Below are 57,671 nucleotides of genomic sequence, written 5' to 3'. Positions count from 1 at the left end.
CGATCACTTCGTTGGCGTTCATGTTGCTCTGGGTGCCACTGCCGGTCTGCCAGACCACCAGCGGGAACTGGTCGTCATGCTGGCCGTCCAGGACCTCGTCGGCAGCCTGCTCGATCAGGCGGGCGATGTCGGCGGGCAGGTCGCCGTTACGGTCGTTGACCCGCGCCGCAGCCTTCTTGATCAAGGCCAGGGCATGCAATACCGCCAGCGGCATGCGCTGCTCGCCAATCGCGAAATTGACCAGCGAACGTTGGGTTTGCGCGCCCCAATAGGCGTCATCAGGGACCTGTACTTCCCCCAGGCTGTCGGTTTCGATACGGCTCATCGGTCACCCTCCTTATGTTGTCGTGATTGGTCAGTTTAGGCCCTGGCGGCCAGCGTGGGTTCCCTAAAAGCGCTTTTGTGTCACCGCGCCCCGTGAAACCGGGGCTTGCCATGGGGTGGGGTTGAGCCGCGAGGTTTTTTAGGCGCAGAATGGTCGCCCTTGGGGTCTTACCTCGCCTGCTAGAAAAGGAAACTCGATGACTCGTCTTCGTGCCATCTGTACCGCGGTTGCTCTGGTTTGCGCCAGCGGCCAGGTTCTTGCCGATACCGCCAGCCACAACGCCAGTGCCGAAGCCTTCCTTACCCTGGCCCATGCTGACAAGCTGGGGACCCCGGTGTACATGCAAGTGCAGCAAATGTTCGCCCAGCGTTTCGAACAGACCAAGGCGCCTGCCGCCAAGCAGTCCGTACTGGACAGCTACCAGGCCAAGGCCAACGCCGCTCTGGACCAGGCCATCGGCTGGCCGAAGCTCAAACCAGACATGGTCAAGCTCTACACCACCAACTTCAGCGAATCCGAACTCAAGGACCTGGTAGCGTTCTATCAGTCGCCACTGGGTAAGAAAGTCCTGGAAAAAATGCCCCAGTTGACCCAGCAATCGGCCCAGATGACCCAGGCCAAACTGGAAAGCGCCGTACCGGTGGTGAACAAGCTGTTGGAAGACATGACCAACGAGCTGGCGCCCAAAGCCGCCGCACCGGCCAAGAAGAAGTAAGCAGGAATGACCATGCAACAGCGTATCGAAACGGCCCTTGCCGCCCTGGAGCCGGAACATTTGAGCGTGCTGGATGAAAGCCACATGCACAGCCGTGGGTTGCAGACCCACTTCAAGGCCGTGCTGGTCAGTAAGCAGTTCGCGGGGCTCAACCGCGTCAAGCGCCACCAGAAGGTCTACGCCACCCTGGGTAGCCTGATGAGCGAGTTCCATGCGCTGGCGCTGCATACCTACACGCCTGAAGAATGGGCGACCATCGACGCAGCCCCGGCCTCGCCGACCTGCGCCGGCGGGCACTGAAAACCTTTGAGACCGGCAGGTGCCAACCTGCTGGTCTCGATAGGTGCTATCAGGATCTGGTTACAAAAGGCCGTCTTCAATACCCCCTTCCCAATGCCGAGACCTCTAGGATTTTTTGACCTTAGTGCAAACAGGTCATGAATTCATGTCTAACGCTCTTCATCGAAATACACCTACCTTGACGGCCATTGACCCTCGCGGGTTAGCCGTGCGCACTGTGCAGTATCACCGCGCAACGCTTGCGCACTCCCCACAGCCGCGCGTCAATCGCCAAGTGTTTGGGGCCAGTGGTTTCTTACTGGAACAGTGGGACCCACGTCAGTTCGCCCTCGGCTCGACCGGGGTGGCGGCGCAATCGAACCTTTATAGCCTCTCCGGCGAGGCCGTGCGTTCCCTGAGTGCGGATGCCGGCTGGCGCCTGCTCTTGCACGGCGCAGCGCGGCAGCGCCTGTATAGCTGGGACTCGCGTGGCGCCCATCAAGCGTTTCGCTATGACCGTTCGCTGCGCCCTGTGGCGGTGTTCGAACAATCGGCAGAGGACTCGTCACCCCGTTGTGTCGAGCGTATGACGTACGCGCCCGCAGTCCCTGCCGAGGCCGTCGGTAATCGCTGCGCACGGCTGATTCGGCATACGGACCCGGCAGGCGTTCTGCTGATGGAGGCGTACGGGATCGATCAACGCGTCATCAAGCAAACCAGGCGGTTTCGCGCCGACACCGCGCTGGTCGACTGGCCACAAAGCGATGAGGCCCAAGATCTGCTAGTGGAACGCCAGGCCTATACCACTACCTGGCGTTACGATGCATTGGGTGCGCTGCTTGAGCAGACCGACGCCAAGGACAACCGCCAACAGTGGCGCTATGGGCAACAGGGCTGGCCGGCAGAAGTGGCGCTGACGTTGAAGGATGGCGAGCGCCAGGTGTTAATGGATCAGCGCGCTTATAATGCCGGCGGCCAGATCGTGTCCGAGCGGGCGGGTAATGATGTCACTAAAGTCGCCCGTTATTGCGAGCAAGATGGCCGGTTGCTGGAACTTAAGGTCTATCGTAAAGGGCAGGCCGCCGCGCCGTTGCAGCAGCTTGTTTATGAATACGACCCAGTGGGCAACATTCTCAGTCTTAGCGATCTGGTCCAGCCGACTCAATGGCACAGCAACGCCCGGATCGACGCAATCAGTCGATATCAGTACGACACGCTTTATCAGTTGATCCAGGCCAGCGGCCGGGAAAACAGCGCCAACACTGGCGGCCAGAAGCTCCCGACCGCGGTGCAGTTCGGGGCGACGGATCGGGGGCTCTGGCGCAATTACACCCAGCATTATGCCTATGATGCGGCGGGCAATCTGACGCGCCTTCGACACGTGCCCTCCAGCGGCACAGGCTATACCCGCGAAATGCAGGTGGCTGCGTTCAGCAACCGCGCCGTGCCTTCGGTGCAAGGGCGGCAGGTTCAATGGGATGAAGCGTTCGATGCCAATGGCAATCAGTTGTCGCTCGACGGCGTACAGCAGGCCGTCTGGGATGTGCGCAACCAATTGACCTACACCACCCAGGTACAGCGTGAGAACGGTGACCCGGATGTGGAGAGTTACCTGTATGACAGTCAAGGCCGGCGCGCACTCAAGGTGCGCAGCCGCGAAGCGCGTACAAAACCCTACACCCAGGGAACCTATTACCTGCCAGGCCTGCAGGTCCACAAGCAAAGCACACAGCGCTTCAATGTGCTGGACATCGATACGGGCGGTGGGCGAGTCACCGTGGTGCAATGGGAGTCGGGTAAGCCCCGCGAGATGAGCGCCCATCAGTTGCGATTCAGCGTTCTGGATCACCTCAAGAGCTGTGCGCTGGAGCTGGACGAACAGGCTCGGTTGTTGAGCCAGGAGCATTACTATCCTTATGGCGCAACGGCGTGGTGGGCAACCAGCAATAATGTTCGGGGGGACCACAAGGTTCGTCGTTACTCAGACAAGGAGCGCGATGCCACGGGCTTGTATTACTACGGCGCCCGTTATTACGCGCCGTGGTTGCAGCGTTGGATCAGCCCGGACCCGATGGGCGATGTGGACGGCTTGAACCTGTATGCGATGGTCCGGGGCAATCCCGTGGGGTTCAGGGATGCCGGTGGCACGCAAACGACGTTTGGCGAGCAATTCCAGCCCAGTCGAGGGGATATCATTTTCGGCCTGGCCGCCACAATTACGGCCTACAGGAGTTTCTGGTCGAAGCTGAGTGCGCGAGGGGATGCGATGGTGGCCTATTTTTCAGGCGCGGAACTGCAGCGCTGGACTGCCGGGCTGGCGCCTCCCGTTCGCGCCTTCTCTGCTTTTCGCAACGCGAATGCGGACCTCTTCAGAAACTTGACGCAAAACCCAGACGATCCAGCGAAAGCTAACGAACTCAAGGCTGAGCTCATTGAGCAGCTTTCGGTCGGCGTCCGGCCGTTTTACGAGGGCATTGTTTTGAAGTACTCAGGGTGTACGTCAACTGCCTGCAACCAGCAATTCGCAAGGAAGTTTGTCAGTGATCTTGGCGCAGGCAAATATTCACTTGTAGCGACGGCTCACCAATACATTGGCACAGACCTTTTGACCATCCAGCAAAAGATCGTCACTCGAAGCAGCAAATCCGCTTTGGAAACCTTGACTAGCTTGCACAGTGCGGCGGTGGTCCATTTCGCTCTCGACAATTTGGACATAGGAGCCGTCATCAGCAAGCAGGGGGTATCTGCTACGGCTTCCGAGCTGCGCTGGCTCTATCGGCACAGGACGCAACTGGCAGGCCGCGTGAGGTTCTATCAAAACCAACAACGGGTCGACGCGCCTTGGGAGTCAAACGCGTCTGCCTGGCGTCGCTACACCCCGCGGCGTCCCGGGGTATCAGGGCGGGCGGCACGCTGACCAAACGCCTCGGCCTGTGAGCACATACCCTATGGGAGCGGGCCCCTGCCACATTTGATCTTCAAGAGCGCCGCCTCGACCCGCGTGAGCGGGGCGGGGCGATGCCAGTACCCGGACACACAAAAGCATCCTCCTGCACCACCTTTCTCGCCCCCCCGTCCCTAGGCTTTCAGGACTACTTATTCAGCAATAAGGTCTTGAGATCATGTCTGATTCCATCCATCGAAACACACCGTCCCTGGTCGCAGTCGACCCACGTGGGTTAATTGTTCGTAACGTCAATTACCACCGCTCAAGCGCGGAGGATGAACCGCAGGTGCGCATTCATCGTCAGGTCTTTGGCAGTACAGGCTTGATGATTGAACAATGGGACCCACGTCTGTTGCAGTTGTCACGCTCACAACCCGACACCGCGCCTAATCAACGCACGGTCTATAGCCTTGGTGGACAAGCGTTGCGCACCCATAGCGTGGATGCCGGCTGGCGACTGACGCTGCTGGGGGAAGCCGGGCATCTACTCGAAGAATGGGATGGCCGGGGTGCTCACCACGCTCATCACTACGATCAATATCTGCGGCCGATCGCCGTCTTCGAGCAGGCGGCCAGTGACGAGCAAGCGTTGTGCGTCGAGCGTCTTGCCTATGCCGTGTCCTCGGATGAGGAGGCTGCGCGCAACCGCTGTGGCCGGGTGGTTCGCCACGATGACGGCGGCGGCTCGTTGTTCCACGAGCGGTATGGGCTGCACGCAGAAGTTGCTCAGCAGATCCGACGCTTTCGGCAGGCGGATGCCACGCTGGATTGGCCGCAGCCCACTGCACAACGCGAGGTGCGCCTGGAGCCCGAGAGGTTCCAGACATCCATTGGGTTTAACGCGCTGGGTGAGCGCCTGCATCACACGGACGCCAAGGGCAACCGCTTTGACTACGCCTACGGCATTGACGGCCAACCGGCGAGTATTGTTGTGACGCCCAAGGGCGGCGTGCGTACGCAGGTGCTGGGCCAGCGGGACTACAACGCAGCGGGTCAGGTGCTCAGCGAACGCGCCGGCAACGGCGTTGTGCGTGCCATGCAATACCGTGAGTTTGACGGTCGCTTGCTGCAAATGACTGCCCATCTACCCGCACAACCGGGCGCAGCGTTGCAAGACCTGCGCTACGACTATGACGGCGTTGGCAACATCGTGCGGATCGACGACCTTGCCCAGCCGACGCAATGGTCGAGCAACACCCGAATCAGTTCGGCCAGCCTCTATGAGTACGACTCGTTATCGCAACTGACCAAAGCCACTGGCCGCGAAACCGCCGGTAACACGGGAGGCCCGGCGTTGCCGGCGAATGTGACGTTTGGCTCGACTGACGACAGCGTATGGCGTCGCTACACCCAGCGATTTTACTATGACGCCGCCGGCAATTTGCTCAAGTTGCAACATGTGCCCAGCAGCGGCGCCGGCTTCACGCGGCAGATGAGCGTGGCCGCGGGCAGCAATCATTTTGTGCCGCAGGCTGATGGCAAGACCGCGCCGGGGTTGGGCCAGGGCTTTGACCGCAACGGCAATCTGCAAGCGTTGGCAGGTGATCACAAGATGAGCTGGGATGTGCGCAATCAACTGGTGCGCCTCACGCAGGTGCGACGCGAGGGCGGCAATGACGATGAAGAACGCTACGCCTACGATGCCGCGGGCCAGCGCATCCTCAAACGCAGGGTCTCCCAGGCCAGGGGCGTGGTGCATACGGCCCAGGTGCGTTACTTGCCTGGGCTGGAAATTCGGCATGACAGCGCAACGGGTGAGCAACTGAATGTACTCAACTTTGATGCCGGTACGACCACGGTGCGCATCCTGCTTTGGGATCGCCACCCTTCGGGAGGGCGCCAAGAGGCGCAGATCCGTTACGGCTTGTCGGACCACTTGGGCAGCAGCAGCCTGGAGTTGGGCGAGCAGGCGCAACTGCTCAGCCAGGAAAGTTATTACCCTTACGGCGGGACCGCGTGGTGGGCGGCGAAAAGCTCCGCCGAGGCGAGTTACAGGTTCATCCGTTATTCGGGCAAGGAGCGCGATGCCAGTGGGCTGTCTTACTACGGCTTCAGGTATTACGCGCCGTGGTTATGCCGCTGGATCAGCCCGGACCCGACCGGCGATGCCGATGGCTTGAATCTGTACGCCATGGTTGGCGGTAACCCAGTCACCCAGGTCGATGTGCAAGGGCTGGCCGCCACACCGGCTTTGGAGGAGCCGCAGGACAAACAAATACGCAGGCTTTCCGTCAGTCGCAGGCTCGCGAATATAGGGCGGGTTATGCGCCCCAGGATACAAGCAGCCTCGTCGGCCGCGATTCGCGATGGATTATCCACCTATATCGCCAATGCCATTGCGACGGGCGTCGATCTGGCGATCTTCAGCAACCTGCAGCCCACGGCGCAACGCAACCAGATTTTGCGCATTAGCGTTGCGGTGCTTGATGCCGTGTCCTCGGCACATATGAGCACCGGTATCGTCGCTAACTGGACGCACTATGCGCCACAGATCGGTGCTGTTTTTGCAGGTGCCGCAGGTATGGGTTATGCCATGTATGGCGACTCGATAGGTGATCAAGCCGAGCACAGCTGGGACCCGGTGGCGGTTCAGCGTTTGGGCGGGCATGTTCGCGCGCTCTCCAGGGAACTGGTGCAGCAAGTCTTGCGTGGGCACGGTACTGGCATCTCCTGGGGCAGCACGCCCCTGAGCGGCAGGGTCACGCGTACCGCCGGAACGACGGCGGCCTATGCCCTCGCTACCGTGGCCAATGCTGTTTATGGCGGGCAAGTGCCTGCGCTGATGCAACCCAATGTCTCACCTGCAATAGAAGCCTACGACGGGGCGGTGGGAACGATGATTCGCGGCGGTCACCTGACCGCTGCCCACGACCCCCATGGCCAGACCCTGCAAATGCCGGACCCTGCCGCGACGATACACGGTGGGTTGAGCCGAATGTTCAATCAGGTGTGGACGCATTGGGCCGCGTCCGGTGTCGAGGCATTGGCTGTTGCGCTGACGGGCCTGCCCCAGGCCGCACAAAGCCGGACCACTCGAACGATTGTCATGGCGGCCCGCGGCGTGATTGCATCACTGACCGAATGGCGCGGCTTTTTCGTAACGTTTGCCCGGCGCGGGTATACAACGTTGGCCTCGCGCTGGGGCGCAGCCCGGCGATCCTGAGGAGAAGATGAATGGGCCGGCGCCGCGGCCCATGGTTCTTCAGTCAGTAGTTTGGCTTGCGTTCAGCTCTTCATGGGTGTCGTTTTCGTCCTCATTGACGGTGTACCAGGCCCAATAGGTGGTACGCCGCATGAATCCCCCCGCAGTGAACGTCTGCGTCGGGCGTCCGAGGGGGTCATACAATTGCCGGTCGCTGTGACCCAGCTCACGCATGGAGTGATCATTGACGTAGGTGTGGCTATTGGCGAAATAGGGGCGATAGGCACGTATGACCAAGCCCTTGTTGTTGTATTCGACACGCTCGCTGACGCGCCAGCGGGGATCGGCATCCACTTCGCGCAGCTGGTTGCTCAAGGAGCCGGATGCATCTGCCACCTCGTCGACCAGCAGGTTGCCCTTGTCGTCCACTGCATAGGCCTTGCCTGGTTCGGTCTTTTGCTTAGTCTGTAACGAGCGGCCGAAGCCGTCCCAGCAGGTCAGGGTCATGCGAACCTGTTGGTCGGCATCGCCGGGGTAGCGGTCGGCTTGCGACATGAGCCCGTGTACCGGCACGCGGCTGGCCTTATCGATCAACGCCTTGAGTTGTTTTTCGCTGTCGCCGAGGGGCTGGCGACCACCACTCAGCCGCGCCCGCGCGCTCATGCGGATATGCCCGCTGGGGAGCAGATAGTTCTTGGTGACCCACTCAGGCTTGACCAGGGCCAAGTCGATGCTGCCCATCCAACTGAACGGGGCGTAGCAGTGCGCGCTGGCCATGTCTTGCAACACGCTTTGCGCCTGTTCGATGGCTAATTCGGGCGTCACATGGTTGAGCGTGCGGTAGCTTTCCAGGGCAGCGAAACCCACTCTGAGGCCTTGTTCACTGCCGTAAAACGTGCTGGCGAGCAACTGCCCAAAACCGTCATAAAGCGCTTCTTGAACAGTGCCATTGGGGTCGACGACTTTTATCGGCAGCATCACTTGATAGTCGTATTCGGCCGTGGTCACACAACCGTCGGGCATTTTTACGCGCACGGTTTGCAACGTATAGGGGTCATAGTTGAGCGTTGTTTCGCCATGGGCCTCGGTGGCCCGCAGCGCCCTTATCCGATAAAACTGGGTGGCCTTGCCATAGCGGGGAAAATGCCGGCGAATCGACCACAGACGGTTTTCTTTGGGCGGCGCCTCACCGTTGAAGAGAAAAAACAGCTCCATGCTGTGATAGCCGCTGTCGGTGAGCTTTTGCACCAGGTCCACCTTGGGTTGGTTGGGCATGGCCGGGATGTCGTTGTAGGCGCTCAGGGCCTGGTCATCCAGCTCGGCGGTTTCCAGGTAGTCAGTCAATGCCTGGGCAGTGGCGACGCCTGGTGCCAGGGTTTTACCCAGGCCACCGGCCTGCCGGTAGTGCTGCACCGACAAGCCGCTCAGTGTGCGCCTGGCCCCAGCGGCCAGTGGCCCGTCTTGGGGGTCGATGAACACCTCATAGGTGATACGCGCAGGGTCCAGCCCGCCAGGCGCCGGTGCCTTGCCAAGCACCAGGGCGTTGTCTCGTTGGCGGTAGGGCAAGCCCAGGCGCCACTGCTGTGCGTCGTCCAGATGAATAGGCTGCGCCAGCGTTTCGCTCAGGTAATAGAACTGTTGCGCGTTGTCATGGGTATCGCGCCACCAGCGCTGCTGGTGCTCATCCACCAGCACGGCCGGCGGCGGGCTGGTGGCGGTGCTACGGCGGGCATAATGCAGGGACACGCCATGCACCAGGTAACCATAGGCATCCCAGCGCAGGTTGATCTGGTGCTGGCAGAGGGGATCGTCTTTCACGCCTTCATACTGATAGCTGATCGACTCCAGGGCTAATGGCAGCAACCGGGCGTAAGGGGTATGGGCACTGGCCGGCGCGAGTTCGCGGACCAGATACCGCTGGTGTTGGACTGAGTAGGGCACGGCGCCTTGCGCCGGGTCCGCCGCCATCAGTTCGACCCGCAGCACCCTGCCACTGAGTGCACGGGCCACCTCGCGTGCCAGCGCCGGTGCGGGGTCGCTGATCAAGTCGTCATGATGCTCCAGCGGCTCTGCCTGAACCGTCCCCCTGTAGCGGCTGACCAGCGTGCGGCCGAGAGCCTTGGCGTGCGGGTCATGAGTGCTCTGGTCGAGGCTGGGCATGTCAAGGGATCGCCCGGTATGAAACCAGGTTTTGCTGAGCAAGGGTGCGCTGGAACCCTGCGTGAGGGGGGCGTCCTTGCGGCTGTCGGTGTCGGTTTGCAGCAACAGCCCAAAGCCACGAAACTCACGGTCCACGCGGTCGTAATAAGCCTGGCGATAGCTCACGCGCTGGGTCAACTGGTTGCCGGTAATCTCGTCTCGTTGGGCTTGTTGGCTGACCAGCAGCAGCGCAAAGGGTAACTGGCTGATCGCAGGCTGGCCCTTGGTATGCAGCTCGCGTTTTTCGTCCAGCCACTCCTGGGCACTGCTGCGATATTTGATCGAAGCCTGAGCGCCCATGTTGTTGTCGGTGCGTATGAGCAGCCAGGGCTTCTGGCTGTAAAAGTCGTAGCGCCAATGGATGGGGGTCTGGTGGGCGGCGGTCAGGATCAGGCTCGGACAGCCCAGGCCGAGCACGTCGATAATGCTGACCTGGCAGTGGTCGTCATACTGCACGCCTTCTGGCCACGGCACGTTGATCGCCTTTGTCTCGAAGCCGTTGCCGCCTTTGTTGAGGAAAATACTCAGATGAGTGGTGCTCAAATACAGCAAGTCTGCGGCGCCGCCGCCATTGAGGTCGACGAGCAGCACATGCGCCGCGTTGAACGTTTGATAACGCAACGGCAATGTGGCCAATACAAACCCCTGGGCAAAACGGCCGCGACCCAGGTTCGGCCAACATTTCACTTCGTTATGCCGGATACGCACCAGATGCTGTTGGCCTGTGGCGAGTACATCGCTGAACACCACCAGTTCGTTGGGCGAGGCGGAAATGATCGGCAAGCCATCGTCGGGCGTGTGCGGTACCTCGGTGGCGGGAGCGAAGCCGGACGCTCGGCGATTTTCATACAGGCGCACGCTACGCGGGCCGATCATCGCCAAGTCATGACGACCTGCCCCCATCAAGTCAGCAAGCATGCCTTGGGGGTGGAAGAACTCCGAGGGGAATGCATCGAACGGTGTATAGGTTGACCAGTTGCGGTGTTCGTCCAGGCTGAAAAAACCGTTCATCCCGTGCCCGGCCACCAGCCAGTCCAAGCGCCCATCGCCCTCCACATCGGCCAGCGCCTGATGGAGGGGGCGAGTGCTGTCGGCGACCGGCACCCGCGTTAATTCCACGGCCTCGCCGTAGCTCACCTGGTCGCGAGTTTGCGGGTTTTGCGGCCGCTGCGGTTCACGGTAATACCAACTTTTATCTGCGCGATACAACACACCGGGCAAGCCTTCGCCATACAGATCCACCAGTTGATAACGAGCGCCGTCATGCAGCTTGGGAAATGCACCAAATGCCTGGTAGCGGCTCGGGTCGACGTTGAGTTGGCTCGACTGATAAAGGCACTCCAGCGGCGGGCGGCTCACCCTATTGCCCGCGCTGTCGAAGGCTTGCTCATGGACCCCGCTCAACAGGCTGACATGGCTGGATGTGTGGTATTGCAGTAGCAGGCGCTTGGACAACACGGGGTCGAGGCCCATTTTTGTTTCTTTAGGGAAGTGGTGAAACATCAGAATCTGGCTGCAGCGGCGCAGGGTGCGTAACTCGAAGCCAAAGGCAAAATCCGAGCAGGGATCGGGTCGCACAGGCCATTGCTGAGTTTTCTGATACGTGGGCCGCTGTTCCAGATCAAGGGAGCGTTCGCCATAATCAAAGAGCAATTGGAAGTGCCAGCCTACGTCCGGTTTATCCTCGGTCTGCCACAGATACAGCTGCTCTTGCTCCCTGGCGGTGAAGTTGCCATAGCAGACACTTTCCAGGTAATGCCGGGCACGACAATCCCTGGGATAGCGCGCGTTGTCGGTTTCTTTTGTGTAGTGATAATAAATGTGCTCGCCGTGGGCATTCAGGCTTTCCTGCAGCAACCACTGCGCCACATGGTGCGTCTGGTCCGGATCGGCAATCCGGGCCAGCGAGGTTTTTCCGTAAAAGTGCTGGCTGCCATCGGCACTCTGTATCAACCAGAAACCCGCCGTGTCGGTTGCCGTTTGCCAGTGTTCGATACGGTCGAAGTGGCTCTGGACCCTGGGGAAATACCGGGTGGCCGTGTAGGCGATGGTCAGTGGCAAACCATTGAAAGAGGTCGCGGAACGGCTGACGATCGCCCCTTCAGCGTCGCGCTCGGGTAGCCATATTTGCGCGTCGGGGCCCACCAGTACGTCGTGCTCCGTGTAGGCCGGCACGCCATGGGAGGTACGCCGGCTGACGGCCGGCAGGGCAACCTCCCAACCCAATCCGAAGGGGCTGTTACCGGCGCCGCTTCGGTAGGTCAGCGACATGGCGGGTGCGTAGCCGCGCGCGGGAGAGATCGGCAAGGGAATCTCAAAGTTTGCCGTACCACTGGAGCCGATATCGCTCCAGCCCTTACCCGTGCCTTGAATGGCACCGCCGCCTTTTGGCAGGGCCGGGGTATTGACCTGGAGGTTGAGCGTATCGTCGTTCATGCCTTGCCCCCGCTGACCGTCGGCACCCTAGCGGTGTAACGCAGGTGGATGACGATATCGTTGATCGATTCGAGTACGGCTTTTTGCAGGGTGTGATTGGGGAACGCCAAGGTCCAGTTGGAGATGGCCCCGGTGTATTCGAAAGGCAAGTAGCGATCGTTGCTCTCGAAGTTGAGGGTGAACAGGCCGTTGTCATCCAGTCCGGTGGACAGTGCGATTTGCTGATGGGCACGCATGTCGCGGCGCCGCCCGCCTGCGGGCAATACGATTTCGTTGTGGGTCTGGGTCAGTATCGCCTTAATGTCCTCATAGGGGCCTAGCGTCGCGGGCAACGACACGCTGATGCTTTTTATTCGCCGCAGGATGTGGTTGGGGTAATCCTCTTCAAACAGCGCCTCGGACAACATGAAGCACAGCGTGCCGGTATCGACCAGTTGTCGTTTATGCTCGGCCCATTTGTTTTGCGTACTCGATGATTGAGTGCCGGTTGTGCCTGTTGTGGGCGTGGTGACTTTGCAATCGATCATGCGATGACGCAGGGAGATGGTCTTGACGATCTCCAGGTCCCGGACGTTATGGTTCAAATAGGCCGCATTCATCTTCAACAGCGACAGCTTCAGGGCCTCACCCGCCAGGTAACCGCGGTAGTTGTTGTTCCAGGCTCCGGGCTGGATAAACGTGCTCGCATAGTCTGCGACTTCGTACTGCCAGCACGCTTGTGCGGTGCGGCACAGGGAAAGGCTCAGGTCATAAACCTGGTAGTAGAACTTGCTCAGTTGTGCATTGAGCCAGTCATACAGTTGGGCCCTGGTAAAACGCTTGGCCAGCAATTGGTAGTTCGACCAGGCCTGGGCCAGGGAAGTCTCGGCCAGGCGTAATTGCAGGCGCGTGGCTTTTTCCTGCTCGGCATAGGCTTGTAACTGGGCATCGACCTGGGCCAGTTCGAGTCGGGCCTGATCCTGGGCATGCGCCCATTCTTGCTCCCGACGGTTGAATTGCTGGGAGCGGTCCAGGTCTGCGGCAGTGCCGCGCAACGCCGTCGCGACGCCTTGGGCCAAGGCCTGGGCTGCATAGAACGGGCCTTCCCAGCGCGACCCGCCGGTACTTGTACCGAAGATGTTCGGCGCTATCATTGCGATGCCGGCCCCTGCAGCGGCGGCGGAACCTGCGGTCTCGAATCCGCTACTGATCAAGTAGAGTTGGCCTGCATGCGCTTCTGCGGGGCTGATGCCTTCGGTGAGCAGGTGTTCGTAGTGGCGCATCCGCGATTCGATCATGCTCCGACTGGCGCCGAGTGCCTGGCGGTTTTTCTCGTCGAGCAACAATGCCTGGTGTTGCTGGGTTACGACGATATTGGCCAAGTCCCAGGCTTGTTGTTGCTGCAACTCCAGGTATTCAGTCTGTTCCTTGCGCTCAATCAGGCTCAGCATCGTGTTGCCGAATTGAATCACCGCCTCGGTTGCCGTGAGTGCGTGGCCCAGCATGATCTGGAAGCGATAATGGCCGACTTGCGCGTCAATGAACGGCGCCGCGCCGCCTGCGCCGAAGGCTCCGCTGTTGCGGCTGGCCAACAGTTTGAGCGGTGAAAGTGGAGTTGCGTACAGCGACAGGCGCAAGGGTTTGCCGGTGATGTCGAGACTGTACCGTAGGTTATGCAGGCGACTTTCGAGCTTGTCCCAGCGCGTTACCAACTCGGTATTGAAGGGTAGGCACAGATTATCGGTGTCCGTGAGCGAAGCCAGTGCGGCGCCTTCGGTCGCAGGGGTGACATTGATGGGTGGGTTTTCCTGCTCCAGTTTTTCCAGAGCTTTAGAGCGCTTCGACGCCAAACTTTCGAGGGTGATCTCATCCCACGGTTCAGTGGTGGTGACGCGGGGGCGTGGCCCCAGAAAGTGATTGGCTCGCGTGTACCAGAGTTTGGCTTGGGTCAGGCTGTCGGGGGTGAGCTGCCGATAGGCGGCATCGCCACGATTAAGCAGTATATCGAGATAAAACAGGTAGATTGCTTTGCGAAAATGCACCGGTGAGCGAATCGCCAGTTTGTGTGGGTCGTGGCTGACGCAACTTTCGAGCGGACCTGTACGAACGAGCTCGTTGAACCCCCAGAATGCAGGGCGTTCGCTGGTCTTATCGGCCAACCGCCTTGGGTCGAAGATGTATTTGAGCCAGGCTTGGGCTTCGACATACTGCTGCTCCTGATTCAGGCGGTGGGCAACCAGCCAGGGCACGTACAGGAACAGCTCCCAGAAGTACTTGCCGTGAGCCCCGTTAAAGTCAATGTCGTCTGCCGCACCACTTGGCGTGAGTGGAGGTTCTTGCCACGTTTTGGGCGTTAACGAAGACAAATGCTCAAGGCTGACATTGGCCTCCTTGACCAGCTTGCCGGCAAAACAGGTATTCATGCGAATGCGCAGGGGGATGTCGGCAGGCGGGATAGAGGTGTTCGTTGGGAAATCAATAAATTCGGCGGTGCCGAGTGTTTCCGATGTCAGCCTCTTGATCATCGGCGCCAGTTGTTGAGTGAGCGGTGCGCCAGAAGTGGAATCGGCCAACTTCAAGGTGGTCGCTTTCAGGGCATACCCGAGAATTGCCGAGTCGCCTTCTTTGGTAGGCTCAAGCGTCATCACCCCGTGTATCAAGGTGATGCCCGACGTTATTTCCTTCGTGGTCACTGGAATACGCGCCGTGACCCGATGCCCAGTGGGTAATTCGGGAGTTGATCCGGTGAGGCTTTCGTGGACAGCGTCCTGATAGTTGGTGATTTTATGTGAGTTGGCATTGATTTTTTCGGTGAATGGATAGTCTTTAAAGTTGGCTCTCATAATAATGTGCTTGTAGGCACGCAATTGAGAGGTGCTCACGTTGGGCCTTTTGATAGTCAACGTATTTTGTGAGTGCAGTGACGTCTTTTTATCTGCGTCTGCGTCTGTGTATTTACTGTAGCGGTCAATGGCGACCTGGATGGAGTTTTCTGTACTTGTATATAAGCTGATGAACGCATTCTTATCGATGTAATGATCTTCTAGCGAGATAGTGTCTGTGTCTTTGTCTTTGGGCTGAGCGACGATGAGTAACCCGCTCGCGGTATGGACAGCGTTGGGGAACTCATCATGCGTGGCCGTGTTTTTAAAATAAAGAGCGTAAAAATCAGTTTTTAACGTGTCAGTTGGACCGGTAATTTGAGAACCGCTGGTCAGTTTAAGCTGAGTGGCTGTCGGATCATCCAATGCGTCATCTACTATCAGTACGATGCGGATATTTTTAGGCGCTGCTTTTGTTAGTGTCACACTGTACGATTGCCGGAAATTGCCATTGAGGGTGGACGTAAATACGAGTTCATTGGTGTTTGAATCAAACGAGACGTCACTGGCTCCAGGGCTTTTTATTTTTTCTCGATTTTTTTCAAAGTTCCAATAGTCGTTGTTTTCGGTAATTGTTTCCTCTGTGGGGGAAATCGAGTGTTTTTTTGGAGACATTACCTTGAACTGCAAGTTGTCTTGGTTTTTATGAGCAAAGAACGTGAGGTATTGCCGAGCGGTGTCAGGCAGCAATTCGCTGTAGTATCCACTCACACTTTGATCTTCGCCTTGAACCACAGCCTGCACTTTTTTCTTCTGCGACGGATCAAAGTGTTCCAGGAGCCGGTTTATCTCCTCCTCCACCTGTGAGCCGGGCAGCACGCTGTAGCGCTCGGGGCTGCCGCCATCGGCGATGGTGGTGATATTGAAGGACTGATCGATGTGGACAGCCTGGAAAAATTTGCCAATAAAATTCTCCTGCTGTTTGGGGTCTTTACGGCTGGTGGCCAGGACACTTAAAAATAGGACAGGGGGGCCGTTACTGTCGACGATAGCCACTGTCTGTGTAATGGTTTTCAGGAAGACAGAGGTCAATGCGTTGACGTCTTCGGTGGCACAGTGCTCCTCAATACACGCTTTGGGTGCGCTCCAACTGCCATCGTGCTTTTTATAAGAAAAATTGAGGCGAAACTTGACGTAGCGGCTGTTGATCCATTCGGCCAGCTGTTTTTTTTCCTCTGAATTTGTTTGCGCCGGTGGGACGGAACTGGTGGGGGCGGGTTTGATGCATTCGGCCCAGATGATAAATAGCCGGTTATTGAAATACACCGGCCGGATACTTTGCTCGGCGGTGGCGTCAGACACCGACAAGTTGATGTTCTCCCAGTCTGACCAGGCGTCCTGGAAAAGTACCGAGCCAGCGCGCTTGGACAGGTCGAGGGAGCGCCAGTAATAGGTGTTTGCCGAGCTCGATTTACCGACGAAGTAATAGATGCCGCTATACAGGTTGCCCACGTCGGCGTCGATATAACCGTTGATCGTGCGTATGTTGGCGGTTTCCTCGAACCTGGCCAGGTAATTCTGAACCGCCGTGGTGACGGTATCCGCTTGAATTCGATACTGGCTCAGGTCGTTTTCCAACTGCTCAAAGCTGTCGGTTTTGTCACGCCGTAATGTCGGGTCCAAGTAGTTGGCGGGGTGATAGTGCAACTGCTGGTTGGCGTTCCAGAGTGCGTAGGTGTGTAACTGTTCGCGCCATAATTTGTCTTGTGGTGCGGTCATGCCCTGGTTTTCATAGCCCGGTTCCAGGCCGAGCTGGATGCGCGTGATGTACTGCTGCAGGCTGGAGATGGCACAGGCTACCGGACTGGTCGGTACGGCTTGGCTGACTTGTACGTCGAGCAGCCAGTATTCGTAAAGGTCGTCGGCAAGGGTGATCTTTTCCTTTAAGTCGGTAGGTACCTTGTAGGTCAGGTAGTACGCGAGCATGGCGTCGCGCAGGCTTTCATTGAGCTGTTGATTAAGCGAGTCAGACATGATCAATCCTTGAACAGGTCGAATGTGAGTAGTGTGTGAATGGGTTATGGATACGCACTGGTGATCGCCTCACCGACGCTCTTCCAGTCAGCAAACGCAGAATCGGCTTTCAGTTCGCTGGCTTTAATCAGCATGTTGGCAGGCAGGCCTGTGTCGATGCTGGCTTGGCGGCAGCGCAGCACCCAGTCCAGGCGGTTCATTGAGGTAATGCGTGGAGGTTTGAGTTGGTTGCTGAAGACATCGATTTCACTGGCACTCCAACCTAAAAGTTGAGCGAGATGCTCGTTCGTGTCTTCGCTGGTGTTTTTCGCTGCGCTGTTGGGCAGGGCGTTGGCGTGTTCGAAGTAGTTCAGAAGCTGCTCTTCCGTCAGGCCGCAGTGGTGGATGCAATGTTTGAACTGCTGCATGAGGTAGAGGTTGTACGGGGTCAGTTCAAGCAGCGAGGGCGCCTTGTACTTACGCGTGAGCCAGTGCGGATTGACCAGGAACTGGTGAAGTGCTTGTGAGCTGAGGGGAAGTTGCAGAATATCGGCGGCGTGAGGTAACAGCAGTATCAGATAACTGAGGGTTTGCAGCGGCGCAGCAGCGGGGGCATATAAACGCAGGAAATGCTGGTCATTGTCGTATTTCTGATAGCCGTTGGCATCGCTTGGGGCTTGTGGGACGGCTTGGATGATTGCTTTAAGGCGTAGATATAAAGACCACAACTCATCACGCACCGTGCTCAGCAATGTGTTGAGCTTGGACTTCGCTTGGTTGATCAACTGTGTCGTACGGGCAGGCGCCGTGCTGATTTGAACGGAAGAGAGCACGTGATCGAGCGCTGTCTCGATGTTGTTACTGGGACGCATCTGTTGCAGCGCCGTATAGGCCAAGACTTCCCAGTCAACGGCGGGTAAACGATCTTTTTCGTCAAGGGGTTGCTGAGGAAGATCAAGCGGTTGCAACGCTTTGGAAAGGGACGCTTGGTCATAGTGGGTGAACTCCTTCAATAGCTGATTGATGACCGGGTCGTGGACCTGGCGATCCAGCAATAGCTGGCATCTGAGCAACGCCAGGCTGCTGCCGTTTTCTTTAAACCAACGGCTGGCCCATTCCAGGTGCATGAGCACATCGAGAAAGTCAGTCATGCCCTTCGGTTTGTTGCGTAACGTTGGGTGGCGCAACTGCATGAGAAGGTTCGCATTCCCGAGCATTTGCACCAGTTGTCGGCATTCCACGACCGATACCCCAAACAGGCGAGCGATTCTCGCTTGCCGATAGATCTCGCTGACTGTCTCGATCGTACGGGTTGCAGGCTTGTTGGGGTTGATCAGTAGTTGAAGCGAATCCTGGGTGTCTTGCAGGCCCAACCCAGCGCAGAGCTGTTGCCGGGTGGTATCGTCGAACGTAGCGCTGTCCAGATACAGGGGGGGCAGGGCGGACCCGGTGCGATTAAATACCTGGTCGAACAATGACACGCGGTCGCCTGAGGCATGAACGGGTAATTGATGAAGCCAGGCAGCGAACTCTTCGGCTTGCAATGTGTAGCGTTTGCTCAAATAGCAAAAGACCCCCAGCGCCCGGAGGGTGTTATGGGTGATCAGCAGCGTGTTGTTGCGATTGCCTTCGCAGCGCATGGCGCTGACTATCAGGGTGTCCAATTGCGCGAAAGGCAGGCCGAGCCAGCGCTGTAGACGAATCATGCGTTGCAGCCTGTCGAAGCGCTCAAGGCTGATGTTGGTCAGCTTGGCGTTGTCCAGGCTGATAGCGGGTGTGGTCGTGCCGTTGATGTAGCACGCACCGTAGGTGAGGCTGGTTTCTTGCTTGCAGTTAGGCGATTGGCGTGGTGACTGAGTCTGTAGTGCAAGCAGTGCCTGAAGCTGGTCGGCATCCAGTTGTGTGTGGCTCAGAAAGTCAGTGAGTTTTGCCGGTCCGATCAGATCAGTCTTCCAGTTGTAATAGTTGTGATAGAACGCTTTCGCGCCCGCTTCGGCTACCCAGCTACTTTTCAGCAGCGTCTGTTGTTGAGGGCTCAACCCCGATAACTGACATTGGACCTCGTTGTTCTGTTCGCCGACCTGCCCGTAACTGCTGGTTTCTTCCGCCAGCGGCAACTGGCGACTGATGCGATAGTTCAACTCACCCAGCGCCGGCTTGTCGCCCGACAAGCCCTGTTGGCATTGCTGATGGTGGAAGTGATAGGGCAGGGAAAACGGGTACCAAGTTTCACTCAGCACCTTATAGGTATCTTCTTCTTTGGCCTGCGCGATATTTTTGAGCAGGATCTGGTTGACGATCGACAACATGGGAACCTGGCCCGAAACGCTATGTTGGTTGAGTACCAGGTCTTTGAGTTCCGGGCGTCGCTGCGACAGCTTGAGTGCGCGGGTGTCCTTGGTGTTTTCTTCCAGCTGCAGGGCGAATAAATAGAGCGCCCGCAGGTAGGCAATCGGCGAATCGACCGCTGCAATAGACGAACTGGAGCAGAACTGGTCCCACTTTTCCTGGAACAAGGCCTGGTAGATTGCGCTGGTCTTGGGGGGGATACTGCGTTTATTGCGCGGTGCAGAAGCGGGCGGCGAGACTTGCTGTTCGCGAAATAAGGTTTCCAGTTGCGTGGCAGCGTTCTGGGCCTTGAGATACACCGTGTGGGCATCGTCATCGTTGTACTTTTTCAGTTGCTCGGTAAAGGCCTCTTCGGACAAACGTACGATGTCCAATATCGAGTGGATGTTGAGGCGCCGCAGGGCGGTCTTGAAATCGTCCCGACCGGGAGCGGGCGGGCGTGAGTGATCAATCAGTTGAGCGAGCAACGGGCTGTTGTCGGTTTGCATATTCATACGTTCCTTCACGCCCGCCGATGGGCCGGCGGGCAATGAAAAACGCTATCACGCAGGTTAATGGGGCCAGGTATAGGTATTTACAGGCAGTGTTGGCGCCCGCCGGTTGAGGTGCCCGTACACCGATACCACCTCGCTGCAAGACATGACTCCTAGGCTTTCTGACCATTGTGCAACTCAGGTCATGTGATCATGTCTACTTCACTTCATCGAAACACACCCTCGCTTGTGGCATTTGACCCCCGTGGGTTGGCGGTCCGTAGTGTCGCTTATCTGCGCGCTACCCCTCAGGCTGCTCCGACGGCCCGTATCAGGCGTCAAGTCTATGGGGCCAGCGGCCTGATGCTTGAGCAGTGGGACCCTCGCCTGCATACCCTTAAATCCCGCGAACCATTGACCGAGGCGAATCAGGTGTCGGTGTACAGCCTGTCCGGTACGCTGATCCGCCGCAACGATGTGGATGCAGGCATGCGGCTGATGCTGTCGGCGCCCTCCGGGCAACTGTTGCATGCCTGGGACGGGCGGGGTGCTTATCAGCGCCACGACTACGATGCTTTGCAGCGTCCGGTGGCGGTGTTCGAACAAGCCGGCGACCAAGCGCGCCCCCGATGTGTCGAACGCCTGGTGTATGCCACGCCAACACCCGAGCACCGCGCACTTAACCGCAGCGGCCGTTTGGTACACCATGCCGACCCGGCGGGCACGCAGGTGTACGAGCAGTATGGGATCACTGGGCAAGTGCTTGGACAAACGCGGCGGTTTCGCGAGGCGCCTGGCGATGTGGACTGGCCGCTTGCCCAGGCCGATCAGAACCCGCAGTTGGAAAGCGCGCATTACGCTACACGCTGGGCGTTTGACGTCCTTGGCGGCACCTTGGAACAGGTCGACGCCAAGGGTAATGTTCGGCACTTTGCCTATGGTCTGGACGGGCAGGTGAAACATATTCATCTGACCTTGAAAAGTGGCGCGCGCAAGACCGTGATAGAGCGCTACGTCTACAATGCCGCCGGTCAGGTGGAGGAGGCCCTGTTGGGCAATGGCGTGAGCAGCCTGGCCACCTATCGGGCCGAGGATGGCCGTATGCGCCGACTGGTGGCCCATCGCAAAAATGAGCGGGCAGCGCCGTTACAGGATTTGAGCTACGACTATGATCCGGTGGGAAATATTTCAAACCTGCAGGATCAGGCGCAACCGACGAAATGGAGCCACAACACGCAAGTGCAGGCTTCATATCACTACGAATATGACTCGCTGTACCAATTGACCCAGGCGGCGGGCCGGGAAAGTGTCGCCGCCGCCATCGGGCCGGCGCTCCCCTCGCGTATTTCGTTCGGTTCAACCGATACCGGTCTATGGCGCACCTACGCCCAGTACTATGCCTATGACGAGGGAGGCAACCTGACTCGGCTGCGCCACGTGCCCTCCAGTGGTGTCGGCTACACCCGCCACATGCAAGTCGCAACGGGCAGTAATCGCGCGTTGTCGAGCGAGCATCCGGTTGGCGAATTGGCGCAGGGTTTTGATGCCAATGGCAACCAGAAACAGCTTGGGCGTGGTTTGCCGATGGCGTGGAATGTGCGTAATCAGTTGTCCAGGGTCACGACAATTCAGCGCGAGAAAGAGGACTCGGATGAGGAGGCTTATGTGTATGCGAGCGACGGCCAGCGTGCGCTCAAGCTGACTCGCCAGAAGGTTGCTGGGAGTCTGCAAACGGCTCGTGTGTATTACCTGCCAGGCCTGGAACTGCGCCATCGGCCGTTGCGTAAGCTCAATGTAGTGCGTCTTGAAGTGGCATGTTGCACGGTGGAGGTCTTGCAATGGGAGGTGGGACTCGATAAGGCGGCAGCCGATGAGACCCTGCGCTTTTGCCTGAAGGATCAGCAGTCGAGTCATGGGTTGGAGGTGGGCGAACAGGCTGAGTTACTGAGCCAGGAGAGTTATTTTCCGTATGGGGGGACGGCGTGGTGGGCATCGCGCAATGCGGTGGAGGGCAGCTACAAGACCCGCCGATACTCCGGCAAGGAGCGTGATGGCAGCGGTTTGTATTACTACGGTTTGCGCTACTACGCTCCATGGTTGCAGCGCTGGATAAACCCCGACCCCGCAGGGGGAGGCGCGCAGCTCAATCCTTATCTCATGGCGTTTAACAACCCGGTCACGTTCGTTGATTCAATGGGGTTGCAGCCTACCGCCATGGAAAATATCAAGTTACAGGACGAAATCGTGATGATCCTGGTGCTGGTCTTGCTGGGCCTGGGGGCGGGAGCGCTGCTGGGCAGTGGGGGGGCGGGGGCTGCCGTGGGGGCTATGGTGGGAGGCGTACTGTTTGGTGCCAGCCGCTTTAGTGCCTATCAAAGCAGGCAACCGCAGGCCATGGCCAGCGCAGCGCAACAACAGGAAGAACAGTTCGCCAGGAATATTTCGGAGGCGGCGATCGGGGCGGCGCAGGAGAGTGGGCTGAGTCACGAAGAAACGGAGCGGTTGGTGAATTTTGTCTATGCGCGCCGTCACGCTGAAGAAGGCATTACCTTTTACGTCAGTCAGCGTCAGGGGACCCTGCGTGGCTACGTGGGGCCTGTGGACCTGTCCAGAGACGTCGCTCGCATACTGAGGGAGAGTCGTAACCCGATGCCTGAGTTGAAACGCATGGGCTATAGCGCGATAGTGCTGCGAAGCCCAGAGCGTGAGTCCGTTGCCGCGAGCGGTCAGCAGGCGGGGTCACGGGCGTTCGAGGTGGGGGTGACGACACAGGTGGCTGGTCCAAGTCGCGCACGCGGTGGGCGGCAAGCACAGGCGCAGGTGCCGTTGGTAGCGCCGGCAGCAGCGAGAGCCGCTGCCCCGCAGATGGAGTTCGATACCGCGAGGCTTGTAGATACCCAACTATCGGGCCGCGAGCGTCGCAGTATTGCCCTTACCCTCAGCCACTTGCGTGAAGGGCGGTTCGGCGCGGTTCATTGGCATGCTCACCGAGACCAACTATGGTCCGCTGATTTGCATGGCTACGCCTCTTCTCGCGGGCGTGGTGCCTATCGATTGATGTTCAGCCATCTCGGTGGCCTGCGGTACCGCGTGGAGGGGGTACGTAACCCACACCGATGAGGGCATATCAGCGGCTGCATGCCGATGCGGTGGCGGCGTGGTTTTGCTAGAATGCGCGCCGCGTCGCCTTGGCCGACGCCTTTTTGTATCCGGTTCACCCCTTACGAGGGTAGCCACCTGGAGAGAACACCCATGACTCAACCGATTGTCGTGGCGGCACTGTATAAGTTCGTCACCCTTGAAGATTACGTCGCCCTGCGCGAGCCCCTGTTGCAGGCGATGGTCGACAACGGCATCAAAGGCACCTTGCTGATCGCCGAAGAAGGCATCAACGGCACCGTTTCCGGCAGCCGCGAAGGCATTGACGGCCTGATGGCCTGGCTGAAAAAAGACCCGCGCATGGTCGATATCGACCACAAGGAATCCTACTGCGACGACCAGCCGTTCTATCGCACCAAGGTCAAACTCAAGAAAGAGATCGTGACCCTGGGCGTTGAAGGCGTCGACCCGAACAAAAAGGTCGGTACCTACGTCGACCCGCAGGATTGGAACGCGCTGATCAGCGACCCGGAAGTGTTGTTGATCGACACCCGTAACGACTACGAGGTGTCGATTGGCACGTTCGAAGGCGCAATCGACCCGAAAACCACCAGTTTTCGCGAATTTCCCGACTACATCAAAGCCAACTTCGACCCGGCCAAGCACAAGAAGGTCGCTATGTTCTGCACCGGCGGCATTCGCTGTGAGAAGGCGTCGAGCTACATGCTCAGCGAAGGCTTCGATGAGGTCTACCACCTCAAGGGCGGTATCCTGAAGTACCTCGAAGAGGTGCCCCAGGAAGAAACCAAATGGCAGGGCGACTGCTTTGTGTTCGACAATCGCGTGACCGTGCGCCACGACTTGAGCGAAGGCGACTACGATCAATGTCATGCCTGCCGCACACCCGTGAGCGTAGAAGACCGCACCTCTGAGCATTATGTGGCCGGCATCAGTTGCCCCCATTGCTGGGATAAGCTGCCGGAGAAGACCCGTCGCAGTGCGATCGACCGCCAGAAGCAGATCGAACTGGCCAAGGCCCGCAACATGCCGCACCCGATTGGTTACAACTACAAGCAAACCCCTTCCGAGGCCTGAGCCATGTCTGCGCGCCTGCTCTATGTAATGGACCCGATGTGTTCCTGGTGCTGGGGCTTTGCCCCGGTGGCACAAGCGCTGGTAGAGCAGGCCCAGGCGGCCGGCGTGGACGTGCACCTGGTGGTGGGCGGCTTGCGCACCGGCAGCGGCGCGGCGCTGGAGCCGACTACCCGGCGCTATATCCTTGAACACTGGCAGGCCGTCACCGACGCCACCGGCCAGCCGTTCAAGCGTGAGGGCGCGTTGCCCGACGGGTTTGTCTACGACACGGAGCCGGCGTGCCGCGCGATCGTCACCGCACGCAGCCTGGCGCCGGATTGTGCCTGGAAGCTGCTGGGGCTGATCCAGCGCGCGTTCTATGTCGAAGGTCGGGACGTGACCCTGGCCCCTGTGCTGGTGGAACTGGCCGAGCAGGCCGGTATTCCACGCATCGAGTTTGCCGGCGAGTTCGACCGTGCCGATCAGCACGCGGCCACGGCGGCTGATTTTACCTGGGTGCAGGACCTGGGCATTGCCGGGTTCCCGACCCTGCTGGCCGAGCGCAACGGCCAGTTGGCCTTGCTGACCAATGGTTACCAGCCGCTGTCCGAGCTGTCGCCGTTACTGGGTCGATGGCTGGAGCGAGCTGCCTGTGTATGAACAGCCTCCACGCACCGACCGCCTGACCTGGGCGGAAATTCGCCGCCTGGCCCTGCGTCACAAGAAATCCCTGTGGGTCGCCAACGGCGTCGCCGTGCTCGCCACCCTGTGCAGCGTGCCTATCCCGCTGTTGTTGCCGTTGCTGGTGGACGAAGTGCTGCTGGGCCATGGCGATGCCGCTCTCAAGGTGATGAACCACGCGCTGCCCCTGGGTTGGCAAAAAGCTGCTGGCTATATCGGCCTGATGCTCATGGTCACCCTGGCCCTGCGCTGCGGCGCGCTGGTGTTCAACGTGGTGCAGGCGCGGCTGTTTGCGCGCTTGGCCAAGGACATCGTGTACCGCATCCGCGTGCGCCTGATCGAACGTCTCAAGCGTATCTCCCTGGGTGAGTACGAAAGCCTGGGCAGCGGTACGGTCACCACCCACCTGGTGACCGACCTGGACACCCTGGACAAATTCGTTGGCGAAACCCTCAGCCGTTTCCTGGTGGCGATGCTGACCCTGGTTGGCACTTCGGCGATCCTGGTGTGGATGCATTGGCAACTGGCGTTGCTGATCCTGTTGTTCAACCCGTTAGTGATCTACGCCACGGTGCAGTTGGGCAAGCGCGTCAAGCATCTCAAGAAGCTGGAAAACGACAGTACTTCACGCTTTACCCAGGCGCTGACCGAAACCCTGGATGCCATCCAGGAAGTGCGCGCCGGCAACCGCCAGGGCTTTTTCCTCGGGCGCCTGGGCCAACGTGCCCAGGAAGTGCGTGACTACGCCATCCATTCCCAGTGGAAAACCGACGCGTCGAGCCGCGCCAGTGGCTTGCTGTTCCAGTTCGGCATCGACATCTTCCGCGCCGCGGCCATGCTCACCGTGCTGTTTTCCGACCTGTCCATCGGCCAGATGCTCGCGGTGTTCAGTTACCTGTGGTTCATGATCGGCCCGGTGGAACAACTGCTGAACCTGCAATACGCCTATTATGCGGCGGGCGGCGCGCTGTCGCGGATCAACGAGCTGCTGGCGCGTGCCGATGAACCGCAATACCCAGGCGGCGCAGACCCGTTCAGCGGGCGCGAGACGGTCGGCATCGAAGTGCGTGGCCTCGACTTTGGCTACGGCGAAGACCTGGTGCTCAACCAGTTGAACCTGGCCATCGCACCGGGTGAAAAGGTGGCAATTGTCGGCGCCAGCGGCGGCGGCAAAAGCACCCTGGTGCAACTGTTGCTGGGGCTCTATACGCCCCAGGCCGGCAGTATTCGTTTTGGCGCTGCCACTCAGCAGGAGATCGGCCTGGAGACCATCCGCGAGAACGTCGCGGTGGTGCTGCAACACCCGGCGCTGTTCAACGACACCGTGCGCGCCAACCTGACCATGGGCCGTACCCGCACCGAACAAGCCTGCTGGCAGGCGCTGGAAATCGCCCAACTGGATGCTACTGTCAAAGCACTGCCTTTGGGCCTGGACAGCGTGGTCGGGCGCTCGGGCGTGCGTTTTTCCGGGGGGCAGCGCCAACGCCTGGCCATTGCCCGCATGGTGCTCGCCGAGCCTAAAGTGGTGATTCTGGACGAGGCCACGTCTGCATTGGACGCGGCCACCGAGTACAACCTGCACCAGGCTCTGGCGCGGTTTCTCAGTGGGCGTACTACACTGATCATCGCCCACCGGCTGTCTGCGGTGAAGCAGGCTGACCGAGTGCTGGTGTTCGATGGCGGGCACATTGCCGAGGACGGCGACCATCAGCAGTTGATTGCCGATGGCGGGTTGTACGCCAAACTGTACGGACACTTGCAACAAGTACGTTGATTTAGCTTAGGCTGTGCTATCGGGAGCGGATTTTCGCGTGCGTATCAAGCTGTGCATGTGCAAGGGACTTCATGAAGCAAAAGCGGACTCTCGGAACGCCACGCCTGTTGGGTATTGTCTGGCCCTTTATCGCCGTCGTGTTGTTCCAGGCATTGTTAGGCTGCGTCAGTCTCTACGTGCTTTCGGCAGTGCGGGGCTATGTGGCGGGCGAAAGCCTGTGGTCCAAGGGCCAGAAAGATGCCATTTACTACCTGACCCTCTACGCCGATAACCGCAACGACGCCACCTACCTCAAATACCAGCAGGCCATTGCCGTGCCCCAGGGTGGGCATGAATTGCGCATTGCCCTGGACCGTCCCAATCCCGACATGGAGGCCGCGCGCCTGGGTATTCTCAAGGGCGGCAACCATCCGGACGACGTTTCCAGCCTGATCTGGCTGTACCTCAACTTCCGTCATTTCAGCTACCTGGAAAAAGCCATTGAACTGTGGACGGTGGGCGACGGCTACCTGGTGCAGTTGGATGAGCTGGCCCAGGAGATGCACGGCGCCATTACCTCCGGCTACGTCAGCGATGACGATGTCCATAGTTGGAAGGCGCGCATCACGGCCATCAATGAAGGAGTGACGCCCGCCGCCAAGGCGTTCAGCGATGCCCTGGGCGAAGGTTCGCGGATGATCCTGCGGCTGTTGTTGATCACTAACCTGGCGACCGCCCTGGGCCTGATCGTGTTGGCGTTGCTGCGCACCCACAAGTTGCTGGCCCAGCGTCATGCCTTTGCCGATGCGCTGCAAGCGGAGAAGGAGCGGGCGCAGATCACGTTGGAGTCGATTGGCGACGGGGTGATTACCACCGATGTCGACGGGGCCATTGCCTACATGAACCCTGCAGCCGAAGCTTTGACCCACTGGCGCTCGGAGCAGGCCCAGGGCCTACCGCTGGCGGCGCTGTTCAAGCTGTTGGATGAAAACGCCGAGCCCGACGGCTTCACCCTGATTGAACACATCGTCAAGGGCCAGTTCAGCGGCGGCAGCGAGCATTCCAAGCTGATCCAGCGCCTGGACGGCAGCACCGTCTCGGTGACCCTGGTGGGCGCGCCGATCCGCAGCGCCGGCAAGATCAGCGGTGCGGTGCTGGTGCTGCACGACATGACCCAGGAACGCCAGTACATCGCCAACCTTTCCTGGCAGGCCACCCACGACGCCTTGACCGGCCTGGCCAACCGTCGCGAGTTCGAGTTCCGGCTTGAACAGGTGCTGCAGCAGGTCGCGCGCCAGCAAAATGGGCGACATGCCTTGATGTTCCTTGACCTCGACCAATTCAAGCTGGTCAATGACACCTGTGGCCACGCGGCGGGCGATGAATTGCTGCGCCACATCTGCGCGCTGCTGCAGTCGGACCTGCGCGAGGGCGATACCCTGGCTCGGTTGGGCGGAGACGAGTTTGGCATCCTGCTGGAAAACTGCCCGGCGCCGGTGGCGGAAAAAATCGCCGAGAGCCTGCGCCATACCGTGCAGAGCTTGCACTTCGTGTGGAAGGGGCGGCCCTTCATGACCACTGTCAGCATCGGCCTGGTGCATATCTCCCAAACCCCGACCACCCTGGAAACCTCCCTGCGCGCCGCCGACATGGCGTGCTACATGGCCAAGGAAAAAGGGCGCAACCGCGTGCAGGTCTACCACGTCGATGACTCGGAATTGTCTCTGCGGTTTGGCGAGATGGCCTGGGTACAGCGGCTGCATATTGCCCTTGAGGAAGACCGCTTTTGCCTCTACGCCCAGGAAATTGCGCCGTTGGGCACTACCGACGCCGGCAATGGACACATTGAAATTCTCTTGCGTCTGCATGACGAAGCGGGGCGGATCATTTTGCCCAACAGTTTTATTCCGGCCGCCGAACGTTACGGTTTGATGACGTCCCTGGACCGTTGGGTAGTGGAAAACGTATTCAAGATTATCGCCCGCTGCATGCATGAGCGTCCGGGCCGACCCATGGCCATGTGTGCGATTAATCTGTCAGGAATAACCATTGGCGACGATGACTTTTTAGGATTTTTACGTCAGAAATTCGATACTTACAACATTCCACCGGAAATGATTTGTTTTGAAATAACTGAAACCAGCGCTATCGCCAATTTGGGCAGCGCGATTCGATTTATTAATGAACTCAAAGCGTTAGGCTGCCATTTTTCCCTTGATGACTTTTGCGCCGGAATGTCCTCATTCGCATATTTGAAACATTTACCTGTAGACTTCCTGAAGATCGATGGAAGTTTCGTAAAGGATATGCTGGACGACCCGATTAACCGCGCCATGGTCGAAGTGATCAACCACATCGGCCACGTCATGGGTAAGCGCACAATTGCCGAGTTTGTTGAAACACCGCAGATCGAACAGGCTTTACTTGAGATAGGTGTGGATTACGCTCAGGGCTACCTGATTGAACGCCCGCAATTGTTTACCTTTGATAGCCTGCAGTGCCGCCCTGAGCGGCCGCAGCCACTGTTATTCAAGGCGCCCGGCACTTTCCGCTGAAACATTTGCTGGTCTGTACAATCACACTTGAAAAGGAGCCCCACAGTGATCGACACCTTCAACAGAACCGGCCCGCTTATGGAAGCCTCGAGTTACCCTGCCTGGGCGCAACAGCTGATCCAGGACTGTAGCGAGAGCAAGCGCCGGGTTGTCGAGCACGAACTGTATCAGCGCATGCGTGACAACGCCCTCAGCGCCAAGACCATGCGCCACTACCTCATTGGGGGTTGGCCGGTGGTAGAACAGTTTGCCTTGTACATGGCGCAGAACCTGACCAAGACCAAGTTTGCCCGTCATCCTGGGGAGGACATGGCGCGCCGTTGGCTGATGCGCAACATTCGCGTGGAGCTCAACCATGCCGACTACTGGGTCAATTGGGCACGGGCTCACGGCGTCAGCCTTGAAGAGCTGCAAGCGCAGGAGGTACCGCCCGAGTTGCACGCCCTGAGTCATTGGTGCTGGCACACCAGCTCGGCGGATGCGTTGATCGTCGCGATTGCCGCCACCAACTACGCGATCGAGGGGGCGACGGGGGAGTGGTCCGCGGTGGTCTGCTCTACCGGTGTTTATGCTGCCGCCTTCCCGGAGGAAGATCGCAAGCGGGCGATGAAGTGGCTGAAGATGCACGCCCAATACGACGACGCCCACCCTTGGGAAGCCCTGGAAATCATCTGCACCCTGGCCGGGACCAACCCGAGCAAGGCCCTGCAGGAAGAGTTGCGCCAGGCGGTGTGCAAGAGCTACGACTACATGCACTTGTTCCTGGAAAGCTGTATGCGTCTAGAGAATGCGGAGAAAGACAAGGCGCCAGCCGTTCGCGAGCGCCCTGTGCGCATCGCCAGCGAGGCGTAGCGGTAATTGTGGCGAGGGAGCAAGCTCCCTCTCCACAACTGACCCTACCCCGCCATCGCCAGGCGGTTACGACCTTCGCGCTTGGCCACATACAACGCATTGTCGGCCCGACGCAGCAGGCTTTCAGCTGACTCGGCCGCCAGCAGCGTCGAGCAACCGAGGCTCACGGTCAGTTCGATTCGGGTACCCTCCACCCAGTAGTCCTGGGCTTGTGCCGCCTGGCGCAGGCGCTCTCCCACCATCCTCGCGGCATCGCGACCGGTGTTGGAGAGCAGGATCAAAAACTCTTCCCCGCCAAACCGGAACACCATGTCCACGTTGCGCAACTGGCGTTTGATCGCCCCCGCCACGGCGCGCAGCACGCTGTCGCCCGCGGCATGCCCATGGGTGTCGTTTATTTTCTTGAAGTGGTCGATGTCCAGCATCAACAGCGACAGCGGGTGCAAATGCCGGCGTGCCATGTCGATTTCTCGCTGCAGCGTCTGGTCCATGGCCACACGGTTGCCGGTTTCGGTCAACGGGTCACGCAGGGCGCTGCGGGTGGCGGCGCGGTAGAGCAGGGCGTTGCGCATCGGATAAAGCAAGGTCACCAGCAGCAGTTCGAGCTGGCTCAGTTCTTCTTCAAGCAACCGCTGGTTACGACGAAAGACCAGTTCCCCCAGGTGCTCGCCTTCATGGCTCAGGGTGTAGCTGACGGAGTGATGACCCCGGTGACCAAACTCCAGGCGCAGGTCGCTGGCGGCGTGACGGTATTGCAACGCGTCCAGCGGCACCAGGCGCTGTACCTCGCGAAAGAACAGACCCAGGATGCGCTCCGGCTCCAGGCTGGTCTGCAACTGCTGGTTCAGTTGCTGGCGAAGTTCGGCGAGGGTGGCGGGGCGGCGTGGGCGTAAGGATGGCTGGCCAAATCCCAGGCGTTGCAATTTGGCACTGTCAAAGTCAATTGCGTTGGTCTGGGTGGGGGTTTTCATAAGCGCGTGGCCTCTAAGCACTGGGCTGTCTTACAGGCGGGATGAGAGTGGCGAGTGCCAAGCGTCTTACTGATCCGTCAGTTCCGTAAAACATTGGAAACAGTTTAAACCGCTTTTCCTTGGGTTATAACCCCGGGGCACTGCCGCACGTCTTGTCATCGCCGAACCTGCTTGAACAGTACTAGAGCGAGATTCATGCCAAGTGTATTTGGCTGGTAAAAATCCTTATAAATCAATTAACTAATTTTTAAGTAAGAAAAGTCCGTTAAAGCATGGCGCCAGTTATTTGGCTGATTTGGGCCGACGTTACTGCCGGCCCGGTTAACCTTACTGTTTCGGTGGGGCGAGATGTTTGTCGCAAATAAACAACGCTTCGGTTATCCGCACACAAAGTACACCACCCCTCATCACTACTAGACCAAGGTGGTACGGTCGATCTGCGCGATGGAAGTGACCCCGGTCAGGGTCATGGCCACGCGCATTTCCTTGGCAAAGATGTCCAGCAGGTTCTCCACCCCATGCTGGCCCTCGGCGGCCAGCGCGTAGGCGGTGGCACGCCCCAGCAGGCACGCCTTGGCACCCAGGGCGAGCATGCGCACCACGTCGAGCCCGGAGCGAATGCCCGAATCCACCAGCACGGTCAGGTCATCGCCCACCGCTTCGGCAATCGGCGGCAACGCCTTGGCCGTGGAGAGCACCCCGTCGAGCTGGCGGCCGCCATGGTTGGAGACCACGATGCCGTCGGCACCGAAACTCACCGCGTCCTTGGCATCCTGCGGGTCGAGGATGCCCTTGATGATCATCGGGCCTTTCCAGAACTCGCGGATCCACTCCAGGTCTTTCCAGCTGATCGACGGGTCGAAGTTGTTGGCCAGCCAGCCAATGTAGTCCTCCAGGTGGGTGGGTTTGCCCAGGTATTTGGAGATATTGCCCAGGTCGTGGGGGCGGCCCATCAAGCCCACATCGAAGGCCCATTGCGGCTTGGTCACCGCCTGCAACATGCGCCGCTGCGCCGCGTAGGGGCCGGACATGCCCGAGTGCGCGTCACGGTAGCGTGCGCCCGGTGTCGGCATGTCAACGGTGAACACCAAGGTAGTCACCCCGGCGGCCTGCGCCCGCTCCAGGGCGTTGCGCATGAAACCGCGATCCTTGAGCACATACAGCTGGAACCAGATCGGCTGCGGGCTCTGCGACGCCACTTCCTCAATCGAACACACCGACACTGTCGACAGGCAGAAGGGGATGTTTTTGTTGGCCGCCGCCCTGGCCGCTTGCACTTCACCGCGTCGCGCGTACATGCCGGTCAGGCCGACCGGGCTGAGGATCACCGGCATCGCCAGTTCGGTGCCGAACAGCTGGGTGGTAAGACTCAGGTCGTCGACATTGCGCAGGATGCGTTGGCGCAGGCTGATCTCGGCCAGGTCCGAACTGTTGGCGCGCAGCGTGTGCTCGGCGTAGGCGCCGCCGTCGATGTAATCGAACAGAAAGCGCGGCAACTTGCGCTTGGCCGCGGCGCGGTAGTCGGAAGCGGACGAGATGATCATCGACGGTGTCTCCACAGGGCAAAGTGCTACACCCTAAGCAAAGTTATGCCATGATGAAAACAACTTTTATCACTGCTATCCAGTCGCCAAAGGAATACTGATGAACCTGCGAACCTTGCGTGCGTTTGTCGAAGTGGTGCGCCAGGGCGGGTTCTCCCAGGCGGCCGAAGTGGTCGCCCTGACCCAGTCCACCGTCAGCAAAGCGGTCAAGACCCTGGAGGACGAATTGGGCATGCCACTGCTCAATCGTCTGGGCCACAAGAACGAACTCACCGCCGCCGGCGAAATTGCCTACCGCCGTGCCCTGGTAATGCTCGCCGAACGCACCGACCTGATGGCTGAAATCAACGACCTGCGCGGCCTCAAGCGCGGCGTGCTGCGCATCGGCCTGCCGCCAGTGGGGTGCGGCGTGCTGTTCGCGGCCATGTTTGCCACTTATCGCAGCCGCTACCCGGGCATCGACATCGAACTGACCGAATACGGCAGTAAAAGGCTGCGCGAATGCCTGGAAGCGGGGGAGGTCGATCTGGCGGCACTGCTGCTGCCGGTGGACGAAGGCTTCGACTATCAGCCAGTACGCAACGAACCTCTGATCGCAGTGCTGCCCGTCAGCCACCCACTGGCCCGCCGCAAGCGAATCGACTTCACCGACCTGGCGGACTCGCCGTTCATCCTGTTCGAAGCGGGTTTTGCCCTCAACGCCAAGATCCTCAGCGCCTGCGAACGCAAAGGCGTGACCCCCAAAGTCACCGCCCGCAGCGGGCAGATCGACTTTATCGTCGACCTGGTCACCGCCGGCCTGGGCGTCGCCTTCCTGCCGCGAATGCTGGCGCACAAGCACCAACACCCCGGCATCGCCCTGATCCCCCTGGACGAGCCCCACACCGATTGGCACATCGCCCTGGCCTGGCGCGCCAGCGCCCACCTGCCACCGGCAGCGCGAGCCTGGTTGGAGCTGGCCAAGGAACCGTCGTATTCAAGCGAGCAGGGGGGCGATTTACGGAAAGTGTCAGAGGATGCTTGACTTCTTCTTTTTAATCAGTAACATACGGCGCATTCCGCGATAGCTCAGTTGGTAGAGCAAATGACTGTTAATCATTGGGTCCCTGGTTCGAGTCCAGGTCGTGGAGCCAGATAGAGAAAAGCCTGCAGAGATGCAGGCTTTTTTTTTGCTTGGGATTTGACCCAGCCCCCAGCAATCCAAACGCTTACAGGTCATTTCCAAGACCTTTATCCCTAATATCTCACTGATCCATTCGAATGATCCGTTAAATCAGCTTGGAAGTTTGTTGCTTCATGCTGCTGATGGACGCTTTCGCCTCAAGAATTTGATACCGGTGTTCGCTCAAGATTTCGATTTGATCCTTGTCGACACCGGGGGGAAGAGGCATGTATAGGCAGCTTCGAGGGTGTCGCCTAAGCGGCTGTCCAAGTCGCCGAAGCTCGCAGGTTGCTCTAGGTAGGCAGCCTCATACCAAGCGCACTCTGTGAAGACGACTGGCAGTTTGAACAGCTGGGTTTGCAACGATGTGAGGTTTTCGAGTTTCATGTGTCTCTCCGCAAAAAGCCCAAAACGGCGAGACACGTCGCCCATACGGCGAGTGTTCCCCGCATGGCTGAATAGCTACAAATCAGGACACGGACAAGGCCGGCGTCTTAAAGCTAATAGGCCACCGGTTGGTTACTGATGGCTGAGGGTGTCGCGATGGATCAAGAAGTGACGACTTTCCCGTAAACCTCGTAAAGGCTCTTCAAAATGGGGAAGCCAAAACAGAGAACCAGGAGCCAGAATTGCCAACGAAGCACCGTTATGTTTGATTCTAGTTTTGACACTGAGCTTTGAAATTGACTGGCTTGGCGTTCGACCAGAGTTCGCAAATCCGCGCCTTGCTCCTTAATCAAGGCGGTGAGGTCAGTACGTAATGCAGTGATCGAACCCTGAAGGTGCGACTCGGTACGCTCTAAGTCGGATATTGAAGCGAAATCTTTCACATCGTCCTCCCATGCATCTACAACAGCTTTAGCTTTGTTATTTGGCACACTGATGGATGTCAGCGCGTCATATAAGGCAAGCGATAGTTTCATCATGTCTCCTGCGATTGGCAAGTGACGTAAAGACCCCACCTGACGGCAGGCTCCCGTCACAGTGAGGGTTGGTGCATTCGGTCGGCGAGAATGCCGACGACTGTCCGCGCTACCGAATATTTTGCGAACTACAGCTGATCAACACGGATAGCGTGGTGACCTTCAAGATCCATGTCACCTCGGCAAGTGCTGTCTACGACAGCGAACCAGTCCAGATAATCGACTTAAACGTTATGGCGATCCAGTCAGACGTTTCTTGGAATCTTGTAGGGAATGTGCGGCATCTAGTGAACTGCGCGTTCTGGACCCGTTGGAGGGAGCTAATGACAGCCAAATTGATCCGATTTGCCTGTGGCTCCGCCTTAGATTTATGACTGGTGTTCTGTAAGTCTATCGCTGTAATTACTCTTACAAGGCTTTGCGGCATCCCCCCTCGTGAAAATCGGCGTGACAAACACCGAAGTCACCCGCAACGGCGATACAGATAAGGGGGCTGCAGCCCACGCAATGGAGTGCACCTGACTGACAGTCAGGCATGGCCCGGTCATCGCTTCACGGCCTTCACCCGACTCAGGATCTCGCGGCGCCGGTTTCGTCAGCCAATGCAGTCTCCACCCGCCCACTTCTGCGCAAGTGAGCCACCGGCATGCGGCTGCGTGAGGCCATTTTTTGGCCGGCTTAACGCGCTTAAAACGTGAGGCCGAGCACTACGGCAAGATCAACATCCAAGATGGCACTTACAGGCTCAGGCACTGCTGTTACGGAAACTGCCCGGCGTAATGCCGACTACTTTTTTAAAGGCACGGGTCATGTGGCTTTGATCGAAGAAGCCGCAAGTGAATGACGCTTCTGCGAGACTGGACCCGGTGCGCAGCAGTTTTTGGACCTGGGCGATTCTTCTCTGGATTTGATAGCTGTGGGGGGAGATGCCAACGCTTTTTTTGAACACCCGGATCAGGTAAAGAGGGTCGAGGTTCACCAGTTGCGCCAGCTCTTCCAGCGACAGATGTTTGTCGAACTCATCTTCGAGCTTCTTCTTGATCTTTTGCACGGCGTGCTGCTCAGCCGCACTGACTGGTTCGATGGGCGCTCCGCTGCGCTCGAAAAGTTCTGTCACCAGATCCAGAAGGATAGTTTCCCGCTCAAGGCTGGGTGGGGATTTTTCAATGAGTTGATGCTGATGCAAAAAGATGCGGGCGAAGTCGGGGGCCTGGCTCAGAGCTGTTTGAAAAAGATGAATATGATCCTCTGAAAAGCGCCCTTGAAACACTACGCGATTGACCCATTCGGGGTCGATATAGAGCATTCGATACATCCAGCCCTCATCGTGGCCTGGCAAGCCGTCGTGGATCTCCCCAGGGGTAATGGTGACCACACTGCCAGCGACACCCATGTAGTAACTGCCGCGATAAAATAGCTTTTCAACACCGCTACTTATAACGCCGATAGCGTATCTGTCATGTGAATGTCGGCCGAAAGATTGGGTGCTATAACGCGCAGATAGCAACTCGCAGTCGCCTTCGGGTATACGCCAGAATTGAACAAAATCCTTATCTTTTTGAGGGGCTTTTTCACTGCGAATCCCGTCCATCCATTGTCCAGTTTTGTGCAATACGTATGAAAAAAAGGTCGCTAAATTTAGCACCTATTTCATAAAACAAGCTAGGGGATGCGATGTCTACAAAACTGGTAATTGGGGATTTTAATAAGTCGTCATGGTCATTTCGTGCGTGGCTGGTTCTTGTGACAGCCGACGTTTCGTTTGAAACCCTTCAGCTGAAACTGGAACAGAGCGACACCCGCCAGCAAATCCTCGAACACTCGCCTTCTGGCCGAGTCCCGGCGCTGTTACTCAATGGCATAGTGATCAACGACAGCCTGGCCATCAGCGAATACGTTGCCGACGCCTATCCTGGCGCCAACCTCTGGCCCCAAGACCCGCAGGTCAAAGCACTCGCGCGCGCCGCAGCGGCGGAGATGCACTCCGGCTTCACGCACCTGCGCACACAGATGTCGTTCGGCCTGAACACCGGTGATACCCCTGAAACGCTTACCGCCCAGACGCGTGAAGAAGTCATGCGCGTGTTCGATATCTGGAACAACCTGCGCGCGCTGAGCGGTTCGAAGCAGTTCCTCTGCGGCGACTTCGGCATTGTGGATGCCATGTTTGTTCCGGTGGTATTTCGTTTCCGTCGTTATGGTATTGCCATACCGGCACAACTGCAGGGATATGTCGACAACATCCTGGCGTATGCACCGGTACAACAATGGTTGAAGCTGGCGGCACAAGAAGTTTAAAGAACAGCACTACTGATATCGATTAAAGATAACGACAAAAAACTTTTGTTGACCGCATGCAGGAAAGACCTCAGGGGCTTTTCTGCTTTGCCGAGTCTGACTTTTGTAATAAATGGGGATAAAGCTGTGAGTGTTCATAACGTTAATACCAGTGATTCAGGGCGTGACGGGCAAGTCTACGATGTCATCGGTATAGGTTTTGGGCCCGCGAACATCGCCTTGGCCATTGCCCTGGAAGAATTAGGCTTTGCGGGAACACGCCTGTTCCTGGAGCGCCAGGGCAGTACGAAATGGCAACCGGAGATGATGCTGTCGGGCAGCGATATCCAGAATCATCCGAGCCGCGATCTGGTGACGCCACGCAACCCGCGCAGCCGCTACACCTTCACCAACTTCCTGTTCGAAAATGATCGGCTTTTCGAGCACCTCAATCTTGGTTTGGAGTTTCCGCTGCGCAGCGAATTCGCCGAGTACGTGCGCTGGGTCGCGGGTTTCTTTGCCAAGGACGTGGTTTACAACCAGGCCGTGACATCGATTCAGGCAGACCCTGTCAGCAACCTGTATTGCGTGACTACGCAAACCGGGAGCAAGTTTTTTGCCCGCTCGCTGGTCGTCGCACCCGGGCGGACACCCGTGATCCCGCAGGCATTCACCGACTGCGCCGCCGACCAGGTTTTCCATTTGACCCAGTACCTCGGGCGGTTGGCGCAACTAGCGCAACAGCGCGAGTTGAAGCGGGTCGCGGTAGTAGGCGGCAGCCAGAGTGCGATCGAGATCATGCTGCACCTGCGCCATAGCTACCCACACCTCGAGATCATCAACATCCAGCGCGGCTACGGTTTCCGCCTCAAGGACACCAGCCAGTTCAGCGAGCATGTGTACTTCCCGTCCTTTGTTGACCAGTACTACAACAGTTCCGCCGAAGCGAAGAAGAACATCAACCGCCACTTGCATTACACCAACTACTCCGCTGCTGACGCCGACGTGATCTCGGAGTTGTATGTAGGCATGTATGAAGACAAGTTGCAGGGTAAAAACAGAACCACCATCAAGAGTTTCAGTGACATCCAGGCTTGCACAGCCACCGGCCACAGCTACTCGCTGACGCTACTCGACACCCAGGCCGGGACCACCGAACAACTGCCTGAGTTGGACGCTGTCGTGCTGGCTACCGGATTCCGCAATCTGGGCACCGGCGCCCAAGACGAACATTTCCCCTCCATTCTGCGCGACCTGGCCGAAAGCCTGGACTGTGATGCCCAGGGCGTGATTCGCATCGGACGTGATTATCGCCTGTCCGCGCGCGCAGGCTGCAACTTACCGGCGCTTTACCTCAACGGTTTGTGCGAGTCGTCCCACGGCTACGGCGATGCAGGCTCCTTCAGCCTGTTGTCGCTGCGGGCCCGGGAAATTTTCACGTCGTTGAGCGAACAACTGGGGCTGGAAGACGCCGCAGAAAAAATCGCCTGAGTCGCCTTTGATCGCACGCACCTCGACCCCTTATATGAGTAGGCCGTAAATGGAAATTTCAGGAATGGATGAGTTGGGTATATTTGCCGAGGTCGAGTCCCAGGCGCGAAGTTATTGCCGCAGTTTCCCCGTGGTCTTCGACCAGGCTCAGGGCAGCTATCTGTACGACCTCAAGGGGCAGGCCTACATCGACTTTCTAAGTTGCGCCGGCTCGGTCAACTATGGTCACAACCCTAAACCGGTCAAGGCAGCGGTAATCGACTACTTGCAACGTGACGGGATCCAGGCGGCGCTGGACATGCACAGCCGGGCCAAGCAGGAGTTTCTCTTCAACTTGCGCAAGATCATTCTTGAGCCACGGGCGCTGTCTTACAAAATGCAGTTCACCTCGCCCACGGGCACCAGCGTGGTGGAGTCGGCCATCAAACTGGCGCGCAAGGTCACCGGGCGGCAGCACATCGTCGCGTTCACCAATGGCTTTCACGGGATGTCGAACACCTCGCTGGGGCTGACCGGAAACCGCGATAATCGCCAACCTGGCGTCGATCCCTATGTGTTCCGCATGCCCTACGACGGTTACCTAAAAGGTCTGGATTCCGTCGAGTATTTCGAACGATTGCTGAACGACAACAGCTCTGGCATGGATCTTCCGGCGGCGGTGATTCTGGAAACCATTCAGGGCGAAGGCGGGATCAACGTAGCGTCCGCCGACTGGCTGGTGCGCTTGCGCAAACTGACGGCTGAGCACGACATCCTGCTGATCATCGATGATATCCAGGCCGGTTGCGGCCGCACCGGGACCTTCTTCAGTTTCGAACCGTCCGGTATCACCCCGGACATGGTCTGCCTGTCGAAATCCCTCAGTGGTTACGGACTGCCGTTCGCCCTGCTGCTGCATCGTCCAGAGCTGGATCAATGGTCGCCCGGCGAAGACAACGGCACCTTCCGTGGCAACACCCTGGCCTTCGTCGCCGCGACCAAAACCTTGCAGGAATTCTGGAGCGACGACCGTCTGGTCAAGCACATCCAGGCCAATGAAACGCTCCTGAAGTCCTGGTTCGCCAAGGTCACCGAGCGCTTCGCTGTGCATATCAAGCAGGTGCGTGGGCGCGGGCTGTTTTATGGCATCGAGTTCTACGATGCGTCATTGACCGCCGCGGTCACGCGCGCGTGCTTTACGCGCCGATTGATCATCGAGCGCTGCGGCCCGCAAGATCAGGTGCTCAAGTTGATGCCGGCCCTGACCATCGACGCAGAAACCCTGCAGAGCGGACTGGCGAGCATTTTCGAGGCCATGCAACAGGTACTGGAATACCCCTCGTCCAGCGAATCGGACACGGATACAGATACGTTGCGCTTTACCAATGAGGTCTCCCATGTCGACTAATAACAACCGGGCAATCATCGAGCTGACCATCGGCGGGCTGATGCTCAGCCTGTCAGCACTGGCGGTGGCTTTCGCCCATATCGGCGCCGGTGGTGCCGGATTCTATCGGATGCTGATCGCCTCGATCCTGTTCTTCCTGCTCCTCAAGGTGCGCAAGACGCCGGTGCGACTCAAAAGCGCCAAGGCCCAGCTCTACACTGCACTGGCCGGAGTATTTCTGGCGATCGACCTGGTGCTGTGGCATCAGAGCATCTACATCGTTGGCCCGGGCATCGGATCGATCCTGACCAACTGCCAGGTGTTCTTCATGACCTTGCTGGGGCTGTACCTGTTGAAGGAAAAGCCCTCGATCTACTTCCTGATTTCCATCTCGCTGGCCTTCGTCGGGCTGTACCTGTTGCTGTTGCCGGAAATGACCAGCGGAGTCGGGATCAAAGGCGTGGTGTATGGGGTGCTGTCGGGGCTGGCGTATGCCATTTGCGTGTACTTCCTGAAGCTCAATACTCAGCTGCCTGATGGTGGCGGTGACAAGATTGCGCAGATGCTCAACTTGAGTCTGTGGGCAGCCCTGGTATTGCTGGTATACGCGCTGGCGACCGGGGAAAGCCTGGCCATTGTGGACGGACAAACCTTGGTGATGCTGGTGATTTACGGGGTACTGGTGCAATTCGTCGGTTGGCTGCTGGTCAATCGTTCGATCGGCGCCCTCAGCCTGGGGCTGGCCGGACTGATCCTGCTGCTCGAACCAGTGATTACTTACTTCATCGACGTCGCTTTTCTCGGCAAGGCAAGCTCCTCGCTACAGATCGCCGGCGCGCTACTGACTATCTTCGCGGTGTACATCGGCTCAATCAAGCCGCCGGAAAAGGCTCAGAACTTACCTGAGGCTATCTGACGGATGAGGGGGGGGGCACGGCATCTGTGAACTTGGTTGCGTGCCCCCAATCGATAAGCTACGTGCAGGCCTACAAGGTTTGCGCGTAGTCGTTTATATCCGTTGCGGCCAAACAGACATAAACGCGTGTCACATTATAAAAGCTGTCAAACTAATGCAATTATCGGTAAGCGGGATGGACGCAACTGCGGTGTTCATGGTGATCTAGGAGTTTCCATGAAGTATCGGATTAATTAGGATAGCCTTAGGGATGTAATTTTATATATTTTGTAGAATGTCTTTGTAAAACTTTTGCTTGTTTTTCTATTCGAGTCCAAGTCGTGCCAGATAGTGAAAAGCCTGTAGAGATACAGGCTTTTTTTGCTTGGGATTTGACCCAGCAATTCAGACGCTTAGCATGACGCCATCAACGGGCATGATCCGCATGCTTATTTGAAGGCCGTGCTCACGCGCCTGCCGTCGCAGTGGGCGAGTGAGATTGAAGCGGCTTGGTCTTACGCGATTTTGATTACTACCTTACCAAAGGCGCCTCTGGCCAAATGTTCGTACGCTTCGCGTGCTTGATCAAATGGATACACGTGGTCGATGACCGGGCGAATCTTGTGCTCGTTCAAGAATTCGTTCATTCGGTCAAATGACGAGCGTGGAGCAACGGCTATGCCGCGGATCGTTGTTTGCCGGAAAATCATAGGCATCAGGTTCAAGGCAGAGGTCTGGCCTGTCAGAAAGCCGATCTGTGCGATACGTCCACCAGCCTTTGTTGCAGCAATCGATTGATTGATGCCGTCACCGCCTGCCACATCCAGCAGGAGATCCACTCCCTTGCCGTCAGTGAGCTTCAGAACTTCCTCTGCCCACTCAGGGGTAGTGCGATAATTCACACCCGCAACCGCGCCCAATTTTTTTACAGCCTCCAGATTCTCATCACGGCTGGAGGTGACGATAACCTTGGCTCCCAAAGCCGTAGCAATTTGTGCTGCAAAAACAGAAACACCTCCAGATCCCTGAACCAAGACGGTTTGGCCGGCCTCGATCTGGCCATAGTCGACGAGCGCATACCACGCCGTCAGAGCAGCAATGGGAAGGGTCGCTGCTTCCTCATCTGACATGTTGTCGGGGGCACGTACTGCGCTGTCTTCATGGATGATCATGTATTGCGCCAGACCACCAGGCAATGGCGAGCCGAAGCAGTAGTTGGGTTCATCTGGCCCAGGCATGCCGTCCAACCAACGTGAGTAGAGGTGTGAGTTGACCCGATCTCCGATAGCAAAGCGGTTGACACCTTCACCCACTGCCACGACAGTCCCCGCCGCATCGCTGACGGGGATCAGCGGCTTGGGCACCATGTGAGGTTCATAGATGCCGTCAACGATGGCCTTGTCCCGGAAGTTGAGTGATACAGCGCCTACTTTAACCAGCAGCTCACCCGCTTGGGGCACGGGGGTTTCCGTTTCGCCCTGCACGAGATTATTTAGGCCGAAATCTTTCAGAAGCCACGCTTTCATTGTCTGTCTCCAACAATTTTGAATGTGCAGGGGAGCAAAGCTCCTCCTTTACGCTGAGGACATTGTTGAGGTTTCGCGGCTCTAGATAAATGTGCAGAAACCAACAGGATTGTTATCCTGATAAGCAACAATCATCCCGTTAACACGCTTCCCGAGAAGAGACTTATGGAGCTTCTACAGTCGATGCAAGTATTCGCCAAGCTAGCGGAGTTGGGGAGCTTCACCAAAGTCGCTGAGGCAATGCAGGCCGGGCGCCCGCACGTCACACGCACCATTCAGGATTTGGAAGCCTCGCTGGGTGTTCGTCTGTTCCAGCGCACTACGCGTAAAGTAAAACTGACTGCTGAGGGCGAGCGGTTTTACGAACGCGTCAAAGAGATTTTGGCAACCATCGCAGAAACCACTTCCATGTTCGACCGTAGTGGGTCGACGTTGCGTGGGCGGCTTCGAATTGACATCCCCACTGCGTTTTCCCAGCACAGTTTCATGGAAAGCCTCAGGAGATTTACCGAGGCATTTCCCGACATCGAGCTTGCGCTAGGCGTGACCGACCGTACGGTAGATCTCGTAGCCGAGGGCATCGACTGTGTATTGCGCATTGGTGACCTCCCGGATTCAAGCATGGTGGCTAGAGAAATTGGCACCGCCACCATGGTGACCTGTGCGTCTGCAGGTTATCTCCAAACCTGCGGTGCACCCATAACCCTACAAGATCTAGTAGACCACCAATGTGTCAGCTTCCTTTCCGGTCAAAATAACAGACCGCTGCCTTGGCACTTCTCGGTAGACGGCGAAGATCGTCCACATACGCCTCGGGGTGGAATCACCGTGAATGAGTCGAATGCCTACGTTCAATGCGGTGTTGCAGGCTTCGGCATTGTTCAAGCGCCTGGAATTGCCGTTGAGACATTCCTCGCAAGCGGAGAACTGATCGAAGTGCTCAAGGCATTTCGTCCAAAGCCTCGCCTGGTTTCCGTGCTTTATCCAAGCAGAACGCATCTTGCGCCTCAGGTCGAGGCATTTGTGGATTGGCTGAAGGAACATTTTCCGGTGCTACACCCTAACTGGTTCACAGCGCACTAACCATTGTTTTGTAGTGGGGCTAGTCGTAACTGGCCAATGTTGATTTTGTCCGAGTCTGGCCCCCTAGCTTCCTGAGGGCGGCAAGGCGTCAGTTCTCCATAGGCGTAGGAACACCCATTCACCTGGTGCTAGCGAATGTGGCCGCGGGAATATCAACGGCCTTTAATAATTCACTATTATGAGAACTATGATCAGTGCATAGGTGTAGACGCTAACTCAAAACCACCATTGATAACGAACTGAACGCCCATACAAACCAGTAGAAAACCAACGACTCGGGAAATTGCATCGATTCCTGACTCACCAAGCACTTTCATGATTCGCCCCGAACATCGTAAAGCTATCCAGAAAATAAGCGCAGTAATGATGAATACGGTTGCGGCTGCAAGGTGAATGACGAGTGGCAGGGTCTGGTAGGTCGACTGCAGGGTAGAGGCGGAGCTGATAAGCAACGCTATCGTGCCGGGGCCTGCTGCACCAGGAAGAGCTAAAGGTACAAATGACAGATCGCGGAAATGTGGGGTTGATTTCTCTTTCTCTGAAAGGAAATCTTTCTGAACCTCTGTTTCGTCAGGTGTCGTTGCTGGAAAAAGCATGGCGAAACCGATGTAGGTAACGATCAGGCCTCCGGCTATTCTCAAGCCGGGGACAGATATTCCGAATACCTGCATTACCAGGCTGCCTCCGTAGAAGCTGACAAACATAATCAGAGCTACATATAAGCTTGCCTTCAGGATTTGCCGGTTACGCTCTACTGTAGGCAGCTTTCCTCCAAGGCCTAGTAAAAGGGAGATGCTAGTTAGAGGATTGGCCATAGGAAGCAGGGCCAATAGTCCAATAAGAACATGATGAAAGTAATTGCCCATAGTGTTTTTACTCGGTTATGCAACGAATAGGAGGCTATAAGATTATTAAGGTCGTACGTCATCTGCCCTAACGAACCGATATCAAGTCAGGACTCAATCGGGAAAGTATTTTTTTGCCTCTTCCGTGGTATAGCGCAGAAAGATCTGCACCGCCTGCGGAATCAAGCGTCGTGACAGTAGAAAAGCATACAGCGACATGTTCTGGAGGGTATAGCCAGGTAAAATACGTACCAGTTTTCCGCTCTCAACGGCCTCATTGGCGCTGGGCAAATTGAACTGCGCGATGCCAAGTCCGCGCAGAGTAAGATCCATGCGCGCATCGTTCGGTGTGGCAAGCAGGATGGCTTGCACCGGCATCAGGTGTTTATGTCCTTGGGGGTCGATGAGCTCCCACTCGGGTTCTCCCTGACGCCCAAGGCAGGGCCATTGCAGGAGATCGTCCGGTACACGGGGAGGTTTCCTGCCGGCCAGTAACAGGGGAGAAGCGAATAACCCTTGTGGCATTGAACAGATTGGCCGAGCAACCAGCGACTTGTTAATCACTTCGGCGCGGCGATGACTGAAGTAGACATCCACTGGCTCTTCAATGGGGTTTGGCACGCGTGTGCTGGCCTCCACTTCAAAATGAATTTCGTGCTGTTCTTCCAGCATTCGAGCGATAGCCGGGTTGATAAACCAGTGCACAACCTCGGGCGATCCGACGACCCGGATACGTCCTCTAATTTTTCCATCATCCGACTTGATCGCGCTTTCAACCTCCTGAAGGCCTTCGAACAAGGGCGCGATTTCGCTATAGAGCCGCTCGCCCGGGTCCGTCAATCGCATAGAGGGCATCCGATTGAACAAGCGCAGACCCAGGTGCTCCTCCAGCCGGGTCACGGCGCGACTGATGCTTGAAGTGTTCTGCCCAAGCCGTTCAGCCGCACGGCTGAAGTTCAATGTTTGCGCGGCAACGAGGAAGGTGTGGTATTCGCTCCACATGGCGTTGCTTTTATGCAATGTATAGTTGCTCCATATGGCATGGCTAAAATTAATAGACTAACACTATCATCACCAAGTCTGAGAGCCATTTAGCGTATAGGAGTTCAACTGTGACCTCGATAAATCGTATTTTTGCCAGCCTAGTTGCCTTGATGGGGCTGGGGCTATTGTTAGGTGGAGCTTACCTCTTAACCCTTGGCGGATCGTTTTATTACGTGCTGGCCGGATGGGCCTATCTGAGCGCTGGCGTCATGCTTTGGCGTAGGCAAGTTTGTGGAGTATGGCTGCTGGTAGCGGTTGCCGTGCTGAGTGTTCCATGGGCGCTCTGGGAGTCAGGCACGTTCTATTGGGCGCTGTTTCCACGCCTGCTCGTACCGGCAGCGTTGGCGAGCATCGGCTTGCTCCTGTTATCCACTTGGTCGCCTGCGGACTCCCGGCGTCGGATACGCGGCCTGGGTGTACTAGCGCTATTAGGGACGGCTGTGTTCTTTGGGTTTGCCTTTACTCCACATGGTGTCGTCTCGCCTGTCTCGGGCACACCTTTTACTGCAGCAGCCACAAACACCACGCCTTCAAATTGGTCCGCATATGGCCGAACCACTGCGGGTACGCGCTACGCGCCCTTTACGCAGATCAACCGTGACAACGTTCAGGACCTGAAAGTGGCCTGGACCTATCGTACCGGCGCGAAGATCCAGTTGGACAAGGGCGCCGTGGATTCGAACACCCCATTGCAAATTGAAGATACGTTGTTCACTTGCACACCCGATGATCGCATTGCTGCCATCGATGCAGATACGGGGGTAGAACGTTGGAAATTCGATACCCATAGTGCATCTCCTATCTGGAACCGTTGCCGCGGCCTGGGTTACTACAAGCTCAAGGAGGCGCCGGCTGATGGCGTCTGTGCGGAACGAATCGTCAATTCCACCATCGATGCGCGCCTGATCGAACTAGATGCCAAGACCGGCAAGCAGTGCCCAGGTTTTGGCAGCGACGGCGTCGTCGACCTGAAGCAGGGCATGGGCGACGTTAAGCCTGGGTTCTACTTTCAGACTTCCGCGCCGCTGGTGGCGCGCGACTACATTATTATCAGTGGCTGGGTAGTTGATAACTACAGTCGCGGTGAGCCGTCAGGCGTGATCCGCGCCTTTGATGCCCGCACCGGCGCACTGGCATGGGCGTGGGACCTGGGCAACCCGGACATAACCGGCTTGCCACCGGCGGGGCAGACCTACACGCCCGGCACGCCCAATATGTGGACCGCCGCTGCCTATGACGACCAGTTGGGTCTTATCTATGCGCCGCTGGGAAATGCCACGCCGGACTTTTTCGGCATGGAGCGACCACCGCACTCGGATGAATACAACTCTTCCCTTGTCGCCCTCGATATCATGACGGGCCGCCCGAAATGGAAATTCCAGACCGTCCATCACGACATCTGGGACTACGACTTGCCTTCTCAACCCGCGCTGGTCGATTTGCCTGACGGCCAAGGCGGAACCATCCCCGGGGTATTGCAAACCACCAAGCGTGGCCAGCTTTTCCTGTTAAATCGCGCCACCGGAGAGCCGATTGCGGACGTCGTCGAAAAGCCCGTGCCTACGGCCGGTGCGGTACCTGAAGAAAAGCTTTCGCCTACACAGCCTTATTCGGTAGGGATGCCGACTATCGGTGCCGAACACCTCACCGAGAAGAAGATGTGGGGGGCAACCATGTTCGACCAACTCATGTGCCGCATCATGTTCAAGCAACTGCGCTACGAGGGCGACTTCACGCCGATCGGTCTGACCAAGGCGCTGGATCAGCCCGGCAATATCGGAGGATTCAACTGGGGTAGCGTCTCCTACGACCCCGTTAATCATCTGGCTTATATGAACGATATCCGGGTGCCGAACATCTTTTGGCTGATGCCTCGTGATGAATTCAATACTTGGACAAAAACCCACCAGATCGAGGTGAGCGGACATGGGCCGTCACCGCAGTTGAAAACACCTTACGGTCAAGCCATTTATATCTGGATGTCATCCCTAGGGGTTCCGTGCAACCAGCCACCCTATGGGACCGTCACGGCGGTCGATCTGAATACGCACAAGGTGGCCTGGCAAGTGCCGGCTGGCACCACAGAGCAATTGGGGCCACTGGGTATCGCATCACACCTGCCCATGCCCATGGGCATGCCAACTTATGCAGGAACGATGACCACGGCAGGCGGCCTCGTATTCTTTGCCGGTTATCAGGACTACTACATCCGGGCATACGACGGGCAAAGTGGCAAACTCGTCTGGGAACATGAATTACCGGTCGGCGCCAGCGCCACGCCGATCTCCTACGTCTCGCCGACGACGGGCAAACAGTACGTTGTCATTTCCGTAGGCGGGGCAGCGCATTCTCCCGACACCGGTGACTATGTAATGGCCTTCAGCCTTCCGACATCCCAACCGTGAAGCGTCTGCAGCGACAGCAAAAGAAGGCGTTACCTGTACATGGCCAGCGCTGAATACGTGTTCAAAGCTGACGAGAAACCGGCGATGGCGGGCAGTCCTTATAAGCCCAGGCTGTCGCCGGCCAGGCGTGGCATATATTTTGTCGTAGGCTTATTCCTCGGGACCTGCACGACGCTGTGCAACGGCCTGGTGGCGAGCAATCTAGGCGAAATCTCTGGCTCTATTGGCGAGTACACGGCTCAGGTCTCGTGGTTGGTGGCAGTTTTTTTGGCGATCAATGCCAGCGCCAACCTGACCTTGGTCAAGGCCCGGATGCAGTTCGGAATCCCTTTGATCACGGCAAGCATTGTCGGTACCTACATCGCTGCCTGTGTGCTGCAGTTACTGTGGCCCACTTTGACAACTGCGGTCATTGCCACGGCGATCAACGGCTTGATGTGCGCGACGTTGATCGCCTTGAGTACCTATTATCTGATGCAGGCCATAGCCCCATCGGCCCAGCCGATGGCCCTGATTATCAGCGTAGGGCTTACCCAGATAGGATCGCCGGTGGCGCGCATGATTCCCGTGGAATTTCTCGCCTCGGAACATTGGCTTGGGCTGCACTTGTTGAATCTAGGCATTGGTATGGCGGTGTTGGGTGTGACGTTGGCGGTGCCTTTGCCACGCAGTGATAGGGCCAGCGTGTTTGCTGCCTCGGACGCAGTGGTGATTGTATTGCTGGTTTCATCCTTCATGCTGTTTGCCGGTGTGCTTGGCCTCGGCCGGAGCTATTGGTGGACCGACGCGCCCTTTCTCGGCTGGATGCTGGTGGCGGCTATCTCGTTGCTGGTGACGGTGGTGTTCATTGAACGACGTCGGCGTCAGCCGCTGTTGCAATTGGAATGGCTGGGCAGTTTCGACTTGATGCGTTTTGTTGCGATTGCGCTGCTGGTTCGGCTATCGCTGGCCGAGCAGACTTTCGGCTCGGTAGGTTTGCTATCAATGGGCGGGCTTAATAACGATCAGTTGCGTGTCCTGTTTGCGTGCGTACTGGTGTCGATGCTGATGGGGATCGTCGTCGCTTGCCTGACGTTGTCGCCCAAACGTATCCCCTGGCAGGTCATGGTCGCGGCGTTGTTTATCGCAACGGGAGCGTATCTGGACTCGCAATCCACCAGCCTCACGCGTGCGCCGCAACTGTACCTGAGCCAGTGTTTGATTGGGTTCGGTGCGACGCTGTTCATCGGGCCTGCCTTGATCTTTGGCTTTCTCAAACTGTTCGCGAAGGGACCTCAGTACATGATCACGCTCGTGGTCCTGTACGGGGCGAGCCAGAGTATCGGCAGCCTGGCAGGGTCGGCTGTAATGGGCAGCTACGAGTTCATCAGAACCCAGTCCCATATCGCTAGCCTGGCGGACAGTGCGCCGATCACCAATCCCCTTGTCGTAGCGCGCCTCGGCATTGGCGAGGCGTTGCTTTCGAGTCATATAGCCGACCCGGAACAGCGCCAGAAACAGAGCAGCAAGCTGCTAGGACAAGCGTTGCAGCAACAGGCTAGCGTACTGGCATTCAATGACGTCTTTCGCATCGTGTCAGTGCTGGCTTTTGGCACCGCGATGTATGTGTTTTATCTGCAGATGTCGGCTTTTTTCCTCTCGCGCATCCGTCGCGAGCCTGAGAACGTAAATGACTGATTCCATGACTGTTCCATCGGATGTTGAACACACTGCTTTTCATTGGTCGCCCCCGCCCCGGGGCCATTTGCAAGGCATCATCATGGTGCTGGCTGCGATTGGCGTTATTACGATCGTCCTGTACATCTGGAAGTTGCCGCCTTTTGACGCAGGTCTGCAACAGACAGATAACGCCTATGTGAGGGGGCGAACCACGGTGATTGCCCCTCAGGTCAGCGGCTATATCGTCCAGGTGGCCGGGCAAGATTTCGCGCAGGTCAAGCGAGGCGAGGTCCTTGTGCGTATTGACGATGAGGTCTATCAGGCGCAGGTAGATGAGGCGACGGCCAATCTTGGCGTCGCCAATGCCGACCTCTCCAACAACCAGCAGGCGCACGCTGCTCGCATGGCGGGCATCGAGAGTCATGTTGCAGCTATGGCCGGTGCGCAGGCGCGCTTATTGCGTGCCCGCGCTGACATGCAGCGCGCAAACGCGTTGGTCATGGATGGCGCCATTTCTACGCGCGAGCGCGACCAGTCACGAGCCGATTTCAGTCAAGCCCAGGCCGAGGTACAGCAGGCGGGTGCGCAAGAGTCGATTGCTCGGGAGGAGTTGCGTACCGTGGATGTCGGCCGTGAAGGTCTGGAAGCCCAGGTGCGGGTGGCACAGGCAAAACTGCGTGCGGCTCAGATTGATCTTAATCACACGGTCATCCAGGCGCCGGAGGATGGCGTGCTCGGAGAAGTGGGCGTGCGGTTGGGCCAATTCGTGACCCACGGCACACAATTGATGTCGGTAGTGCCCGCTGATCACTGGATAGTCGCGAACTACAAGGAGGCGCAGACTAAGGCTATTGCGCCCGGGCAGATCGCGACGCTCAGGATTGATGCGTTAGGAGGGGCGACGCTAAAGGGGCATGTCGAGCGGCTCTCACCAGCGACGGGCTCGGAATTCGCGGTGCTCAAGCCGGACAATGCAACGGGCAATTTCGTCAAGGTACCGCAGCGTATCGGGGTGCGCATATCTGTTGATCCGGACCAGCCTTTCGAGTCTTCGCTGCGCCCGGGCATGTCGGTTGAGGTCGATGTCGATACGCGTCATCGGTGAGGAGGCGGCTATCAGCATTCAGTTGCTGTTGAGAGTCCCAGGACCCCTCCGTGAATTTCCCTGACTTCTTACGAGCTGAAAGCATCAGCGCTTTTTGAGCATCATTGAGTTCGCGGAACCGGGCGATTTTGTTGACCTCGTCAGGCGGCATGTTCAGACATATCCACCACTCAATCAGGTTCAGCATCGGTTCTGCCGCTTTGGGTATTGGAGGAGCGGTTCAACGGTGAAGCGCGCTACGGCCCGGTAACAGGCCGCAGCGCCGAGGTGAGGGGGAGAGATAGAGGGAAGGGGTTCAGCCGTGAATATGTTCAGCCGCATGCATGGCCAGGTAGGCATCCAGCTTCTTGTCTTTCAAACCCAAGGTGTCGAGAATTTGCGCCATGAAACTGACCGGCGCGCTGCCAGGAGCCGTGACCACACCCTGGTCGGCAACGGCGTACGGTACGTCCTGGTAATAATCTGCTCCGCGATAATGCACCTGCTTGAGGTTGTCAGCGGAATTGGAGGTGTGCTGCAAGTGATCCAGCACTCCAGCCTTGGCCAGTACGCGGGTACCGTCACAGATCCCCGCCACGACGATGTTCCTGGCGTGAGCCTCACGGACCAGCGCCTCAATGGCGGGTGCCTTGTCTGTTTTCCAGATCGGGCCTCCCGGCACAATCAGCAAGTCGACATCGTCCAGCCGAATGGCCTCGATGGCCAGGTCGGGAATGATGGTCATGCCACCGGATGATGTCACTTGCTTGCCACCGGGAGCGGCAAAATAAGTCTCGAAGCCATAGTAGGCACGGCCCGTGGAATTGATCAGCGCGGGCTCCCAGTCAGAAAAATTCTCGGTGAGGATAGTAACGGCACGTACCATTTGAGTGTCCTTCTCAACTTTCCATGATAATCAGCAGCAACCTGCCCAGCAGGGTTGTCCTGCTGGGCATTGCCGTCGAGTGTACTCGCCAGCGGGGCTGATGAATGGTGTGGTGGAGTATCGGCAGTATGTGTTTCAACTGGCAATGACAGTGATCAACGCGGCGGCATGTTCAGGCGTGAAGCGTTGAGAGGGTGTTCTGGTGCGCTGCGCAGCTCGCCGTTGGCGACCTGGCCTGGCAGCAAGTCTGCCTCCAGCGCAGCGGCTTTAGAGCGGCCCGGCGCCTGCACTGGGTAAGCATAAAGGCTGTGCATCTAAAACGTGCGCGGTGATTGAGCCGCAGGCAAGATGGAGTCGAACCGTTGCGCAAGGCTCCAGCCTGATAGCCGCTGCAGCTCATCGACATCGATCGACTCATCTTCCTGCGCGGTGTAGCACTCGTCACCACTGCGCCTGTCATCGGGATAGACCATAAAACCACCACGGCCGTCAGGGCAGTCGGGCAGATACACCGAGGTCAGGTTGCGTTGCTCATCGAGGTGCGCATTCAAGCGCGCGATATAGATGCCCATCGAAACCGCCACACCAATAACCAGCACCACGCAGGCGACCAACTGGCTGGCATAGCCGGCGCCCAGCTCATCACGACGCACGGGCGACATGACACGACCCTGTCTGCTCAACATTCTGGCCAATCAGAAACCAGCCACTGCCTCCCATGCGTACCAACTGCGTTTGCTGTGGAAGGATGCCCACCATCAGCGCGAGGAAAATCACGGCTAACAGCACCCCTTTGATCATCGAATACAGGTTCATGACGGTGACGAGCTCTGGATAAGAAGAGCCTTAGCCTAAGCAGCACGGGGTTAACGTCAGGTAAACATCACGGGAAACCGCCCGACTTCCGCTATCCTTCACACCGCTGCGCACTGCCTGCCCGAGGGGTTTTTTCCGTGCATATTCATCTGCTGCTGGTCGAGGACAACCTGGACCTGGCCACCACCGTCATCGAGTACCTGGAGATCAGCGGCATCGTCTGCGATCACGCCAGCCATGGCCAGGCCGGGCTCAACCTGGCGCTCAACCAGCATTACGACGTCATTGTGCTGGACATCATGCTGCCGCGACTGGACGGCCAGCAGGTGTGCGCAGGGTTGCGCCAGCAAGGCGTCCAGACCCCCATCCTGATGCTGACCTCGCTGGATGCGTTGCCGGACAAGCTCGCCAGTTTTGCCGCGGGCGCCGACGACTATCTGGTCAAGCCGTTCGAGCTTGCCGAGTTGGTGGCGCGGATTCGCGCCTTGAGCCTGCGGCGCAGCGGCCAGACCAGCCGCCTGCAAGTGGACGACCTTGTCATGGAGCTGACCACCCGCAAAGTCAGCCGGGCAGGGCAGGAGCTGCATCTGTCACCTATCTGCTGGGCCTTGCTGGAGCACTTGATGCGCGCCAGTCCCGAGCCTGTTCCCAGAGAGCGGTTGGAAAGCAAAATCTGGGGCGATGAGCCACCCGACAGCAATACCCTCAAAGTGCATATGCACCGGCTGCGCAAGGCGGTAGACAAACCGTTTGGCCGGCCATTGATCCATACCCTGGCGGGTGTCGGCATTCAGGTAAAACCCCATGCGTAACGGACTGAGCCTGAAGTGGGTAATCAGCGGCAGCTTCCTGTGCCTGATTGCGGTGGTGCTGGTGATCTACAGCAAGCTGCTGCCTGAATTCACCGTGCGGGGCCTGTTCTACACCGCCAGCGCGATGATGGAGGAGGAGGCTCAGTATTTTCTCCGGCACTACAAACAGGACCCGACCACGCCGACGCCGCACAATTACTTCTATACCAGCGTCATCGGCAAGGAGGCGTTGCCGCAGGACGTGCGCGAGTTGCTCACTACATCGCCGAGCCTGTCCTTTGGCGCGGTGAATATCTTCGGCGATCTCTATTCCGATGACGACGATGAGCCGTTCCAGATCATCCTCGAACAGCCCCTGGGTGACGGCAAAACCCTCTACATGTACGACATCGACCACGATAAGGAAGCAGGTGGAGAGGTGGAGACGCCGTTGTCTGATGCCTATTTCGATCAGGTCATAGAGAGTGTCAAGTTCATCAGCCTGGCGGTATTCGTGCCGGCGCTGATTATCATCGCCTTGCTGGTTTGGTGGCTGGTTCGGCCGCTGGGGCGCCTGGTGCAATGGTCCGGCACACTCAAAGACCCTGAGGCACTGACCGGCGCTCGACCGGGTTTCAGTTTCAAGGAGTTCAACATGCTGGCCGATGCCCTGGCCAAAAGTGTTGAGCAGGTGCAGGCCGCCAGCGAACGAGAAGGCCGCTTGTTGCGTTACACCAGCCATGAACTGCGCACGCCCCTGGCGGTGCTCAAGGCCACAATCGAATTGTTGGCCCTGCAATCGGGCGGTGCGCTGCCACCCTCATTGCAGCGCATAGAACGTTCGGTGATGAACATGCAACTGATCGCCGAAACATTGCTGTGGATGAGCCGCGAGCGTCCCGAGCCGCTGCCGGAAGAAGACGTTGACCTGAGCGAGCTGGTGGGCGACCTGATTGAAAAACACCGCTACCTGATCGGTCACCGGGATATTGAGCTGAGCATCGACATCCACAACGAACCTTGCCGACTGCCCCCTACAGCGTGCCGTATCGTGATCGGCAACTTCCTGCGCAATGCGCTGCAATACGCGGAAGAGGGCACGGTGGACATCAGTTTCAAATACCCCAGGCTGGTGATTGCCAATTACATCAACGAGGCCAGGCCGCGGCAGGAATCCGACGACTATGGATATGGTCTAGGGTTGCAGTTGATGCGGCAGTTATGCGCAAAGCTGGGCTGGCAGATTGAGGTGATCCGTGAGCAACAGAGGTTTACGGTCATTCTTGATTTTACGAGCGTGCGGGCTGTCGAGTCAGAACGTTAAAGGCTGATAGCGCCTCACAGAAGCGCCAACCGGGTTAGGAACGGTTTTATAGCTGCGCCTCAGCATGCAGTCCCCGCTTCCCGCGCGCCAGTGCATAACCACTGACACGCAAGAAGGGCCAGGGCGTTACAACGTCTGCACAATGACCTGGCTTTTCAAATCGTTGACCATGCCTTCAATGGCCGGTTGCATGGCCGCAAAATCTTCCGGGGTGCAGAGAATCTCTGGCTTGCTAAACACATACTGACGCGTGATCAGCACCGTATTGGCCTTCTTCACATAGGTCGAGCGATAGTCGAAGCCCGCCTGTTTCACCGACACTGCCTTGGGCACCGCGAGGATCTTCACCTTGGCGGGGAACTCCAGGCGCGCAACTTCTGAGATTTCACTCGAAAGGCAGGAGAAGTTCTGAGTACGTTCCTTTTCGGCCATCAAGGAAAACACGCTCTGGCCAATACCGCCGGCCAGGCTGGAGAGGGTAGGCACCCCGGTCGGGCCAGGCAGGTTGACCAGATTGCTGGTGTGGCCTTTGAGGGTGAACTTGAAGGTATTGGCAGTACTGTCCAAAGCGTCAGTTTCGATCACTCCGCTACCGGATTGCCCAAACATGCTCAGGACCTGTTGCACCAACTGATTACGGTCGGCTGGCTGCATGGCCTTAAGCATGAAGCGGTTAAGCTCCGCGCCCCAACCGTCGATGGTGGAGTCGTTGGTAAAGTCTGCAGCGCCTTTGGTGTTGACCTTGAACACCATGGTTGTGTCCACTTTGCCAGGCTGGCGGGACGGTGTCTGCTTACGTTCACCGGTCTGTGTCAGCAATACCGGTTTGCCGAGTTCGGGCAGAGGCAGGTAGCCAGCGGCGATGGGCGTCGCGGTGGAGTCCAGGTACAGATCGAGGCTGGGTACATAAGTGATCACATGATTGAGCACGCCCAGGGTTGGCACCTTGGGCAGTACGTAGGCGTTGTCGGCGTTGATCAGGGCGGGAGAGCTTTCAATGGCGACGGCTTTGAGCAGTGCTTCAAGCAGGGCCACATGGTCCTTGCAGTCGCCGTAGCGGTTATCCAGCACCGCTTGCGCTGAGTGCGGTACTACGCCGCCGGCGCCGACGTACACGGCCACATAGCGGATGTTCTTGCGTACCCAGTCACTCAGCACCAGGGCCTTGCTGCGTGGGTTGTCGAGGTTGGTGGTGAGTTCCTTGGCCAGTTGGGTCATGGCCGGGGTCACTTCTACCTGTGCGCGTGCGGCGTAGGCCCGGGCAAACTGTTTGTAGTCGGTGAACGTCGATACGGCCAGCAGTTGCCCGTAGTCGGTGTAGGCAACGGAGCCATCTTCCACGCGATTTTTCTTGGTTTGCTCCAAGTCCCAGCGGTACACCGTTCGCCCGTTGGCGTTGGCTGGCGCGGACGCTTTGAAACCCCGTGAGTCGGCGTACAGCTTCATTTCGGCGGGCATGTCGTAGCTCAGGCGCACCTGCTCATTCTGGTAAAAGTCCGGCGAGAAAAGGTCTTCGAACTGCCCCGCAAACAACGGTGTATTGCGATGGCGCTGGTACCGCAGAACCATGCGATCACCCACTTGCAGCTCCGGGAAGATCACCACTTTGACCCGCGAGTCCTGAAACATCGGCGCCTGGGCAGACTCCAGTTCCTGCTGCTCCTTGATCCGGTCTGGTGTTACCACGACTTTGCGGCCATCGGATTTGAGCGTGTAGGCCTCGACAATATCCAGAGTTTCCAGGGTGCGATTGTAGGTCACAGAGCGCTGGGCGTTGGAGGTGATCGCGCGCTCTTCATTGATCCGCATAACCCGTTCGACATCCAGCACAAAGCTACCGTCGGGGTTCACGACGTAGGACTGGATGTTTTTTTCGTGGGTCAGGGAAAGGTCGGTGTAATCGGCACGGGCTGGCGTCGTCAACAGCGCGCAGACCGTGACTGCCAGCACACCGAACAGGCGTAACGAAGAGAGCGGGAGGCTTTGCATAGAGATCCTTCTGAGCTAGGGGGCGCCATTTCACCGGCCGTGTGTTCCTGAATAAGCCGATGGATAGGACTCGCAAGTGCTTCGCCTACTCAATTGGCTGACGTTCAGGGGTTATGAAGATTTTTAGGTTTCTCTCGCACGCTATGTGTGCCGAGACTTCCCATTGAGTAAGACGTTTTCGAAGGATTTTATTTAGCGCTGGTTAATCAGAAAGTTAAAAGCTTTGATCCGTGTCTCTTGGGAGAAGAGGTATTTTTTTGACGGCCGATGATCTTTCCCGTCCTCTTATTTGATATGCCGATAAGGCGTTCGCCATTGATACCTTCGCCCTGGAAAAGACCGGTTCAGCTCGCCGTTGGCGGTATTGCCGATGCGCAATTGATGCCGCATATCGCCGGCGATACCACCACGGCAATCCGCACCGCTTCGCAGTGCAGCGTCGACCGCATCCATGCGTCCAGTCACGCATTGCAGATGCCGCGTAGCTGATACTGCCTGGGCCGGCCGAATGCCTAAGCGAGTTTCACATTCATGGTGATGTGGGCGGTGAAGACCTTGACGCCACCCGCATCAAAGATCTCCACCGGCACGATCTTGTCTCCGGCGGTTTGCCAATCGATAGCGCTGCCATCGGCAACAGCGCGGATATCGGTTTTCGCCTTGGCCAGGTATTCCACAGTCATGCCTTTGGGAATCCAGCGTGCGCCTGCGGGGATCGACGCGTCGGTCATCATGCCGCCTGCAAGTTCGGCAGCGTTGCACAGTGCGATGGCATGCACCGAGGCGAGGTGATTGGTGATTTCCTTGCGAAACGGCACGGTGACCACCGCATGGTTGGGTTTGAGCTCCGCGATCTCGGGCGTGATGGTGCTGAAGTAGGGGGCCATCTGGCAGGCCAGGTTGCTGAATGCAGTGGGGCCTACGCTATTGAACATGCTCAGGGCTTGGCTCATCGGAATATCCTCAAGGGTCATTTGCAGAATAATATTCTGTGACGGAACAATATTCTGTTGATTCCACGGCTGTCAACCTGAGCTTTCTCTGCCGGTCGTTCAGCCTATAAACTGTTTTGATTTGGCGTTCCTCCATGCACTCCATCGATCTCATCGAGCGCACCTTCCCCGGCAGGCGCAGCGACCTCAAGCGCATCATCCTGCGCGAAGCACTGGCGTGTTTTAACGAGGTGGGCATTGAGGCGACCTCTATCGAAACTATTCGCGCGCGTTGCGATACCAGCGTGGGCGCTATCTATCACCACTTCGGCAATAAAGAGGGGTTGGTCGCTGCGCTGTTCTTTGCTGCGCTGGAGGACCAGGCCAGCCTGCGTGACCGCTATCTGCAAGCGGCGGATACGGCCCACGCAGGCGTCGTCGGGCTGGTGTACAGCTACGTTGAATGGGTGACCGCACAGCCGGACTGGGCGCGGTTCGTGTTTCAAAGCCGCTTTGCCGTCTCCAGCGGCCCGTTCAAGGAAGAGCTGCTTGCACGCAATAAACAGCGCAACCAGCAGCTGAAGGAGTGGATGAGCGGGGAAGGGCGCAAGGAGCATTTCAGCCACTTGCCGGCAGAACTGATTCCCTCGTTGATTATCGGCGCTGCGGAAAGTTACTCGCGTGCGTGGTTGTCGGCGAAGGTCAAAAAGAGTCCATTTGAATACCGCGAATTGCTGGCTGAAGCGGCGTGGAAGTCGATCAGCCTGGGTTAGTCAGGCCTGCTCACCTCCTGTGGGAGCTGTCGAGCTTTAGCGAGGCTGCGAAAGCGGTGGTTCAGGCGCTGAAGAGGTTGATTATGCCGCCGCCTTCGCAGCCTCGCTGGGGCTCGACAGCTCCCACATTTTGAGCGGTGTTGTTGTCGGGTGCTGTGTTGGGCGCGGTGGCGCTGCAAAGCGATATTCCAT

The 57,671-nt window shown here is 57.9% G+C and carries 41 protein-coding genes, 1 tRNA gene and 3 pseudogenes (1 of these 45 running past the window's edge); 27 read left to right on the top strand and 18 right to left on the bottom strand.

All coding sequences use genetic code 11. The features are described 5' to 3' along the window. Positions 1-325, bottom strand: the start of a protein-coding gene (locus A7K61_RS13155; RefSeq protein WP_069557729.1) for a class II fumarate hydratase. The gene continues 1,064 nt to the left of window position 1, outside the view; 325 of the gene's 1,389 nt are visible here — the first part of the coding sequence; its start codon is at positions 323-325; its stop codon lies beyond the left edge, outside the window. Between the two features lie 196 nt (positions 326-521). On the opposite strand from A7K61_RS13155, the gene A7K61_RS13150 reads away from it, so the two are divergent. The 4 genes from A7K61_RS13150 (at position 522) to A7K61_RS13135 (ending at position 7,429) form a co-directional block, all read left to right on the top strand. Beyond that, positions 522-1,040: a DUF2059 domain-containing protein gene (locus A7K61_RS13150; protein ID WP_014719258.1), complete on the top strand. Its 519-nt coding sequence runs from the start codon at positions 522-524 to the stop codon at positions 1,038-1,040. 6 nt (positions 1,041-1,046) lie between these two features. Further along, entirely contained in the window at positions 1,047-1,340 is a 294-nt protein-coding gene (locus tag A7K61_RS13145; RefSeq protein WP_069557728.1) for a BolA family transcriptional regulator, read from the top strand. A gap of 145 nt (positions 1,341-1,485) precedes the next feature. Continuing rightward, the gene (locus A7K61_RS13140; RefSeq protein WP_083263091.1) at positions 1,486-4,236 is read left to right on the top strand and encodes an RHS repeat-associated core domain-containing protein; all 2,751 of its coding nucleotides are present in this window, start codon (positions 1,486-1,488) and stop codon (positions 4,234-4,236) included. A gap of 205 nt (positions 4,237-4,441) precedes the next feature. Then, a complete protein-coding gene (locus tag A7K61_RS13135; protein WP_069557727.1) occupies positions 4,442-7,429 on the top strand; it encodes an RHS repeat-associated core domain-containing protein in 2,988 nt (995 codons plus the stop codon). A gap of 39 nt (positions 7,430-7,468) precedes the next feature. Here the strand turns inward: A7K61_RS13135 and A7K61_RS13130 are convergent, their stop codons facing one another. From A7K61_RS13130 to A7K61_RS13120, 3 genes are read right to left on the bottom strand one after another with little or no spacing between them, the layout of a single operon-like run. Further along, positions 7,469-12,043, bottom strand: a complete 4,575-nt coding sequence (locus A7K61_RS13130; protein WP_069557726.1) for a SpvB/TcaC N-terminal domain-containing protein — start codon at positions 12,041-12,043, stop codon at positions 7,469-7,471. Next, positions 12,040-16,878 (bottom strand): neuraminidase-like domain-containing protein, encoded by a 4,839-nt coding sequence (locus tag A7K61_RS13125; protein WP_069557725.1) that lies wholly within the window; start codon positions 16,876-16,878, stop codon positions 12,040-12,042. Before A7K61_RS13125 ends, A7K61_RS13130 begins: the two co-directional genes overlap by 4 nt. Positions 16,879-16,922: 44 nt before the next feature. Next, the gene (locus A7K61_RS13120; protein WP_256557823.1) at positions 16,923-19,694 is read right to left on the bottom strand and encodes a Tc toxin subunit A; all 2,772 of its coding nucleotides are present in this window, start codon (positions 19,692-19,694) and stop codon (positions 16,923-16,925) included. 348 nt (positions 19,695-20,042) lie between these two features. Here A7K61_RS13120 and A7K61_RS13115 point away from each other — a divergent pair, with 348 nt between their 5' ends. From A7K61_RS13115 to A7K61_RS13090, 6 genes are all read left to right on the top strand, one after another. Further along, the gene (locus A7K61_RS13115; RefSeq protein ID WP_171905472.1) at positions 20,043-22,799 is read left to right on the top strand and encodes an RHS repeat domain-containing protein; all 2,757 of its coding nucleotides are present in this window, start codon (positions 20,043-20,045) and stop codon (positions 22,797-22,799) included. A gap of 132 nt (positions 22,800-22,931) precedes the next feature. Then, a complete protein-coding gene (locus A7K61_RS13110) occupies positions 22,932-23,873 on the top strand; it encodes a rhodanese-related sulfurtransferase (protein ID WP_032896045.1) in 942 nt (313 codons plus the stop codon). Between the two features lie 3 nt (positions 23,874-23,876). After that, positions 23,877-24,512 carry a DsbA family protein gene (locus A7K61_RS13105; RefSeq protein WP_032896046.1) on the top strand — a complete coding sequence of 212 codons (636 nt, stop codon included), beginning with the start codon at positions 23,877-23,879 and terminating at the stop codon, positions 24,510-24,512. After that, positions 24,505-26,307: an ABC transporter ATP-binding protein gene (locus A7K61_RS13100; RefSeq protein ID WP_069557722.1), complete on the top strand. Its 1,803-nt coding sequence runs from the start codon at positions 24,505-24,507 to the stop codon at positions 26,305-26,307. The genes A7K61_RS13105 and A7K61_RS13100 overlap by 8 nt, the downstream gene beginning before the upstream one ends. A gap of 71 nt (positions 26,308-26,378) precedes the next feature. Further along, positions 26,379-28,841, top strand: a complete 2,463-nt coding sequence (locus A7K61_RS13095) for an EAL domain-containing protein (RefSeq protein ID WP_047711455.1) — start codon at positions 26,379-26,381, stop codon at positions 28,839-28,841. Between the two features lie 78 nt (positions 28,842-28,919). Beyond that, entirely contained in the window at positions 28,920-29,693 is a 774-nt protein-coding gene (locus A7K61_RS13090) for a TenA family transcriptional regulator (protein WP_153474739.1), read from the top strand. A 44-nt stretch (positions 29,694-29,737) separates the two neighbouring features. On the opposite strand, the gene A7K61_RS13085 is transcribed toward A7K61_RS13090, so the two are convergent. After that, positions 29,738-30,664, bottom strand: a complete 927-nt coding sequence (locus A7K61_RS13085) for a GGDEF domain-containing protein (RefSeq protein WP_014719251.1) — start codon at positions 30,662-30,664, stop codon at positions 29,738-29,740. A 413-nt stretch (positions 30,665-31,077) separates the two neighbouring features. After that, positions 31,078-32,208 carry an FMN-dependent L-lactate dehydrogenase LldD gene (lldD, locus tag A7K61_RS13080; RefSeq protein ID WP_044274457.1) on the bottom strand — a complete coding sequence of 377 codons (1,131 nt, stop codon included), beginning with the start codon at positions 32,206-32,208 and terminating at the stop codon, positions 31,078-31,080. Positions 32,209-32,308: 100 nt separating this feature from the next. Between lldD and A7K61_RS13075 the strand changes: the two genes are divergently transcribed. The 3 genes and pseudogenes from A7K61_RS13075 to A7K61_RS33730 form a co-directional block, all read left to right on the top strand. After that, a complete protein-coding gene (locus A7K61_RS13075; RefSeq protein ID WP_069557721.1) occupies positions 32,309-33,232 on the top strand; it encodes a LysR family transcriptional regulator in 924 nt (307 codons plus the stop codon). Between the two features lie 33 nt (positions 33,233-33,265). Then, positions 33,266-33,341, top strand: a tRNA-Asn gene (locus A7K61_RS13070). Positions 33,342-33,419: 78 nt separating this feature from the next. Next, positions 33,420-33,602, top strand: a pseudogene (locus tag A7K61_RS33730) (ParA family protein); the annotation flags it as partial. On the opposite strand, the gene A7K61_RS32445 reads toward A7K61_RS33730, so the two are convergent. Continuing rightward, a complete protein-coding gene (locus A7K61_RS32445; protein ID WP_044274449.1) occupies positions 33,554-33,757 on the bottom strand; it encodes a hypothetical protein in 204 nt (67 codons plus the stop codon). The pseudogene A7K61_RS33730 and the gene A7K61_RS32445 overlap by 49 nt on opposite strands. A 161-nt stretch (positions 33,758-33,918) precedes the next feature. Continuing rightward, positions 33,919-34,293, bottom strand: coding sequence for a hypothetical protein (locus tag A7K61_RS13060; protein ID WP_032896053.1), 375 nt, complete (start codon positions 34,291-34,293; stop codon positions 33,919-33,921). Positions 34,294-34,930: 637 nt separating this feature from the next. Here A7K61_RS13060 and A7K61_RS33725 point away from each other — a divergent pair. Next, positions 34,931-35,031, top strand: a pseudogene (locus A7K61_RS33725) (integrase); the annotation flags it as partial. A 7-nt stretch (positions 35,032-35,038) separates the two neighbouring features. Here A7K61_RS33725 and A7K61_RS13050 read toward each other — a convergent pair. Further along, positions 35,039-35,884, bottom strand: coding sequence for an AraC family transcriptional regulator (locus A7K61_RS13050; protein ID WP_069557719.1), 846 nt, complete (start codon positions 35,882-35,884; stop codon positions 35,039-35,041). Positions 35,885-35,967: 83 nt separating this feature from the next. Here A7K61_RS13050 and A7K61_RS13045 point away from each other — a divergent pair, with 83 nt between their 5' ends. The 5 genes and pseudogenes from A7K61_RS13045 to A7K61_RS33720 all read left to right on the top strand — a co-directional run. Then, positions 35,968-36,591, top strand: a complete 624-nt coding sequence (locus A7K61_RS13045; protein WP_032896056.1) for a glutathione S-transferase family protein — start codon at positions 35,968-35,970, stop codon at positions 36,589-36,591. Between the two features lie 126 nt (positions 36,592-36,717). Then, positions 36,718-38,061 (top strand): SidA/IucD/PvdA family monooxygenase, encoded by a 1,344-nt coding sequence (locus tag A7K61_RS13040; protein WP_069557718.1) that lies wholly within the window; start codon positions 36,718-36,720, stop codon positions 38,059-38,061. Between the two features lie 49 nt (positions 38,062-38,110). Continuing rightward, positions 38,111-39,448 (top strand): diaminobutyrate--2-oxoglutarate transaminase, encoded by a 1,338-nt coding sequence (gene ectB, locus A7K61_RS13035; protein ID WP_256557822.1) that lies wholly within the window; start codon positions 38,111-38,113, stop codon positions 39,446-39,448. Further along, positions 39,438-40,343, top strand: coding sequence for a DMT family transporter (locus A7K61_RS13030; protein ID WP_032896059.1), 906 nt, complete (start codon positions 39,438-39,440; stop codon positions 40,341-40,343). The genes ectB and A7K61_RS13030 overlap by 11 nt, the downstream gene beginning before the upstream one ends. 405 nt (positions 40,344-40,748) lie before the next feature. Then, positions 40,749-40,907, top strand: a pseudogene (locus A7K61_RS33720) (transposase domain-containing protein); the annotation flags it as partial. Here A7K61_RS33720 and A7K61_RS13025 read toward each other — a convergent pair. Continuing rightward, positions 40,838-41,848 carry an NAD(P)-dependent alcohol dehydrogenase gene (locus A7K61_RS13025; RefSeq protein WP_069557716.1) on the bottom strand — a complete coding sequence of 337 codons (1,011 nt, stop codon included), beginning with the start codon at positions 41,846-41,848 and terminating at the stop codon, positions 40,838-40,840. The pseudogene A7K61_RS33720 and the gene A7K61_RS13025 sit on opposite strands and share 70 nt — an antisense overlap. Before the next feature lie 183 nt (positions 41,849-42,031). On the opposite strand from A7K61_RS13025, the gene A7K61_RS13020 reads away from it, so the two are divergent. Beyond that, positions 42,032-42,931: a LysR family transcriptional regulator gene (locus tag A7K61_RS13020; protein WP_069557730.1), complete on the top strand. Its 900-nt coding sequence runs from the start codon at positions 42,032-42,034 to the stop codon at positions 42,929-42,931. Between the two features lie 191 nt (positions 42,932-43,122). On the opposite strand, the gene A7K61_RS13015 is transcribed toward A7K61_RS13020, so the two are convergent. Continuing rightward, positions 43,123-43,797 (bottom strand): MarC family NAAT transporter, encoded by a 675-nt coding sequence (locus A7K61_RS13015; protein WP_014719246.1) that lies wholly within the window; start codon positions 43,795-43,797, stop codon positions 43,123-43,125. A gap of 93 nt (positions 43,798-43,890) precedes the next feature. After that, positions 43,891-44,796: a LysR family transcriptional regulator gene (locus A7K61_RS13010; RefSeq protein WP_014719245.1), complete on the bottom strand. Its 906-nt coding sequence runs from the start codon at positions 44,794-44,796 to the stop codon at positions 43,891-43,893. 92 nt (positions 44,797-44,888) lie between these two features. On the opposite strand from A7K61_RS13010, the gene A7K61_RS13005 reads away from it, so the two are divergent. From A7K61_RS13005 to A7K61_RS12995, 3 genes are read left to right on the top strand one after another with little or no spacing between them, the layout of a single operon-like run. Beyond that, complete coding sequence (locus A7K61_RS13005) at positions 44,889-47,225, top strand: membrane-bound PQQ-dependent dehydrogenase, glucose/quinate/shikimate family (RefSeq protein ID WP_034136059.1); 2,337 nt, start codon at positions 44,889-44,891, stop codon at positions 47,223-47,225. Positions 47,226-47,264: 39 nt separating this feature from the next. Then, positions 47,265-48,902 (top strand): MFS transporter, encoded by a 1,638-nt coding sequence (locus A7K61_RS13000; RefSeq protein ID WP_069557715.1) that lies wholly within the window; start codon positions 47,265-47,267, stop codon positions 48,900-48,902. Next, positions 48,895-49,989, top strand: coding sequence for an HlyD family secretion protein (locus A7K61_RS12995; RefSeq protein WP_069557714.1), 1,095 nt, complete (start codon positions 48,895-48,897; stop codon positions 49,987-49,989). Before A7K61_RS13000 ends, A7K61_RS12995 begins: the two co-directional genes overlap by 8 nt. 295 nt (positions 49,990-50,284) lie before the next feature. On the opposite strand, the gene A7K61_RS12990 is transcribed toward A7K61_RS12995, so the two are convergent. From A7K61_RS12990 to A7K61_RS33150, 4 genes are all read right to left on the bottom strand, one after another. Beyond that, positions 50,285-50,854: a type 1 glutamine amidotransferase family protein gene (locus tag A7K61_RS12990; RefSeq protein WP_069557713.1), complete on the bottom strand. Its 570-nt coding sequence runs from the start codon at positions 50,852-50,854 to the stop codon at positions 50,285-50,287. A gap of 155 nt (positions 50,855-51,009) precedes the next feature. Then, positions 51,010-51,168, bottom strand: a complete 159-nt coding sequence (locus tag A7K61_RS33155) for a hypothetical protein (RefSeq protein WP_170949793.1) — start codon at positions 51,166-51,168, stop codon at positions 51,010-51,012. After that, positions 51,169-51,516, bottom strand: a complete 348-nt coding sequence (locus A7K61_RS12985) for a hypothetical protein (RefSeq protein WP_069557712.1) — start codon at positions 51,514-51,516, stop codon at positions 51,169-51,171. It abuts the gene before it with no gap. After that, a complete protein-coding gene (locus A7K61_RS33150) occupies positions 51,497-51,670 on the bottom strand; it encodes a hypothetical protein (protein WP_014719228.1) in 174 nt (57 codons plus the stop codon). The genes A7K61_RS12985 and A7K61_RS33150 overlap by 20 nt, the downstream gene beginning before the upstream one ends. 137 nt (positions 51,671-51,807) lie before the next feature. Between A7K61_RS33150 and A7K61_RS12980 the strand changes: the two genes are divergently transcribed. After that, on the top strand, positions 51,808-52,482 hold the full coding sequence (locus A7K61_RS12980; protein WP_047711450.1) for a response regulator transcription factor: 675 nt from the start codon (positions 51,808-51,810) through the stop codon (positions 52,480-52,482). Continuing rightward, the gene (locus A7K61_RS12975; RefSeq protein ID WP_069557711.1) at positions 52,475-53,785 is read left to right on the top strand and encodes a HAMP domain-containing sensor histidine kinase; all 1,311 of its coding nucleotides are present in this window, start codon (positions 52,475-52,477) and stop codon (positions 53,783-53,785) included. Before A7K61_RS12980 ends, A7K61_RS12975 begins: the two co-directional genes overlap by 8 nt. Positions 53,786-53,911: 126 nt before the next feature. Here A7K61_RS12975 and A7K61_RS12970 read toward each other — a convergent pair whose 3' ends face one another. Continuing rightward, entirely contained in the window at positions 53,912-55,774 is a 1,863-nt protein-coding gene (locus A7K61_RS12970; protein ID WP_069557710.1) for a DUF3857 and transglutaminase domain-containing protein, read from the bottom strand. Between the two features lie 267 nt (positions 55,775-56,041). On the opposite strand from A7K61_RS12970, the gene A7K61_RS31330 reads away from it, so the two are divergent. Next, a complete protein-coding gene (locus tag A7K61_RS31330) occupies positions 56,042-56,263 on the top strand; it encodes a hypothetical protein (RefSeq protein WP_256557820.1) in 222 nt (73 codons plus the stop codon). 23 nt (positions 56,264-56,286) lie between these two features. On the opposite strand, the gene A7K61_RS12965 is transcribed toward A7K61_RS31330, so the two are convergent. Further along, positions 56,287-56,727 (bottom strand): hotdog fold domain-containing protein, encoded by a 441-nt coding sequence (locus A7K61_RS12965; RefSeq protein WP_069557709.1) that lies wholly within the window; start codon positions 56,725-56,727, stop codon positions 56,287-56,289. Between the two features lie 134 nt (positions 56,728-56,861). Between A7K61_RS12965 and A7K61_RS12960 the strand changes: the two genes are divergently transcribed. Next, positions 56,862-57,479: a TetR/AcrR family transcriptional regulator gene (locus A7K61_RS12960; RefSeq protein WP_069557708.1), complete on the top strand. Its 618-nt coding sequence runs from the start codon at positions 56,862-56,864 to the stop codon at positions 57,477-57,479. Positions 57,480-57,671: the final 192 nt, after the last annotated feature.

Origin of the sequence: Pseudomonas sp. AP42 (assembly GCF_001728935.1) — a bacterium.
Lineage (GTDB): Bacteria > Pseudomonadota > Gammaproteobacteria > Pseudomonadales > Pseudomonadaceae > Aquipseudomonas > Aquipseudomonas lactis.
This window is presented reverse-complemented; position numbering and strand designations above follow the sequence as displayed.

What these genes read in the sequence shown, in the direction of transcription:
- A7K61_RS13150 (WP_014719258.1), top strand. Translation starts at nt 522, where the DNA reads ATGACTCGTCTTCGTGCCATCTGTACCGCGGTTGCTCTGGTTTGCGCC.
- A7K61_RS13145 (WP_069557728.1), top strand. Translation starts at nt 1,047, where the DNA reads ATGACCATGCAACAGCGTATCGAAACGGCCCTTGCCGCCCTGGAGCCG.
- A7K61_RS13140 (WP_083263091.1), top strand. Translation starts at nt 1,486, where the DNA reads ATGTCTAACGCTCTTCATCGAAATACACCTACCTTGACGGCCATTGAC.
- A7K61_RS13135 (WP_069557727.1), top strand. Translation starts at nt 4,442, where the DNA reads ATGTCTGATTCCATCCATCGAAACACACCGTCCCTGGTCGCAGTCGAC.
- A7K61_RS13130 (WP_069557726.1), bottom strand. Translation starts at nt 12,043, where the DNA reads ATGAACGACGATACGCTCAACCTCCAGGTCAATACCCCGGCCCTGCCA.
- A7K61_RS13125 (WP_069557725.1), bottom strand. Translation starts at nt 16,878, where the DNA reads ATGTCTGACTCGCTTAATCAACAGCTCAATGAAAGCCTGCGCGACGCC.
- A7K61_RS13120 (WP_256557823.1), bottom strand. Translation starts at nt 19,694, where the DNA reads ATGCAAACCGACAACAGCCCGTTGCTCGCTCAACTGATTGATCACTCA.
- A7K61_RS13115 (WP_171905472.1), top strand. Translation starts at nt 20,043, where the DNA reads ATGCTTGAGCAGTGGGACCCTCGCCTGCATACCCTTAAATCCCGCGAA.
- A7K61_RS13110 (WP_032896045.1), top strand. Translation starts at nt 22,932, where the DNA reads ATGACTCAACCGATTGTCGTGGCGGCACTGTATAAGTTCGTCACCCTT.
- A7K61_RS13105 (WP_032896046.1), top strand. Translation starts at nt 23,877, where the DNA reads ATGTCTGCGCGCCTGCTCTATGTAATGGACCCGATGTGTTCCTGGTGC.
- A7K61_RS13095 (WP_047711455.1), top strand. Translation starts at nt 26,379, where the DNA reads ATGAAGCAAAAGCGGACTCTCGGAACGCCACGCCTGTTGGGTATTGTC.
- A7K61_RS13090 (WP_153474739.1), top strand. Translation starts at nt 28,920, where the DNA reads ATGGAAGCCTCGAGTTACCCTGCCTGGGCGCAACAGCTGATCCAGGAC.
- A7K61_RS13085 (WP_014719251.1), bottom strand. Translation starts at nt 30,664, where the DNA reads ATGAAAACCCCCACCCAGACCAACGCAATTGACTTTGACAGTGCCAAA.
- lldD (WP_044274457.1), bottom strand. Translation starts at nt 32,208, where the DNA reads ATGATCATCTCGTCCGCTTCCGACTACCGCGCCGCGGCCAAGCGCAAG.
- A7K61_RS13075 (WP_069557721.1), top strand. Translation starts at nt 32,309, where the DNA reads ATGAACCTGCGAACCTTGCGTGCGTTTGTCGAAGTGGTGCGCCAGGGC.
- A7K61_RS32445 (WP_044274449.1), bottom strand. Translation starts at nt 33,757, where the DNA reads ATGAAACTCGAAAACCTCACATCGTTGCAAACCCAGCTGTTCAAACTG.
- A7K61_RS13060 (WP_032896053.1), bottom strand. Translation starts at nt 34,293, where the DNA reads ATGAAACTATCGCTTGCCTTATATGACGCGCTGACATCCATCAGTGTG.
- A7K61_RS13050 (WP_069557719.1), bottom strand. Translation starts at nt 35,884, where the DNA reads ATGGACGGGATTCGCAGTGAAAAAGCCCCTCAAAAAGATAAGGATTTT.
- A7K61_RS13045 (WP_032896056.1), top strand. Translation starts at nt 35,968, where the DNA reads ATGTCTACAAAACTGGTAATTGGGGATTTTAATAAGTCGTCATGGTCA.
- ectB (WP_256557822.1), top strand. Translation starts at nt 38,111, where the DNA reads ATGGAAATTTCAGGAATGGATGAGTTGGGTATATTTGCCGAGGTCGAG.
- A7K61_RS13030 (WP_032896059.1), top strand. Translation starts at nt 39,438, where the DNA reads ATGTCGACTAATAACAACCGGGCAATCATCGAGCTGACCATCGGCGGG.
- A7K61_RS13025 (WP_069557716.1), bottom strand. Translation starts at nt 41,848, where the DNA reads ATGAAAGCGTGGCTTCTGAAAGATTTCGGCCTAAATAATCTCGTGCAG.
- A7K61_RS13020 (WP_069557730.1), top strand. Translation starts at nt 42,032, where the DNA reads ATGCAAGTATTCGCCAAGCTAGCGGAGTTGGGGAGCTTCACCAAAGTC.
- A7K61_RS13015 (WP_014719246.1), bottom strand. Translation starts at nt 43,797, where the DNA reads ATGGGCAATTACTTTCATCATGTTCTTATTGGACTATTGGCCCTGCTT.
- A7K61_RS13000 (WP_069557715.1), top strand. Translation starts at nt 47,265, where the DNA reads ATGGCCAGCGCTGAATACGTGTTCAAAGCTGACGAGAAACCGGCGATG.
- A7K61_RS12995 (WP_069557714.1), top strand. Translation starts at nt 48,895, where the DNA reads ATGACTGATTCCATGACTGTTCCATCGGATGTTGAACACACTGCTTTT.
- A7K61_RS12990 (WP_069557713.1), bottom strand. Translation starts at nt 50,854, where the DNA reads ATGGTACGTGCCGTTACTATCCTCACCGAGAATTTTTCTGACTGGGAG.
- A7K61_RS33155 (WP_170949793.1), bottom strand. Translation starts at nt 51,168, where the DNA reads ATGCACAGCCTTTATGCTTACCCAGTGCAGGCGCCGGGCCGCTCTAAA.
- A7K61_RS12985 (WP_069557712.1), bottom strand. Translation starts at nt 51,516, where the DNA reads ATGTCGCCCGTGCGTCGTGATGAGCTGGGCGCCGGCTATGCCAGCCAG.
- A7K61_RS33150 (WP_014719228.1), bottom strand. Translation starts at nt 51,670, where the DNA reads ATGAACCTGTATTCGATGATCAAAGGGGTGCTGTTAGCCGTGATTTTC.
- A7K61_RS12975 (WP_069557711.1), top strand. Translation starts at nt 52,475, where the DNA reads ATGCGTAACGGACTGAGCCTGAAGTGGGTAATCAGCGGCAGCTTCCTG.
- A7K61_RS12970 (WP_069557710.1), bottom strand. Translation starts at nt 55,774, where the DNA reads ATGCAAAGCCTCCCGCTCTCTTCGTTACGCCTGTTCGGTGTGCTGGCA.
- A7K61_RS31330 (WP_256557820.1), top strand. Translation starts at nt 56,042, where the DNA reads ATGATCTTTCCCGTCCTCTTATTTGATATGCCGATAAGGCGTTCGCCA.
- A7K61_RS12965 (WP_069557709.1), bottom strand. Translation starts at nt 56,727, where the DNA reads ATGAGCCAAGCCCTGAGCATGTTCAATAGCGTAGGCCCCACTGCATTC.
- A7K61_RS12960 (WP_069557708.1), top strand. Translation starts at nt 56,862, where the DNA reads ATGCACTCCATCGATCTCATCGAGCGCACCTTCCCCGGCAGGCGCAGC.